Genomic DNA, 43531 nt, shown 5'->3' on the forward strand with positions numbered 1-43531 from the left:
GTGGTGCCCAGAGACGGAATCGAACCGCCGACACGGGGATTTTCAATCCCCTGCTCTACCGACTGAGCTATCTGGGCAACGGGGCGCATTAAACGGGTTTTTCAGGGGGTCGTCAAGCAAGTTTTCAAAAAATATTTAATTATTACCGTCGCTTACGGGCCAACCCCCAATTTTGATCAATTATTCAGCAGGTGGCACGTAGCCGTCGGCCTTGGCGTAATCCTCGCCGGAAAAGTACTTGTCCATCTCGCCCTGCAGGTATTTGCGGTCTTCGGCGTTCATCATGTTCAGGCGCTTTTCGTTGATCAACAGGGTCTGGTGCTTTTGCCAGTCAGCCCAGGCCTTGGCGGAGACGTTGTCGAAAATGTCCTGGCCCTTGGCGCCAGGGAACGGGGCGCGCTCGAGGGCGGGCAGTTCTTCGTGGTACTTGCGGCAGATGATGGTGCGGGTCATGACGGAACTCCTGCGTTCAATACTTCAGCCGCGCGCTTCAGCAGTTTTTTCACCGGGGCGGCAAGGCCCAGGCGCGGCGGGGTGGCGAGGTTATACCAGAGCCAGTCAGCCTCGGCCACGTGATGGGCAGACTCCTGGACCTGGACCAGCCAGGGTTCGATAGCCAGTTGGAAGTGGCTGAAGGTGTGGATCAGGCTCGGCAGCTCCTGGTGTTTGCCCAGCGTCAGCGAGTGCTGGTTGGCCAGGTGTTCCAGGTCGGCCAGGTCATCCAGCTCCGGCAGGCTCCACAAACCGCCCCACAGGCCCGTGGAGGGGCGACGGTAAAGCAGGATCGCGCCCTCGTCATTGGCCAGCAACGGCATCAGCGTGCGCTTCTGGGGCACGGTCTTGCGTGGCTTGGGGATCGGGTAGCGGGTTTCCAGGCCGAGCAGGTGCGCTTCGCAGCCCTTTTCCAGCGGGCACAGCAGGCAGCTGGGCTTGCTGCGGGTGCAGAGGGTGGCGCCCATGTCCATCATGGCCTGGGTGTAGGCGTTGACGCGGTCATGGGGCGTAAAGCGCTCTGCGGTGGCCCACAGCTGTTTGGCGACCTTCGGCTCGCCCGGGTAACCCTCTTGCGCGGTAAAGCGCGCCAGCACGCGTTTGACGTTGCCATCGAGGATCGGCGCTCGCAGGCCCATGCTCAGGCTGGCAATCGCACCCGCGGTGGACAGGCCAATGCCGGGCAGTTCGGTGAGTTTTTCGACGTCACGGGGAAACTCGCCGCCATATTCGGCAACGACGATCTTCGCGGTCTTTTGCAGGTTGCGCGCCCGGGTGTAGTAACCCAGCCCGGTCCACAGGTGCAGCACTTCGTCTTCCGGCGCGGCAGCCAGGGCTTCGACCGTTGGCAAGGACGCCATGAACCGGTCGAAGTAGTTCAGCACGGTGCTGACCTGGGTCTGCTGCAACATGATCTCCGAGACCCACACCCGGTAAGGCGTGATGCCCTGTTGCCAGGGCAGGTCATGGCGACCGTGGCGGTCGTACCAGTCGAGCACCGCCGTTGAAAACTGCTCGTTTCTCATCGTTTGAACAGGCCTTTAAGCGCGTCTTTCAGCTGTGGATTGACCTTGTCGAGCTTCTGTTCAAGCTTCTCGCCGAGCTTGTTGCCTGCCGCCTTGATGGCGACCTGGCTCAAGCCGTCCTTGTCCAGGCGGCAGGCCTTGGCGCCCAGTTCCAGCGGGCCACGGCAGCGCAGCGGGACTTCGATGTTCTGGAAGTTGGAGCCCACCTGGCAAGCCGGGTCCGGCACGTCGCGCTGGTCGCCTTCGACGATGATGCCGACGCGGTAGTCCATGCCCAGCACGCGCAGGTCGACGTCACCGTCGCCGTTGACGGTCAGGCCCGGGATGCGCACTTTCAGGTCGGGGTTGCTGGCCACACCATTGCGGAAGGTCAGGTTGCCCTTGAGTTCCTGGAACGGGGTGTCCTTGCCGCGCTGGTCGCCGCTGAGGGTCTTGCGGTTGAGCAGGGCGATGCCGGTGCACAGCTGTTGCTCGATGTTGGCGTTGAGCAGCACGCCATTGTTGATCGCGAAGCTGGCGGTACCGTTGAGGCTGTCGATCAGGGCTTTCTGGCTATTGCCGCGGCCGTTGAGGTTGCTGTCGAGGGTGAGCTGGCCCTTCACCGGCGGGTTCTGCCCCTGGGCTTGCAGGATGCGTTCGACCGGTACCTGCTTGATGCGGGTTTGCAGCGCCAGCAGCGGGATGTCCTGGCGCACGTCAAGGTTGCCGTTGGCCTGGAAGGTGCCGTTGTAGAGGCCGCCGCTCAAGGTATCGAGCTTGAGCTGGCCATCGAGGCCGGAGGCTTTCAGGGCGGCATTCTGGATCGGCAGCTTGCTCAGGGTCAGTTGGCCAAAGGACAGGTCGGCGTTTACGTCCAGGGTGCGCAGGCGGGTCAGCGGCAGCAGCTTGTCGGTACTCCACGCGGCTTTGGTCGGGGCGTCCGGCAACGGTGTGGTGCCACCGGCCGCCATGGCGCCGGCTTCGCTGTTCTGCACTTCAGCCTGGCGCGCGGCCGCAGCGCCCTTGGCGGCTTCGGACTTGGCCGGCAGGTAGTTGTCGGCGTTGAACGTATCGGCCTTGAGCTGCACCCGCAGGGATTGCCTGGCGAAATCATCCACGGCCACGCGACCGGTGAAGGTGCTGTCGTCGAGTTTCAGGTTGAGGTCTTCAAGCGCCAGGCTGGTCGGCGTGCCCTTGAGGCGGCTGACCAGTTCGACCTTGCTCAGGCTGCCGGCGGCCATCGGTGGCAGCGGGTTGCCGACGCTGTCGAGGAACTTGGCCAGGTCAAACTGGGCAATCGACAGGGCGCCGCTGAACTGTGGAGTCTTGTCCAGGTCGTTGACCTTCAGCTCGCCCAGGGCGCGCAGTTGGTTCAGCGACAGCTTCATGCCGGTCCATTCGGCGATATTCGCAGACTGGTCCACCAGCAATTGGCCCTGGGTCGAAAAGGTCACGGTCTTGCCTTGCAGCGGCTCGCCGGTGGCTTCACCAGTGACCTTCATGTCTTCGAACTGGTAGCGCTTGAGGGCGCGCTGAATGCGCAGGTTGCCGTTGACCTCGGTCTTGACGCGCATCAGCGGCTGGTTGGTGCCGAAGAACGCGGTGAGTTTGACCGGGATGCTTGCACCTTCGTGCACGGCGCCGGCGCTCAGCTGGATGCTTTCGGCGCTGAACTGCTTGCCGGTCTGCTCGTCGTTGTATTCGACGCGGGCGTTGTTGATGGTCAGGCTGTCGATGTCCAGGCGGATCGGCTGCGGCGGCTTTTCAGGCTTGGGCGGTGTGGCCGCTTCAGCCACGGCAGGCGTGGTGGCGGCGGTAGCCGGGTCCGGCACATTCTTGCCGATGTCTTCCCAGTTGCCGTGGCCATGCACGTCTTTGTTCAGGCGCAGGTTCAGGCCTTCGACACGTACATCGCTCATCTGCACTTCACGGCGCAGCAGCGGCAGCACGCGCACCGACAGGCCGAGCATCTGCAGATCGGCAAACGGTTGGCTCGGATTGGTCAGGGTCGCAACGCTGGCCTCGTGCAATTCAAGACCGAGCCAGGGGAACAGGCTCCAGCCGATGTCGCCATTGAGCGTCAGCTCGATGTGGGCCTTGTCGCGGGCAATCTGGCGAATCTCGTCTTTGTAGTCGTTGGGATCGAAGAGATGGGTCAGGGCAAAGCCTAGAGCCACAATGATCAGCAACAGCCCGAGAAGTACCAGACCCAGGATTTTGCCGAACGCTTTCATGGGCGAGTCCTTGTATGTCGATTTTAAAATTTAGCCGAAGAGTATAACGCTCGTAGCCCTATGGCTGTTTAGGGATCGTTACATGGCGTCAAACAAATCAGATAACTCCAGAAAGGTGATATCAGTTTGGTTTTTCTGTCATCCACAGATGCTAATCTGCGCATGTTCGTCTGCCGTCTGCGACTAAACGTCGCGTTTAAAAGGAGCTTTACTCAACAAAACGGCCACGCCTTGCGTGTAAGGCCGAGGGAGAGAGCGCCCGACGGACACATACTAATAACTGGGGGAAACACCAATGAGCACTAGCACTGCGGCGGGTAATACTGCTGCACAGCCTGCGTTCCTGTCCAAGGAACGCATTATCGCCAAGCCCGGGTTCAACCGTTGGCTGGTACCACCGGCCGCCCTGGCAATCCACCTGTGTATCGGCATGGCCTACGGTTTTTCGGTGTTCTGGCTGCCGTTGTCCAAGGCGCTGGGGATCACCGCACCGGTCGCCTGTGCGCCGGACATGAGCTTCATCAGCCAGGTCTTCTCGTCGCAATGCGACTGGCCCATCTCCATGCTGGGCTGGATCTACACCCTGTTCTTCATCTTCCTCGGCTGCTCTGCGGCGATCTGGGGCGGCTGGCTGGAACACGCCGGGCCACGCAAGGCTGGTGTCGTTTCGGCCTTGTGCTGGTGTGGCGGCCTGCTGATCTCCGCGCTGGGGATCTATACCCACCAGATCTGGCTGATGTGGATCGGCTCCGGGGTCATTGGCGGTATCGGCCTGGGCCTGGGCTATATCTCGCCGGTCTCGACCCTGATCAAGTGGTTCCCGGACAAGCGCGGCATGGCCACCGGCATGGCGATCATGGGCTTCGGCGGCGGCGCGATGGTGGGTGCCCCGCTGGCAGCCGCCTTGATGGGCCACTTTGCCTCGCCGACCAGCGTTGGCGTGTGGCAGAGCTTCGTGGTCATGGCCGTGATCTACTTCGTGTTCATGATCGGCGGCGCCTTGTCCTACCGCGTTCCGCCTACCGGCTGGAAGCCTGAGGGCTGGACTGCCCCGGCGAAAAAAGCCAGCAACGCGATGATCACCCATCGTCACGTGCACGTGAACGTGGCCTGGAAAACCCCGCAATTCCGCCTGGTGTGGCTGGTGCTGTGCCTGAACGTGTCTGCCGGCATCGGCATCCTCGGCATGGCTTCGCCGCTGCTGCAGGAAGTGTTCGGCGGCAAGTTGCTGGGTAACGGCCTGGCATTTGGCCAACTGGATGCCGGCCAACTGGCTTCCATCGCGGCCATCGCAGCCGGCTTTACCGGTCTGTTGAGCCTGTTCAACATCGGTGGCCGGTTCTTCTGGGCATCGTTCTCCGACTACCTTGGCCGTAAAAACACCTACTTCGTGTTCTTCGCATTGGGCTTTGCCCTGTACGCGCTGATCCCGAACCTGGGTCACCTGGGTAACGTCGCGCTTTTCGTGGCGGCGTTCTGCATCATCCTGTCGATGTACGGCGGTGGTTTTGCGACGGTGCCGGCTTACCTGGCGGACCTGTTCGGTACGCAAATGGTGGGTGCGATCCACGGTCGCCTGCTGACCGCTTGGGCAGCGGCGGGCGTATTGGGTCCGGTGCTGGTGAACTACCTGCGTGAGTATCAGTTGAGCATCGGCGTTGAACGCGCTGCCGCCTACGACATCACCTTGTACATCCTCGCCGGCCTGCTGGTGCTGGGCTTTATCTGCAACCTGCTGGTACGGCCGGTGGCAGACAAGTACTTCATGACCGACGCCGAACTGGCTGCCGAGCAGGCGCTGGGCCATGACAAGGGCGCCGATTCCAGCACCGTGCTGGAGTGGAAAGCCTCCTCCGGCAGCGTGCCATTGGCGGTTGCCGCCTGGCTGGCGGTGGGCATTCCGTTGGCGTGGGGCGTGTGGGTCACCCTGCAGAAAACCGCAGTCCTGTTCCACTAACACCGCGTAACCCTTGTGGGAGCGGGCTTGCTCGCGAATGCGATGGATCAGTCAGCACATGTATTGGCTGACCCACCGCTTTCGCGAGCAAGCCCGCTCCCACGCAAAGCTGCCCCCACACTTGTACTGACATGTCTATCCCCGACACTCCATCAGTCTTATCCCCTCCGATGTTTCTGTTTAGCGCCCGCGCCCCTATAATGGCTGCCTTTTTCGCCCAATGATTTTGCGGAGCTGGTGATGGCCGAACGTAAGGCGTCCGTCGAGCGCGACACTCTGGAAACCCAGATCAAAGCCTCGATCAACCTGGATGGCACCGGAAAGGCCCGATTTGATATCGGTGTACCTTTTCTTGAGCACATGCTGGACCAGATCGCCCGTCACGGGCTGATCGACCTGGATATCGTCAGCAAGGGCGACCTGCATATCGACGACCACCACACGGTGGAAGACGTCGGTATCACGTTGGGCCAGGCATTTGCCAAAGCCATCGGCGACAAGAAAGGCATCCGTCGCTACGGTCACGCCTATGTCCCGCTGGACGAAGCGCTGTCGCGTGTGGTCATCGACTTCTCCGGCCGCCCGGGCCTGCAGATGCACGTGCCGTACACCCGCGCCACCGTGGGCGGCTTCGACGTCGACCTGTTCCAGGAATTCTTCCAGGGTTTCGTCAACCACGCCCTGGTCAGCCTGCACATCGACAACCTGCGTGGCACCAACACCCACCACCAGATCGAGACCGTGTTCAAGGCTTTCGGCCGTGCCCTGCGCATGGCCGTGGAGCTGGATGACCGCATGGCCGGGCAAATGCCGTCGACCAAGGGCGTCCTGTAATGCAGACGGTCGCGGTTATCGACTACGGCATGGGTAACCTGCACTCGGTGGCCAAGGCCCTCGAGCACGTAGGTGCCGGCAAGGTGCTGATCACCAGCGATGCCGACGTGATTCGCGAAGCCGACCGGGTAGTGTTCCCGGGGGTTGGCGCGATTCGCGACTGCATGGCCGAGATTCGTCGCCTGGGCTTCGACAGCCTGGTGCGTGAAGTCAGCCAGGACCGGCCGTTCCTCGGCATCTGCGTGGGCATGCAAGCCTTGCTCGACAGCAGTGAAGAGAACGACGGCGTCGATTGCATCGGTCTGTTTCCGGGCCAGGTGAAGTTTTTCGGCAAGGACCTGCACGAAGACGGCGAGCACCTGAAGGTGCCGCACATGGGCTGGAACGAAGTGCGTCAGACCGTGGATCACCCGCTGTGGCACGAAGTGCCGGACCTGGCGCGTTTCTATTTCGTGCACAGCTATTACATCGCCGCCGGTAACCCGCGCCAGGTGGTGGGTGGCGGGCACTATGGCGTCGACTTCGCCGCGGCCCTGGCCGACGGTTCGCGCTTTGCCGTGCAGTTCCACCCGGAGAAGAGCCATACCCATGGCCTGCAATTGCTGCAGAACTTCGCCGCGTGGGACGGGCGCTGGTAATGGCCAAGAAGGTCAAGCCGCCGATCTTAAACCTCACTCCCCAGCAGGAGAGTGAGGCCACCGACAAGATCAAGCGTTTCATGGAAGACCGCTTCGAGCTCAAGCTCGGCTCGTTCGAGGTCGCAGAAATCCTCGAACTGTTCACCACTGAAATTGCTCCGCACTATTACAACAGGGCGATTTTCGATGTGCAGACGCACCTTAAAGAAAGGTTCGAAAGCATCGAAAGCGACTTGTGGGCGCTCGAGAAACCCTGATTTCCCGAGCAACGCTGAATATCGAATAAGGTTTGCCAGATGCTGATTATTCCCGCAATCGATCTCAAGGACGGCGCATGCGTACGTCTGCGCCAGGGCCGCATGGAAGATTCCACGGTGTTCTCCGATGACCCGGTGAGCATGGCTGCCAAGTGGGTGGAAGGCGGTTGCCGTCGTCTGCATCTGGTGGACTTGAACGGTGCGTTCGAAGGCCAGCCGGTCAACGGTGAAGTGGTGACGGCGATCGCCAAGCGCTATCCGAACCTGCCGATCCAGATCGGCGGCGGCATCCGCTCCCTGGAAACCATCGAACACTACGTGAAAGCAGGCGTGAGCTACGTGATCATCGGCACCAAGGCCGTGAAAGACCCGGCCTTCGTCGCCGAAGCGTGCCGTGCGTTCCCCGGCAAAGTGATCGTGGGCCTGGACGCCAAGGACGGTTTCGTCGCCACCGACGGCTGGGCCGAGATCAGCACCGTCCAGGTGATCGACCTCGCCAAGCAGTTTGAAGCCGACGGCGTCTCCGCCATCGTTTATACCGACATCGCCAAAGACGGCATGATGCAGGGCTGCAACGTACCGTTCACCGCTGCGCTGGCTGCGGCCACCAAGATCCCGGTGATCGCTTCCGGCGGTATCCACAACCTCGGCGACATCAAGTCGCTGCTGGACGCGAAGGCGCCGGGGATCATCGGCGCGATCACCGGCCGGGCGATCTATGAAGGCACCCTGGACGTCGCTGAAGCCCAGGCTTACTGCGACGCCTACAACGGCTGAGGACTGACCATGGCGCTGGCCAAACGCATCATCCCTTGCCTGGACGTCGACAACGGTCGCGTGGTCAAGGGCGTCAAGTTCGAGAACATCCGTGACGCCGGCGACCCGGTGGAAATCGCCCGTCGCTACGACGAACAGGGTGCCGACGAGATTACCTTTCTCGACATCACCGCCAGCGTCGATGGTCGCGACACCACGCTGCATACCGTGGAGCGCATGGCCAGCCAGGTGTTTATCCCGCTGACCGTGGGCGGTGGCGTGCGTACCGTGCAGGACATTCGCAACCTGCTGAATGCCGGCGCGGACAAGGTTTCGATCAACACCGCGGCGGTGTTCAACCCGGAATTTGTCGGCGAAGCCGCACAGCACTTCGGTTCGCAATGCATCGTGGTTGCCATCGACGCCAAGAAAGTCTCCGGCCCGGGCGAAACCCCGCGCTGGGAGATCTTCACCCACGGCGGGCGCAAGCCGACCGGGCTGGATGCCGTGCAGTGGGCGATGAAGATGGAAGCCCTGGGTGCCGGTGAAATCCTGCTGACCAGCATGGACCAGGACGGCATGAAAAACGGCTTCGACCTGGGCGTGACCCGCGCCATCAGCGACGCGCTGGGCATCCCGGTGATTGCTTCCGGCGGCGTCGGCAACCTGCAGCACCTGGCCGACGGCGTGATCGAAGGCCACGCCAGCGCAGTGCTGGCGGCGAGTATTTTCCACTTTGGCGAATACACCGTGCCTGAGGCCAAGGCCTACATGGCGGCGCGCGGTATCGTCGTACGCTAAACGTCACTGGACACCATGGCAGGCTCGCGGCACTCTCTGGGCTTGCCATGGATTCCGGTAACTTTCATGTTCAAAGACCTGCTGCTCGCCCTCGCCAGTACCACCGTTCTGCTGACGGGTTCGGCTTACGCTGATGAACCGTCCGACGGCGCTTCCCTGGTGTTGCTGACGGAAAACTTCCCGCCGTACAACATGGCGAAAAACGGCAAGAACTTCGCCAAGGAAGAGAACATCGAAGGCATTGCCGTGGACATCGTCCGCGAGACGTTCCAGCGTGCCGGTATTTCCTACAACCTGACCCTGCGGTTCCCTTGGGACCGGATCTACAAACTCGCCCTGGAAAAACCCGGTTACGGCGTGTTCGTGATGGCGCGCTTGCCGGACCGTGAGGCGCTGTTCAAATGGGTCGGCCCCATCGGCCCGGACGATTGGGTGCTGCTGGCCAAGGCTGACAGCAAGATCCAGCTGAGCGACCTTGAGCAGGCGCGGCGCTACAAGATCGGCGCCTACAAGGGCGACGCCATCGCCGATAGCCTGGAGAAGCAGGGGCTCAAGCCGGTGATCGTGTTGCGGGATCAGGACAACGCGAAAAAGCTGGTGGATGGCCAGATCGACCTGTGGGCCACCGGGGACCCGGCGGGCCGTTATCTGGCACGCCAGGTCGGGGTGACCGGGCTCAAGACTGTGTTGCGTTTCAACAGCGCGGAGCTGTACCTGGCGCTGAACAAAAACGTGCCGGATGACGTAGTGGCGAAACTCCAGGCGGCCCTCGATCAGTTACGGCAGGAGGGTGTCGTCGATGAAATCATGGGGCGTTATCTCTAGGTTGTTTTCTGTGGGCTCGGGCACCGCTGCTGGTACTTCCTCTGGCTCCTCAACAGCAGTAACCGCCGCTTCAGGTTGCAGCAGCTCGCTGAAGTAGACGTTATCTCCGCTGGCATAGGTCAGGGTTGGCCCGAGCTGGCTGCCGTCAGCCCGCAATAGCTCGTATCGGCTTTTGACCAGGTAGGCAGCGATGGATTTATTCGCCGGGATGTAAGCCATCACATCCGCCACGCCCTCCCGTTCCCAGCCTTGTGCGGTCAAGCCCGTATGCGTGAAGTCGCGATTGAGGTTGGCACTGATACTCAACGGATGCCGGGGTGCCCAGGCAGCCTTTATATCGACGCCGGTCAAGGAGCGCAGGCCCAAGGAGAAATCACTGATCTCTCCTTTTGCGAATACCCAACTGAAGGTTTGGCTTGCTGGCGTGGTGTTTTGACCGCTGGCTACCAAGCTGTACTGGTCGATTCTTTTCAACCGATATACCGGGCACGTTTGCAGTTTTTCCAGGGGCGTCAGGGTCGGGTCGTTCACGGTAAACCAGGGCAGTTCGCACACATGAATGCCCTCTGTTACCTGCTCCGGCATCGTGCGTCCTGGTGCCATTTCGGGTGAAAGTGGCGGCAAATCTTCGGAATGAAGCGCAAGGTCCAGCCGCAGGGCGTGCACCGGGCGTTGCCTGGTTGGCTTGGCATAGCCCTCGGCGCCGGTAAAGGTGCCCGGTGCCAGGTAGGCTTGGCCAGGAGCTGCTTGCGACGGGGAGACACCCCAGGCGCTGAAGTCCCGGTGGGCGCCGCTGCCTTGGTCGCTCCAGATCAACTGGTCGACATAGGCCTGAGTCACCAGGTCTTCTCTGACACAGCGGATGGTATTGCGTGGTGGTTTGTCGTTACCGAGGCCACAGACCAGCCCCATCGCCACATAACCTTCTGGAGCGGTGGGCCGCCAGATTGAGAAATTGGCGCGTGCCCTTGGTCCCGAGTGTTCCCAGACTCTCTCGAAGTCGACGGGGGGCCGCAAGGCGGTGCCATTCTCCCGGTCAACTTCGCTGACAACAGCGACGATGTTCAGTTGATTGATGTTGTGGTAACCCGCCACCGCCACATCACCCAGCGGGACGAAGTTGCCCAGCGCGTCGGAGGATGTGCTCGGGCGCCAGAAGGTCACGGGTTTCTCGGCGCGAGTGCCTTTGTCGTTCCATACAGGAACGAACTCGGTGGTGAAGTTGATCAGCAGGTCTTTGTATTGCAGTGAGTTCATCTACAGACTCTCCAGTGGATACGAAGATCCACTATCGAAGAGTCCGCTCGGTCAGGCGCGGTAGCTATATAGCACTAGCGGTAAGTGCCGTTTTTTCCGTGGCCGGCCATGGCCTGGTTGCTGCGCAGGCTGATCATCAACTTGATGTCGATCCACTCGACGCCCTGGGCCTTGAGCTTGGGCAGCTCACGTTCGAGTACCGCCAGGGTCTGTGGATAAGGGTGGCCGATCATCACCGCCGAACCCTGTTTGTGGGCCAGCTTGATCGCGGTCTGCAGCTGGGTGGTGATGGCCGCTTCGGTGCGTTCGTCGTCGAGGAACACATCCCGCGAGACGCTGGCCAGGCCAATCTTTTGCGCCTCGGCGGCGGCGACGGTTTTAGCGCTGGTGCGGCTGTCGACGAAGAACTTGTGGCGTCGTTGCAGCTCACCCATCAACCAGGCCATGGCCTCCGGCTGGGCGGTCATGCGGCTGCCCATGTGGTTGTTGATGCCGGCGGTGTAGGGCACGGCCTTGAAGGCCGCGTCCAGGCGTTTGCCCAGCTCTTCGATAGGCAGGTCGGGGTGCCAGGCGAACGGGCCGGTGGCCGGGTCCATGGGCATGTGCAGGATGACGATCTTGCCGGCCTTGTGGGCTTCGCGGGCGAATTCGGCGGCGTGGGGTGTGTCGGGCATGATCGCCGTGGTCACCGGGCCGGGCAGGGCGAGCACACGACGATCCCGGGGCAGGTTTTGCCCGAGGTCGTCGATGATCAGGGTCAGGTAGGCTTTGTGTTCAGCGGGGGCTGCACTGGCGGGGTTGCCTTGGGCGACACCCGCCAGACAGCACAGCAAAGCGATGATCAGTCCACGGCGCATATCAACGGCTGCGCGTAATGCTCAGGCCCTTGAGCAGGCTCAGCGCCTGGGCCAACTGATAATCGTCGTCCTGCGGCATCGGCTTGGCTTTCGAGCCGCTGCCGGTCGGCTGGTCGGCGCCGCCGTTGCCATTGCCCAGGTGGCCTTGCAGGTCCGCTTCCTTGTAGAACTCGCTGTCGGCTTCGTTGGTGATCTTGGCCTTGCGCACTTCGATGTCCGGCACGATGCCCTGGGCCTGGATCGAGCGACCGTTCGGCGTGTAGTACAGCGCCGTGGTGATCTTCAAGGCACGCTCGTTGTTCAGCGGCAGCACGGTTTGCACCGAGCCTTTGCCGAAGCTGGTGGTGCCCATCAGCACGCCGCGTTTCTGGTCTTGCAGGGCGCCGGCGACGATTTCCGAAGCCGAGGCGCTGCCGCCGTTGATCAGCACAACCATCGGCACGCCTTCGCTGAGGTCGTTGCCGGTGGCCGAGAAGCGCAGCTCGGAGTTGGCGATACGGCCCTTGGTGTAGACGATCAGGCCCTTGGTGATGAAGTGGTCGACCACTTCCACCGCTGCCTGCAACACGCCGCCCGGGTTGTTGCGCAGGTCGAGCACGATGCCGCTGAGTTTCTTGCCGTTGTCTTTGCGCAGTTTGGCGAGGGCCTTGGCCACTTCGTCGCCGGTCTTGACCTGGAACTGGGTGATACGGATGTAGCCGTAGCCCGACTCCAGCAGCTGGCTCTTCACGCTCTTGACCGTGATGGTGGCGCGGGTCAGGGTCACGTCGAACGGCGTGCCGCCGTCGCGCACCAGGGTCAGGGTGATTTTCTGGCCGATCTTGCCGCGCATCTTGTCGACGGCTTCGGTCATGGTCTGGCCGCGGGTCGGCTGGCCGTTGATCTTGACGATAAAGTCACCGGCCTGGATGCCGGCCTTGGACGCAGGGGTGTCATCGATCGGCGAAACGACCTTGATGTTGCCGTCGTCGGCGCCGACTTCAATGCCCAGGCCACCGAATTCACCACTGGTGCTCTCCTGCAGCTCGGCGAAATCTTCCGGGCCCAGGTAGGCGGAGTGCGGGTCAAGGTTGCTGAGCATGCCCTTGATGGCATTTTCCAGCAGGGTCTTGTCGTCCACAGGTTCGACATAAGCGGCCTTGATCCGGTCCATGACCTCGGCAAAGGTGCGCAACTCGTCCAGCGGCAGCGGGGCCTTGGTGGTCGCGGCCGTGGCCGACTGGGCGGTCTGGTCGGCGAATGCCAAAGGCGCGCCGATCACCAGAGCGATCGTCAGGGCCAGCGATGTGAGGCGGGACAAATGCAGCATGTCGAACGAACTCCTAATGTAGATGCGACCCTTATCCTTGGGTACGGCACCATTGTGCCGGGTCGCTCGGGCGGCCCTGCTGACGAATAGCGAAGTACAGCGCCGGGGTGTCCTGGCCCCCACTGTTACCGACAGTGGAGATGGATTCACCGGCTTTTACAACATCACCTGCCGCTTTAAGCAAAGTTTGATTGTGGCCGTAAAGGCTCAAATAGCCATTACCGTGGTCAAGAATCACCAACAAACCTGCGCCACGCAGCCAATCGGCGAATACCACGCGGCCGCCGTGGATAGCGTGGACCTGGGTGCCGGCACCGGCACTGATCATCACACCGTCCCACTTGGCGCGGGTGTCATCGCCACGGGTTTCACCAAAGCGTGCCAGTAATCGACCATCAACTGGCCATGGAAGTTTGCCCCGAGCTGAAGCAAAAGGTCCGCCGAAGGATTCGCCGGCGCTGGAAACCAGCGGGCCAGGCGCTGCACGCGCCGGTTTACGCGGGGCCGGGGCGTCGGTAGTGGCGCTGGCGACTGCCTCGGCGGCTTCACGCTCGCGCTTTTTTTCGGCTTCCTGCTGGGCAAGCAGCGCTTTTTGCCGCGCCTGCTCTGCCTCACGGGCCTGGCGAGCGAGGGTTTCCTCGATGGTTTTCAGGACTTTACCGAGGTCAGCCTGGTCTTGCTCGCGGGCCTGGAGCTTGGCGTCACGGGCCTTCACGTCGTCATTCAGCTTGGCCAGCGCCTGCTGGCGCTCCTTGCGGACCTTGTCCAGCTCGTCGCGCTGGCTGTCGAGGGCGGTTTTCTGGTCGAGCAGCTGCGACTGCTGGTTGGCGATTTCCTGCTCGACGTTGGCCAACTGGCGCAGGGTCTCGTTGAAGCTTTTCAGTTGCTCCAGGCGGGCCTTGCTCAGGTAGTCGTAATAGGTAAGGGTGCGGGCGAATTTTTCCGGGTTCTGCTGGTTGAGCAGCAGCTTGAGGTATTCCTGGCGGCCGTTCTGGTAAGCGGCGCGGGCCTGGATCGCGATCAGGCGTTGCTGTTCAACGCGGGCGCTCTGGAGTTTTTTTTTCTCAGCGTCGAGTCGCTCCAGTTCCGACTCGCTCTTCTTTAGTTCTTTTTGGAGCTCCTGGACCTGCTTCTCCAGCTTGCCCATCTCGGTTTCCGTGCCGCGCAGGTCTTTCTGCACGCCGGACTTCTCTTCCTGGAGCTTGCCGAGCAGCTTCTTCAGCTCGGTAATGTCCTGACGCGTAGCGTCCAACTGTTGTTGGGTTTGTGCGCGCTCATCGGCAAACGCCGGTTGGAGCAGGCAGACAAGAGCAAGGGTAATCAAGGCGCGAAGCATAGAGGCGGGCGACACCAGGGAAAGGGACGGCCTAGTATGCCCGCCAAGCGCTGCAAAAAAAACGCCCAATTCGGCTTGGCAGGCAAGTTAGGTGCCCAGTGGCCGCATTCTGCAAGCAATTGTGGGCAAGTCCCATAGCCCTTTGAAGGCGACGAGCGGTAGAGAGCGTCGTGTCGTGATTCTGCAGTTGTTTTGTGTGCTTCGCGAAATGCCTTGAAATGCTCCACCCTGACGGTGCATTTGCGCTCGGAATAGACTCTTCGGCCCTGTTAATCCGACGGTCGGCATAGTCAGTAATGCCTTGTATTCACGAGTCAAAAGGCCAGCATACGTGGCTTGATTATGGGCTTCCCGATCTTCGTAGTCTGGATCGGGCCTTGCGAGCGCGTCCACTTGAGGAAGTGGCCGCCGGCAATGACGTCGAAGCGGCCATCGATATAGTCGCAATGCATTTTGGCATTGCCCATTCGAGCTGTTCGGAAGTGGAAGTTGCCTCGCCTTTGGGGCAAATAGCGATCAGGCGTAGCTGTCTGCAGCACATTGTTGAAAAGCGGCAGGACGCCAGAGAGCGTTATGTCAGGTTCGCCTTGGACACATTGACGGGGCCTCTGGAAATATGGCGTGTTGCTTATAGCGATTGCTCCGCCCGTATAGCATTCATTGGGGCTTATGAATCCAGGAGGCAGATGCTGGTGGTGGTCAATATTCAGGCTGGCAATGTGCTGTGGAACTTCATGCAGACAGACGCCAAGGCCTTGAACAAGCATCGTCATGGTGAGTTGCTCTACAAACGTTACGAGCTTTTGTGACGCCCAAAGAAAAGGGCAGCTCTTTCGAACTGCCCTAAGTAGTGCTTGCTTGATATTCATATACACACCCTCAAGCAGGGGTGTGGAGGTCTCACCCTACGCGGATATCCAGCCATCTGCGGGGTTCCTACGCCAGTTATCGCCGCTGGAGGCAACTGGTTTCGCGCTCAAGTCCATTATTGACGGGCTGCCTGTTTTGAGCAACCCCTGAACTGTGTCAGACCAGAATCGAAGTGCCAGTCATCTCTTTCGGCTTCTCCAGCCCCATCAGCATCAACATGGTCGGTGCCACGTCGGCCAGCACGCCGCCATCACGTACTTTAAAGTCACGTTTGCCTACGTAGATGAATGGCACCGGCTCAGTGGTGTGGGCGGTGTGGGCCTGGCCGGTGGATTCGTCGGACATTTGCTCGCAGTTGCCGTGGTCAGCGGTGATCAGCGCTTCGCCGCCCACCTTGTCCAGCGCGTCGACGATGCGGCCGACGCACAGGTCCAGGCATTCCACGGCTTTTACCGCCGCTTCCAGGTTGCCGCTGTGGCCCACCATGTCACCGTTGGCGTAGTTGACCACGATCACGTCGTAGCGCTGGTGCTCGATGGCGTCGACGATCTTGTCCGTGACTTCCGGGGCACTCATCTCCGGCTGCAGGTCGTAGGTGGCGACTTTCGGCGACGGAATCAGGATGCGTTCTTCACCCGGGAACGGTTCTTCACGACCGCCGGAGAAGAAGAAGGTCACGTGGGCGTATTTCTCGGTTTCGGCAATGCGCAGTTGGGTCTTGCCGTTTTTCGCCAGGTAATCCCCCAGCACGTTTTCCAGGCTGCCCGGGGCGAATGCCGACGGGGCCGGGATGTTGGCGGCGTATTGGGTCAGCATCACGAATTCGACTTTCGGCTGGCGGGCGCGCTCGAAGTCCTTGAAGCCGGCATCGACGAATACGTGGCTCAGCTCGCGGGCACGGTCGGCGCGGAAGTTCATGAGCACCACGGCGTCGCCATCTTCGACCTTGACCGGTTCGCCGATGGTGGTGGCCTTGACGAACTCGTCACTCTCGCCACGGGCGTAGGCGGCTTCCAGGCCTTCCTGGGCGGTGGCGGCGTTGAATTCGGCCTGGCCGTCGACGATCAGGTTGTAGGCCTGTGCCACGCGGTCCCAGCGGTTGTCGCGGTCCATGGCGAAGTAGCGGCCAACCAGGCTGGCGATGCGGCCTTTGCCGAGGGTCTTGAAGGTTTCATCCAGCAGTTCGATGGAGGACTGGGCGCTTTTCGGCGGGGTGTCGCGGCCGTCGAGGAACGCGTGCAGGTAGATCTTCTCGGCGCCGCGCTTGAAGGCCAGTTCGGCCATGGCGATCAGGTGGTCCTGGTGGCTGTGGACGCCGCCGTCCGACAGCAGGCCCATGAAGTGCACGGCCTTGCCGGCCTTGACCGCTTTATCCACTGCCGCGCAGATGTTTGGGTTCTCGAAAAACTCACCGTCGCGGATCGCTTTGGTCACGCGGGTGAAGTCTTGATAGACCACTCGTCCGGCACCGAGATTCATATGGCCGACTTCCGAGTTGCCCATTTGGCCGTCCGGCAGGCCAACATCCATGCCCGAGCCCGAGATCAGGCCGTTCGGAACGGTAGCGCTCAGACGGTCCAGTACTGGCTTGCTGGCCGAGTACACGGCGTTGTCGTGGTGGCTTTCACTGTGTCCGAAGCCATCGAGAATTATCAGGACCAAAGGTTTAGGCGTAGTAGTCATAGATCCTCTCGCGGCGGTAATGAATGAAGGGAATAGAAAAGGGAGTGGCAGTTTAAAGCGAAGTTCCGACCACGTCACCGCTTTACGGGGGTTGGCCGACCATGACGGCTGTGTATACTTACCGCCATTTTAACGCCCTGGAACCTCCTTGATGGTTGATCACCTGATTGCATTTGCCACTACCCACTATTTGCTCGCTGGTGCGTTCGTCGTACTGCTGGCGCTGCTGATCGCTCACGAATTGAGCCGCGGTGGCCGCAGCCTCAGCACGTCCGAGCTGACCGCCCTGGTCAACAAGGATGAGGCCGTAGTGGTGGACATTCGTCCCGCCAAGGATTTCGCCGCCGGTCACATTGTCGGCGCGCTGAACATTCCCCAGGACAAACTGATTTCGCGCCTGGCCGAGCTGGAAAAGCACAAGGCCAAGACCATTATCCTGGTCGACGCCCAGGGCCAGCACTCCGGCACCCACGCCCGCGAGATGCTGAAAACCGGCTTCAACGCCGCCAAACTGTCGGGTGGTATTTCCAGCTGGCGTGGCGATAACCTGCCGCTGGTGAAGTGATATGAGCCAGGTTGTCGTTTATTCCAGCGATTATTGCCCTTATTGCATGCGGGCCAAGGCCCTGCTTGTGAAAAAGGGCATTGCCTTCGAAGAGATCAAGGTTGATGGCAAGCCCCAGGTGCGCGCCGAGATGACCAAGAAAGCGGGACGCACGTCCGTGCCGCAGATCTGGATCGGTGACAAGCATGTCGGTGGTTGCGATGACCTGTTCGCACTCGAGCGCGCCGGTAAACTGGATGCGCTGCTTCACGTCTGACTCCTAACCCCTAAAAGACCCCAAGATCACGAAGGATCTGCGATGACTGACCAACAGAACACCGAAGCGGCAGCAGAAGAAGCTCAAGGCCCACAATTTTCCCTGCAGCGTATTTACGTACGTGACTTGTCGTTCGAAGCGCCGAAAAGCCCGGCCATCTTCCGTCAGGAATGGACCCCGAGCGTTGCGCTGGACCTGAACACCCGTCAGAAGGCCCTGGAAGGTGACTTCCACGAGGTCGTGCTGACCCTGTCGGTCACCGTCAAGAACGGCGAAGAAGTGGCCTTCATTGCTGAAGTGCAACAGGCCGGTATCTTCCTGATCCAGGGCCTGGACGAAGCGTCCATGAGCCACACCCTGGGCGCGTTCTGCCCGAACATCCTGTTCCCGTATGCCCGTGAGACCCTGGACAGCCTGGTCACCCGTGGCTCGTTCCCGGCGCTGATGCTGGCTCCGGTGAACTTCGATGCCCTGTATGCGCAAGAGCTGCAGCGCATGCAACAGGAAGGCTCGCCAACGGTTCAGTAAGCTGTTCTGAGCAACGACGCCGATCCAATGTGGGAGCGGGCTTGCTCGCGAATGCGGTACTTCAGTCGATATCTTCGTTGACTGGCACTCCGCTTTCGCGAGCAAGCCCGCTCCCACATTCGTTATGCAGTGTTACTTGAACCCCAGTTGCCGCCAACCTTCGTAAACCGCGACGGCCACGGTATTGGACAGGTTCAGGCTGCGGCAGCCTTCGCGCATCGGCAGGCGCAGGCGGTGGCCGTCTGGCAGGGCGTCCAGCACGTCTGCCGGCAGGCCGCGGCTTTCCGGGCCGAACAGGAAGGCGTCGCCTTCGGCAAAGCTGGCATCATGAAACGGCCGCGAACCCTTGGTGGTAAACGCGAACAACCGTGGGTGGTTCAGGCTTTCCAGGCAGCTGGCAAGGTCGGCGTGGCGTTGCAGGGTGGCGTACTCGTGGTAGTCCAGCCCGGCGCGGCGCAGGCGCTTGTCGTCCATGTCGAAACCCAAGGGCTCGATCAAATGCAGGTGGCAGCCACTGTTGGCGCACAGCCTGATAACGTTGCCGGTATTCGGCGGAATTTCTGGTTGAAAAAGGATGACGTGAAACATGCACGGCTCCGAAGGCAAAGATGCGCTGCATTCTACCCCTGATGAAGACCCCAGGCCGAAGCTATTGCCACGGGTTTTAGGCTCGTTGGCGATTGTCGGCTTGATGGTAGGCCTGATGATCGGCCGGCTGACCACGCCAGACCCGGTTGAGCTGCAACAGGTAGAGCCCGCCGCCGATGGCCTGGTGGTGTGGTTCAACAGCGAACCCAAGCTGCACGGCGAGCATATCGACGGCACCGTGGCGCTGCTGTTCGATGCGCTTGGCAAGGCCCAGGGCGGCCAATTGAAGGTCAATGACAAGGATGTGAACTGGCGCGTACGCAAGACCGATGGCGGCTTGCTGCTGAACCTGGTGGCGGCTCGGCCGTTGCGCGGGGAGTGGTCGGGAGAGAAGGCCGATGGACGCTGGCGGGTGGAGATCCATCTCCAGGAGCAATAAAAGAGGGAATCCCCGGCCTGCCTGTACCAAGGTTCCCAAAACGGGCTGGGGCTATGGGCGCGTTGCCTCATAAGCCCCGGGTGTAAAGAAGGGAGTTCCCGGCCTGCCTGTACCAGGGCTCCCAAAACGGGGTGAAGCCAAAGGCTTCGGTGTTAAAGAGGGAATCCCCGGCCTGCCTGTACCGAGGTTCCCGAAACGGGTGTGGGGCGCGACGCGATCCGCATCAAGCACCCCGGGTGTTAAAGAGGGGATTCTCGGCCTGCCTGTACCAAGGTCCCCGAAACTGGGTAGTAACAGGGTTATTGCAGGGCGCGTGCCAGAATTGCGAAGTGGCGCCAAAAAATTTCTTCAGAAAGCGCAAAGCCCCGGAATACGGGGCTTTGGCTTTTTTGGGTTTTAATATTTTCTTAACAAGGCATGGGTTTCAGGCGTTGGATAAGTGCGCGATGCCGGTTCGTGGTGCATTGAAGCGGTGCACAGTGCTGAAACCTTGTGGAGATCCAAATGTGGGAGCGGGCTTGCTCGCGAAGGCGGCGCGTCAGTCGATACGTATGTTGACTGAACCATCGCCTTCGCGAGCGAGCCCGCTCCCACACTGGATCTTCGGTGTACTTGAGGGATCAATCAGCCTTCATCGCCCTCATCATCATCCCCACCGTCAACCTTCATCCCCAGCTCCTTGATCTTGCGTGTCAGCGTATTGCGGCCCCAGCCCAGCAGCACGGCGGCGTCGCGACGACGTCCAGCGGTATGCTTGAGGGCGGTTTCGATCATGATCCGCTCGAAAGCCGGCACAGCGCTGTCCAGCAGGTTCGACTGGCCACGTGCCAGGGCCTGGTCGGCCCATTGGCGCAGCGCCTGCTCCCAGTTGGTCACCGGTGCCGAATCCTGCGGCAGGCTCAGCAGCTCAGGCGGCAGGTCGCTGATATGCACTTCGCGCCCCGAAGCCATCACCGTGATCCAGCGGCAGGTGTTCTCCAGCTGACGCACGTTGCCCGGCCATGGCAGGTTCTTCAGGTATTCCTCGGTCTCGCTTTTCAGCAGCTTCGGCTCGACGGCCAGCTCCTGGGCGGCGCGGCTGAGGAAGTGACGGGCCAGGGTCGGGATGTCCTCGCGGCGGTCCGACATTCGTGGGATGTGGATGCGGATCACGTTCAGGCGGTGGAACAAGTCTTCACGGAATTTCCCGGCGTGCACCAGGGTTTCCAGGTTCTGGTGCGTCGCCGCGATGATACGTACGTCGACCTTGACCGGCGTGTGCCCGCCTACCCGATAAAACTCGCCGTCGGCCAGGACCCGCAGCAAGCGCGTCTGGGTGTCGGCCGGCATGTCGCCGATTTCATCGAGGAACAGCGTGCCGCCGTCGGCCTGTTCAAAACGGCCACGGCGCAGGTTGGCTGCACCGGTGAACGCGCCTTTTTCATGGCCGAACAGTTCCGACTCCATCAAGTCTTTCGGGATCGCCGCCATGTTCAGCGCAATGAACGGCGACGCGGCCCGTGGGCTGTGACGGTGCAGGGCGTGGGCCACCAGTTCTTTACCGGTACCCGACTCGCCATTGATCAGCACGGTGATGTTGGAGTGGCTCAAGCGCCCGATGGCGCGAAACACTTCCTGCATCGCCGGCGCTTCGCCGATGATTTCCGGGGTACGGGTCAGGGCCGGCGGGGCTTCCTGGTTCTGCTGTTCCTGGGCGTGCTGGTTGGCGCGTTTTACCAGCGCCACCGCTTCGTCCACGTCGAACGGTTTTGGCAGGTATTCAAAGGCGCCGCCCTGATAGGACGCGACAGCGCTGTCCAGGTCCGAGTGCGCGGTCATGATGATCACCGGCAGGCGCGGGTGCTGCTCGCGAATCCGCGCCAGCAAGTCCAGGCCGCTGGCGCCGGGCATGCGGATGTCGGAGATGATCACATCGGGCTGCTGGCGAGCCAGGCGGCTCATCACCCCGTCGGCGCTGTCGAAGCTCTGGGTGGTCATGCCTTCCTGTTGCAAGGCTTTCTCCAGGACCCAGCGGATAGAACGGTCGTCATCGACGATCCAGACAGTTTCACTACGGCTCATGTCGATGGGGCTCCTTGTTCCAGTGGCAGAAAGATCGAGAAGGTGGTGTGACCGGGATGGCTCTCACATTCGATCAAACCCTGGTGCTGGCTGATGATGTTCTGGGTAATGGCCAGGCCGAGCCCGGTACCGTCCGGGCGGCCGCTGACCATTGGGAAAAAGATGGTTTCCTGCAGTTCTGCAGGGATGCCGGGGCCGTTGTCGATGATCTCGACCTTGGTCACCAGGCGATGGCGCACGTGGCCAATGGTGAACTGGCGCAGGGCACGGGTGCGCAGGCTGATGCGGCCCAGGCGCAGCTCGTTCTGGCTGCTGATGGCCTGCATGGCGTTGCGCACGATATTGAGCACCGCCTGGATCATCTGCTCGCGGTCGATCAATACGTCGGGAATGCTCGGGTCGTAGTCGCGCACCAAGGTGATGCAGCCCTGGCTTTCGGCCTCCACCAACTGGCAAACCCGCTCCAGCACTTCGTGCACGTTGGTCATTGCCAGAGACGGCAGCTTGTTGGAGCCGAGCATGCGGTCTACCAGGTTACGCAGGCGGTCGGCTTCCTCGATGATGACGTTGGTGTAGTCCTTGAGGTTTTCGTCCGGCAGCTCGCGGGCCAGCAGCTGTGCGGCACCGCGAATCCCGCCCAGGGGGTTCTTGATCTCATGGGCCAGGCCGCGCACCAGCATCTTGCTGGTTTCCTGCTTGGACAGCTGCGCCTCTTCCTTGGTGATGCGCAGCAGGCGATCCCGGGGATGCACCTCCAGCAGCAGCAAGGTGGCGCCGTGGCTGAGGATCGGTGTAACCGCGTAGTCGACGGTGAGGGTCTGGCCGGTGAGGGCGGTGAGCATCGCTTCGCGCTTGGTGAACGGGTGCGCCTGCTCCACGGCCTGGCGCAACGAGCTCAAGGCCTCGGCCGACTCAGTGAACAGCTCACTGATGAATTGCCCATGGCTGCGCTGCCCGCTGATGGCCAGCAGCATCTCCGCCGCCGGGTTCATGTACTCAAGGCGCAGTTCGTCATTGAGCAGAATGGTCGCGGTGGTCAGGTTGTCGAGTAACAGGCGGTGCAGTGCGTCGCTGATGGTCATTAGGACCTCTTTTGGAGCAAGGCGCGGGCTTGAGGCACACGCTGATACAAGGAAAATGCAAAAACCAAACCAAAGCTCCGAAAAGAAGCGTTAAAGCCCTGAAATGGGGGATTAAGGCGCGAAACTGTGGCGTTCTGCCAGCTTGGACGGGAAGTTTCGAACCAAAATGGGTTGCGTAAGTGGGAAGGGTGCAGCGTATCGCACCAATATAGTGCGGTTTTGAAAAGTCTGTTCAGGAAGCTGGTGGCAGCGACTGATTGGCTGAATGGGTCGGATCTAAATTGTGGGAGCGGGCTTGCTCGCGAAGGCGGCGTGTCAGTCATGCATATATCAACTGACACACCGCCATGCGAGCAAGCCCGCTCCCACATTTTGATGGGGTTCGCAATTTTAGATTTTATAGATACACAGCTCGGCAGTGGCGCGGATCATTGCCAGCTGGTGCAGCGAGTCTTTGGCAGGTGCGTGATTGGCCTGGGCCAGCCATTGCGGGCATTGCGGGTTGGTGCGCTCCGGGGTGAAGTCCGCCAGCTGTTGCAGCAGGCGTTTTTGCAGCAGGTCCAGTTTAGGGCGGATCTGGCCGACCAGATCCGGGCGTGGGTCATTCGGCGCCTTGCCTTGCAGCTGCCAGTCGGAAAGGTGGGCGTACTGCACCAGTTTGTTCGCCTCGATCTGGGCCGAGAAAAACTGCTCGGCCTGTGCCGGTGCCAGTTTGTAGCTCGGCGCCTGGGCGACGACGCTGGCGATCACGTCCTGCTCCCGTGGGCGGTCTTCGACGGGCTTGTGGCTGTCCCATTTGCTCAGGGCCACCTGGTCGGCAATCGCCAGGCGTTCGGCAATGCTGTCGAGCAGCGGGGCGAGAGTGGGTGGTGCTGCGAATACATTGGCGCTGATGGCCAGCAAGATGAACCCAGTTTTGAGTTTCAAGGCAGATCCCTCTTCTGTAGGAGCGAGCTTGCTCGCGAAGGTCGTTAACGATAACGCGTAAGTATTGAAGAAATGCGGTGCCTTTGAATTTTTCGCGGGCAAGCCCGCTCCCACAGGGTTTTGCGGGCAAAAAAAAGACCTCCCGAAGGAGGCCTTTTTCGTCACGCCGCGTTACGCAGCGCTACCGGATCAGCAGCTGTAGTACAGCTCGTATTCCAGTGGGTGTACGAAGGTGCGGACCTTGATTTCTTCTTCGCTTTTCAGGGCGATGTAGGCATCGATAAAGTCGTCGCTGAACACGCCGCCTTTGGTCAGGAACGCACGGCCCTTGTCCAGCTCTTCCAGGGCTTCTTTCAGGCTGCCGCACACTTGTGGGATCTCTTTGGCCTCTTCAGGCGGCAGGTCGTACAAGTTTTTGTCGGCGGCGTCGCCAGGGTGGATCTTGTTCTGGATACCGTCCAGGCCGGCCATTACCAGGGCAGCGAAGGCCAGGTACGGGTTGGCTGCCGGATCCGGGAAACGGGCTTCGATACGGCGAGCGCGAGGGCTGGACACGTAAGGAATACGGATCGAAGCGGAACGGTTGCGAGCCGAGTAGGCGAGCATTACCGGAGCTTCGAAACCTGGGACCAGACGCTTGTAGGAGTTGGTCGATGGGTTGGTGAAGCCGTTCAGGGCCTTACCGTGCTTGATGATACCGCCGATGAAGTACAGGGCAGTGTCGGACAGGCCGGCATAACCTTCGCCAGCGAAGGTGTTCTTGCCTTCTTTGGCGATGGACAGGTGAACGTGCATACCCGAACCGTTATCGCCGTACAGAGGCTTAGGCATGAAGGTAGCGGTACGGCCGTAGGCATCAGCCACGTTGTGTACGCAGTACTTCAGGGTCTGAACTTCGTCAGCCTTGGCAACCAGGGTGTTGAACTTCACGCCGATTTCGTTCTGGCCGGCAGTCGCCACTTCGTGGTGGTGAACTTCGATGACCAGGCCCATCTCTTCCATGGCGTTGCACATGGAGGTACGGATTTCGTGGTCGTGGTCGAACGGAGGAACCGGGAAGTAGCCGCCTTTGACACCTGGACGGTGGCCTTTGTTGCCGCCTTCCACGTCCTGGTCGGACATCCACGAACCTTGTTCGGAGAAGATTTTGAACATGGAACCAGAGATGTCGGACTTGAACTTGACCGAATCAAAGATGAAGAATTCTGGTTCCGGACCTACGAATACGGTGTCACCGATACCGGTCGACTTCAGGTATTCCTCGGCACGCTTGGCGATCGCACGTGGGTCACGGTCGTAGCCCTGCATGGTCGAAGGCTCGATCACGTCGCAGACGATGATCAAGGTTGGGTCTTCGGTGAACGGGTCGAGTACGGCAGTGCTGTCGTCCGGCATCAGGATCATGTCGGACGCTTCGATGCCTTTCCAGCCGGCAATGGAGGAGCCGTCGAACATTTTGCCTTCTTCGAAGAAGGCGTCATCCAGCGCGTCGCGAGCCGGCATGGTCACGTGGTGCTGAGTGCCTTTGGTGTCCGTGAAGCGCAGATCAATCCATTTGACGTCATGATCTTTGATGAGTTGAACCGACTTCGACATAGTGTCCTCCGGGTGGCTTCGGGCTGGGGTAGTGGAGTAGCCCTTAGAATGTGGGTGATGCCGGCGCGAATACTCGACCAAGGCAACCTGCCTCACAAGAGAGCAAATTGCATGCCAGTGCCCCGACATGGGTTTTTTGCCACAAAAACGCCCCTATAAAGGTGCAATCCGCTGAAACGGAAGAAATTGCGCACCGCAATGTAGCGCTTATTTTGGTTTATGACCCGTTTTGGTGCGCGAAAGGTCAGTTGCATATTAACTGGTTAAACCTTGAGCGATTTCCGCTATAATCCGCGCCCCCCTTTTTCGGCTGGGCCTGCGCGCGCTGTTTTCATGAAATTAATCGTTAAAGTCTTCCCCGAGATCACCATCAAGAGCCGACCGGTACGGATGCGTTTCATCCGTCAATTGGCCAAGAACATCCGTGCCGTGCTCCGCGATCTGGACCCGGCTGTGGTGGTGAATGGTGTGTGGGACAATCTCGAGCTGGAAACCCGCCTCACAGACCCCAAGGCCCTGAAGGACATGACCGAGCGCCTGAGCTGCGTACCGGGCATCGCGCATTTCCTGCAGGTCGACGAGTACCCGCTGGGCGACTTCGACGACATCACCGAAAGGTGCAAGCAGCACTACGGCGATGTGCTGGCAGGCAAGGTGTTTTCAGTGCGTTGCAAACGCGCCGGCAAGCACCCGTTCAGCTCCATGGATGTCGAGAAATACGTGGGCAGCAAGCTGCGTCGCGAGTGCGGCGCTGCCGGAATTTCCCTGAAAGAGCCGCAAATTGAAGTGCGGATGGAAATTCGCGACCAACGGTTGTTTGTGATCCACAGCCAGCACGACAGCATCGGCGGCTACCCGCTGGGTGCCCTGGAACAGACCCTGGTATTGATGTCCGGCGGTTTCGATTCCACTGTCGCGGCCTACCAGATCATGCGCCGCGGGCTGATGAGCCACTTCTGCTTCTTCAACCTGGGCGGGCGTGCACACGAATTGGGCGTGATGGAAGTCGCGCATTACATCTGGAAGAAGTACGGCAGCTCGCAACGGGTGCTGTTTGTAAGCGTACCGTTCGAGGAAGTCCTGGGAGAAATTCTCGGGAAAGTCGATAACAGTCATATGGGCGTAGTATTGAAGCGTATGATGTTACGCGCTGCGTCCCGAATCGCGGATCGGCTGGAAATCGACGCACTGGTCACCGGTGAAGCGATTTCCCAGGTGTCCAGCCAGACCCTGCCGAACCTGTCGTTGATCGACTCTGTGACCGAGAAGCTGGTACTGCGCCCGCTGATCGCCAGTCACAAGCAAGACATCATCGACCTGGCGACCCAGATCGGCACGGCGGATTTCGCCAAGCACATGCCGGAATATTGCGGGGTCATCTCGGTGAACCCCAAGACCCACGCCAAGCGCAACCGCGTGGAGTACGAAGAACAACAGTTCGATATGGCGGTGCTCGAGCGTGCGCTTGAGAACGCCAAGCTGGTGCCGATCGATCGGGTTATCGACGAATTGGGCCAGGATTTGCAGATCGAAGAAGTCAGCGAGGCTCTGGCCGGTCAGATCATCATCGACATCCGTCACCCGGATGCCGCTGAAGACGAGCCGCTGGAAATTGCTGGCATCGACGTACAAACGCTGCCGTTCTATGCATTGAATGCGCGTTTCAAGGAACTGGATGACAGCCGTCAGTACCTGTTGTATTGCGACAAAGGCGTGATGAGTCGCCTGCATGCCCACCATTTGCTCAGTGAGGGGCATGCCAATGTGCGCGTTTATCGACCGAGCTAAGAGCCCGGGGCTGTTTGCCTGTGGCCTGCGTCACCGGCCCCCCGACTCTGCCGTCAAGCTGTAACGGCAAGGCCTGACTCTACTGTTAATCGCTGCCACGACCTGTCAGCACACCGAATCCTCTGATCGAGATACACAAGTGATCGAAAATCTACGCAACATCGCCATCATTGCTCACGTTGACCATGGTAAGACCACCCTGGTAGACAAACTCTTGCGTCAATCCGGCACCCTGGAGCGCAACGAGCTCAACGACGAGCGCGTGATGGACTCCAACGACCAGGAGAAAGAGCGCGGTATTACCATTCTGGCGAAAAACACCGCCATCAACTGGAACGGCTACCACATCAACATCGTGGATACCCCGGGCCACGCCGACTTCGGCGGCGAAGTTGAACGCGTAATGTCGATGGTTGACTCCGTTCTGCTGCTGGTTGACGCTCAAGACGGCCCTATGCCGCAAACCCGTTTCGTGACCAAGAAGGCTTTCGAAGCCGGCCTGCGTCCGATCGTGTGCATCAACAAGGTTGACCGTCCAGGCGCGCGTCCGGACTGGGTTCTGGACCAGATCTTCGACCTGTTCGACAACCTGGGTGCCACCGAAGAACAGCTGGACTTCAAAGTCGTCTACGCCTCGGCCCTGAACGGCATTGCCGGTCTGGAACACACCGACATGGCTGAAGACATGACCCCGCTGTACCAGTCGATCGTCGACAACGTACCGGCTCCGAAAGTTGACCGTGAAGGCCCGTTCCAGATGCAAATCTCGGCACTGGACTACAACAGCTTCCTGGGTGTTATCGGTGTTGGCCGTATCGCTCGTGGTAGCGTCAAGCCGAACACTCCGGTGGTCGCCATCGGCGCCGACGGCAAGAAGCGCAACGGTCGTATCCTGAAGCTGATGGGTCACCACGGCCTGCACCGCATCGACGTTGAAGAAGCGTTTGCCGGTGACATCGTGTGTGTGAGCGGTATGGACTCGCTGTTCATCTCCGACACCCTGTGCCAGCCGGACAACGTCGAGGCGATGAAGCCTCTGACCGTTGACGAGCCAACCGTTTCCATGACCTTCCAGGTAAACGACTCGCCTTTCTGCGGTAAAGAAGGCAAGTTCGTGACTTCCCGTAACATCAAGGAACGTCTGGACAAAGAGCTGCTGTACAACGTTGCTCTGCGCGTTGAAGAAGGCGACTCGGCTGACAAGTTCAAGGTTTCCGGCCGTGGTGAGCTGCACCTCTCGGTACTGATCGAAACCATGCGTCGCGAAGGCTTCGAAATGGGCGTTGGTCGTCCTGAAGTGATCATCCGTCAGGTTGACGGCGTGAAGCAGGAACCGTTTGAAAACGTCACCATCGACACCCCTGAAGAATCCCAGGGCAAGGTCATGGAAGAGATGGGCCTGCGTAAGGGCGACCTGACCAACATGGTGCCGGATGGCAAAGGCCGTGTGCGTCTGGAATACAACATCCCTGCTCGTGGTCTGATCGGTTTCCGTAACCAGTTCCTGACCCTGACCAACGGTGCTGGCATCCTGACCTCGATCTTCGATCGCTACGACACCATGAAGTCCGGCGACATGTCCGGTCGTCAGAACGGTGTTCTGGTATCGGTAGAAACCGGCAAGGCGCTGACCTACTCCCTGGAAACCCTCCAGGCGCGTGGCAAGCTGTTCGTTGAACACGGTCAAGAGATCTACAACGGTCAGATCGTTGGCCTGAACAGCCGTGACAACGACATGGGCGTCAACCCAACCAAAGGCAAGAAGCTCGACAACATGCGTGCTTCGGGTAAAGACGAAACCATCGCTCTGGTTCCACCTGTTCGCTTCACCCTGGAACAGGCTCTGGAATTCATCCAGGACGACGAGCTGTGCGAAGTTACGCCTAAGTCGATCCGCCTGCGTAAGAAGATCCTGGACGAAGGCGAGCGTACCCGCGCTGCCAAGAAAGCCAAGAACTGAGTTAACTCAGGCTGAATGAAAAACGCCCCCGGTCGAAAGGCCGGGGGCGTTTTTTTATGCCTGCAATATCTGTAGTGACTGTGCGGGCCCCTTCGCGAGCAAGCCCGCTCCCACATTCGACCGCGTTTTTTCAGGATGAGTAAGGTCAAGTGTGGGAGCGGGCTTGCTCGCGAAAGCGGTAGTTCAGGTAATAAGAATCTGGATCAGAACTTGTCGAGGGTCTTGAACCTGGTCTCGCGCACCACTTCCTTCGGCTTGTACGCGCAATACCCCGGGCGCGGCCCGATTTTCGGGTGATTGCGGCAAGTATCCGGGCGCTTGTCATAAATAGTGCAGAAGCGGCTCTTACGATCCAGGTACAGGCAATCGTTGTTGCTCATGCGCTGCAGGGTGAAGATCTCGGATTTGGCGTTGAAGCGCTCGACGATGCCTTCCTTCTGCAAGCGCTTGGCGATGTTCTTCGGCGGGTCGCCACGCTCGAACTCATCGACGATGCCGATGCGGATCAGGTCCTTGATCTTCACCTCAACCGGCAGGGTGCAGCAGCTCGACACACAGCCGCCACACATATGGCTTGAGTATTTCTGCCAGGTCTCGAGACGGTCGAGTTCCGCGGCGGCGATCAGTTGAGGCTTCATCAGGTTTCCAAGAGGGGTGTTATCCGGCGCGGGATCATACCGGAACTGGTGGTTTTTTGAACAATATCTTCCAGCTTTCAGCTCGAAGGCTGTGCCGGGCCACAAACGGGCACGGCCCCTGCATCAAATTCCCGCAAAGGTGAATGAGTTAAAAAACTGCCGAACCAGAGCGTCTACCGTCTGTCAGACCGTCTAGGCTCTAGCAACTCCTTCTATCTCGCCCGAGGTCGCATCGATGTCTCAGGAACCGCTTGTACGAGAAGCAGAGGTAGCCGCATTTCGCGATGCCGTCTTGACCAAACTTACCTATGCGGTGGGCAAGGACCCCGATCACGCCTTCGACCACGATTGGTTTGAAGCCATCGCACTGGCCGCCCGCGACCACATGGTCGACCACTGGATGGACCACACGCGGCACATCTACCGCAAGGGACAGAAGCGGGTCTATTACCTCTCGCTGGAATTCCTGATCGGCCGTCTGCTCTACGACAGCCTGAGCAACCTTGGCTTGCTGGACGTGGCCCGTGAGGCCATGAGCGAGTTGGGTGTGGACATGGAGCGCATTCGCCTGCTGGAGCCCGACGCGGCCCTGGGCAACGGTGGCCTTGGCCGCCTGGCGGCCTGCTTCATGGAAAGCATGTCGACCCTGGGTATTGCCGGCCATGGCTATGGCATTCGGTATGAGCACGGGCTGTTTCGCCAGGCGATTGTCGATGGCTGGCAGCAGGAGCAAACCGAACGCTGGCTGGATTTCGGCAACCCCTGGGAGTTCGAGCGCGCCGAAGTGATCTACCCGATCGGCTTTGGCGGTGGTGTGGAAACCGTGCTGGACGCGTCCGGCAAGTCGATCCAGGTCTGGTCGCCGAATGAAACCGTACGTGCGGTGGCGTATGACACCCCGGTCGTCGGCTGGCGCGGCGCAAGCGTCAACACCTTGCGCCTGTGGCGTGCCCGTGCGGTGGAAGACCTGCACCTGGAACGTTTCAACGCCGGTGACCACTTGGGCGCCGTCGCCGAGGTGGCCCGCGCCGAAAGCATCTCCCGAGTGCTTTACCCGGCCGACAGCACCGAAGCAGGGCAGGAGCTGCGCCTGCGCCAGGAGTACTTCTTCGTCTCCGCCTCGTTGCAGGATCTGCTGCGTCGCCACAAGAACATGCACGGCTCGGTATTGAGCCTGGGCGAGCACGCGGCCATCCAGCTCAACGACACTCACCCCTCGATCGCGGTGGCCGAGTTGATGCGTCAGTTGGTGGACCTGCACGACATCCCGTGGGATGCCGCCTGGGACGTCACCGTCGAAACCCTTTCGTACACCAACCACACCTTGCTCCCCGAGGCGTTGGAAACCTGGCCAGTCGGCCTGATGGAGCGCATGCTGCCGCGGCACATGCAGATCATCTACCTGATCAACGCCCAGCATATCGACTCGCTGCGGGCCAAGGGCATCCATGACTTCGACGTGCTGCGTGCCGTCTCGCTGATCGAAGAAGACAACGGTCGCCGCGTACGCATGGGCAACCTGGCGTTCCTCGGCTCCCACAGTGTCAACGGCGTATCCGGCCTGCACACTCAACTGATGCGCAGCACGGTGTTCTCCGAACTGCACAAGCTCTACCCGGACCGCATCAACAACAAAACCAACGGCATTACCTTCCGCCGCTGGCTGTACCAGGCCAACCCCAAGCTCACGGCGATGCTGGTGGAGGCACTGGGCCCGGACGTGCTGGATAACCCCGAACAGCGCCTGGCAGACCTGGAACCGTTTGCCGAGAAGCAAGCCTTTCGCAAGGCCTTCGCCGAACAGCGGCTGCACAGTAAGCGGGCACTGGCCGACATCATTCACGAGCGCCTGGGGATTTCGGTCAACCCGGCGGCGATGTTCGATGTGCAGGTCAAGCGGATCCACGAGTACAAGCGCCAGCTGCTGAACCTGATGCACACCGTCGCGCTGTACCAGGCGATCCGGGCCGAGCCGGGCACCGACTGGGTGCCGCGGGTGAAGATCTTCGCCGGCAAGGCCGCGGCCAGCTATCACCAGGCCAAGCTGATCATCAAGCTGACTAACGACATCGCCCGTACCGTCAACAACGACCCTACCGTGCGCGGGTTGCTCAAGGTGGTATTCCTGCCCAACTACAACGTCAGCCTGGCGGAAAGCATCATTCCGGCGGCCGACTTGTCGGAGCAGATTTCCACCGCTGGCTTTGAAGCCTCGGGCACCAGCAACATGAAATTCGGCCTCAACGGCGCGCTGACGATCGGCACCATGGACGGCGCCAACGTCGAGATGCACGAGCGCGTGGGTGCCGACCACATGTTCATCTTCGGCCTCAGTGCCCAGCAGGTGGAAGCGCGCAAACACGCGGGCGAGTTCAACGCCGGGCCAGAGATCGCCGCGTCCCATCGCTTGAATGATGTGCTGCAAGCGATTCGTGGCGGGGTGTTCTCACCGGATGATCCGGGCCGTTATGCCGGGTTGGTGGATTCGCTGATCGACTACGACCGCTTCCTGGTCTGTGCCGACTTCGATTCCTACTGGGATGCCCAGGCGCGGGTCGAGGCCCATTGGCACGACTCCAAGGAATGGTGGCGTTCGGCGGTGCTCAATACCGCGCGCATGGGCTGGTTCTCGTCGGACCGGACCATCCGCGAATACGCGACGGAAATCTGGAAAGCGTTGGATTAGACACTGCAATAAAAAATGTGGGAGCGGGCTTGCTCGCGAAAGCGCAGCGTCAGTCGACAAATTTGTGACTGATCCACCGCCTTCGCGAGCAAGCCCGCTCCCACATGGGGTCCGTGTCGATATACTGAGCATCGCCTTTGCCCGCTTCGGGCTGCTTAGGGATATCGACCATGCAATGGATTTTCATGCTGATTGGCCTGGTGCTCGGCTGGACACTCGACGAGTCGTTCAGTGATGCGGGCATTGGTGCGCTGCTCGGTTTGGGCATTGGCCAGGCGATTCGCCTGTCGATGCTCGCCTCGCGTACGGAGGAACAAGGCCGTCAGCTGGAGTCTGCCCGCAACGCCCTGAAAGTGGTCGAGCAACGCCTGGCCTTGCTGGAAAGGCCTGCCGCCGTTGAAACCGCCGGACCTGTGTTTGTCGAAGAGCCGCTGCCGGTAGCGGCGCCGCCTGAACTCGTCTGGGAATTACCCGCCGAACTGGAACCTGCCTACTCAAGTGTGGTGGCCGAACCCAGCCAGCCATTGCCGGCTGATGTGTGGCGGGCCGAACCGAGCGCGAAAATCCCTGAACAACCTGCCGCGCCTGCGGTGCCTCGCGGCCCCAGCTTTATCGAGCGCGCAATCAGCGGTGCCCGCAACTGGCTGTTCGGTGGCAACACCGTGCTGCGGGTCGGCGTGGTGTTGTTGTTCCTCGGCCTGGCCTTCCTGCTGCGCTATGCCACTGAAGGCATGGTGGTGCCAATCGAGTTGCGTTACGCAGGTGTCGCCGGTTGCGCATTGGCACTGCTGGGCCTGGGTTGGTGGCTGCGGCTGCGCAACAGTAATTACGGGTTGATGCTGCAGGGCACCGGCATTGCGGTGTTGTACCTCACGGTGTTCGCCGCGATGCGCCTGCACCCGCTGCTCGACCCCGGCGCGGCACTCGGCTTGCTGGTGGCGGTCACCGTTTTCTCGGCGATCCTGGCGATTACCCAGGACGCCCTCGGCCTGGCCTGCGCCGCTGCACTCGGCGGTTTTGCGGCACCGATCCTCACGTCCACCGGCGCCGGCAACCATGTGGCGCTGTTCAGCTATTTCGCCCTGCTAAACACAGGCATTCTCGCCATCGCCTGGTTCAAGGCCTGGCGCCTGCTCAATTTGATCGGTTTTGTCGGCACCTTCGGCATCGGCTTCGCCTGGGGCATGCGCTCCTATACACCGGAGCTGCTGTGGAGCACCGAGCCGTTCCTGATTCTATTTTTCCTGATGTACCTGGGCATCGGCCTGTTGTTCGCCCGGCGCAAGTTGCTGGAGATGCGCGACGCGCCGGACGATGACAGCCGTGGCGCGTTGCTGCGCTGGTCGGCGGCCAAGGGCGATTATGTCGACGGCAGCATGCTGTTCGGTCCGCCGCTGGTGGGCTTCGGTCTGCAGTTTGCGCTGGTGCAGCACCTGGAGTTTGCCGCTGCGTTCAGCGCGCTGGCCCTGGGCATTATCTATATGGGCCTGGCTCGTTTGCTGAGTGGCGGGCGCGCCTTGCTGCTGGCGGAAACTTGCCTGGCGCTGGGTGTGATCTTCGCCAGCCTGGCGATTCCGTTGGGCCTCGACGCACGCTGGACCGCGGCGGCCTGGGCCGTGGAAGGCGCCGGGATTTTCTGGCTCGGCCTGCGTCAGCAGCGGCCTTTGGCGCGGGCGTTTGGCTTGCTGTTGCAAGTCGGTTCGGCGCTGGCGTTCCTCAGCGAATTGCGGATTGGCGAGACCAGCCTGCTGGACGGTGCACCCTTGGGTGCGTTGTTGCTGGGGGCGGCCTTGCTGTTCAGTTTCGACCAATTGCGCAAGGCGCCGGTGGAGCACGCGGCGCAGTGGGAGCGTCGAGGCTTGCCGGTATTGGCCAGTGTGGGCCTGGGCTTCTTGTACCTGCTCGCACCGTTGCTGCTGTGGACCCAAGGCACGGCCATCAGTTGGGCGCTTGCCGGTCTTGCGACCTTGCTGGTGGGCCTGCGCATCGGCTCGCGCACGTTCCTCTTCACCGCGTTTGCCGTGCAACTGCTGGGTGGTGCGCTGTTCCTGCTGCGCCTGCAAGCGGGTGCTGATTCAGGCGCGGTGTTCAGTGCGGGCTGGAGCGGCTTGCTCACCGCATCGCTGATTGGCCTGGCATTGATCGGCGGCATGCTGCTGGCCGCGCGGGACACCATGGTGCGCAGCGATGTGCGGTTGTTGCGTGGCCTGTCGGTGGTGTTGCTCGCCGGGTTGGTGCTGATCAACCTGGCGGTGCTGTTTGTGCTGCCGTGGGAGACCGCCAGCGGCGTGTGGGCGGCCAGTGGTTTGTTGATCATCTGGCTGAGCCTGTACCTGCAACAGCGCGTCAGTTTTGTCTTCGGGTTGTTGCTGCAAGTGATCGGCGGCGCTTCGTTCCTGATCGCGGTGCCGGACCTGCTCGGGCCGCTGACCAGCGAAGGCTTGCGTCCTTTGGGTCATAGCGGCTTCTGGACGCCAATGGTGCTCGGGCTGGCAGCGCTGGTCGGGGCCTGGCGCTTGCAGCGTCGACCTCACGCGCCGGTGTTCGAGGCGTTGAGCTTGCAGCGGCTGTCCGACGTGCTGCTGGTGTGGGGTGCGGGTTGGTGGACGCTGGCGTTGGTCAGCGAAGTGCTGCGTTTTGCACCGTCGATGCTGCAAGGCACCTGGCTGTTGGCGGTAGCGGCGGTGAGTGTGGCGATCTGGGCGGTATTGGCCCTGAGGCTGCAATGGGCGTCGCTGGGCTTGCTGTGCACGCTGTTGATGCCGGCGGCGGGCGTGGTGTTGCTGGGCTCGTGGGGCTCGCGTTATCACCCGGCGGCGAACTTCGCCTGGCTGGCATGGGCAGCGGTGTTTGCGGTGCACTTCGTGTCGCTGCGACGCCTGGCTTCGGTCATTCCGGAGAAAGCCCTGAGCGCCGCGCATGTGCTTGGTTGCTGGCTGCTGATCGGCGTGCTGGCGCTGGAGCTGCGCTACGGCCTGTTGCTGCTGTCCGAGGAATACAACGCCTGGCGCTGGCTGGGCTGGGCGATCCTGCCGAGCCTATACCTGGTGCTGGCCGCCGCGCCACGCAGTTGGCCGTGGCCGGTGTCGGCGTACCCGCGCGAGTACCGGTTGTATGCCGCGTTGCCGCTGGCGGTGTTGATGCTCGGCTGGTTCTGGCTGGCGAATATCTTCAGCGACGGCACCGCCGAGCCGCTGCCGTATGTGCCGCTGCTTAACCCGCTGGATATTGGATTGCTATTCGCGCTGTTGGGTGTGTACCTGTGGTCCCGCAGTGCCGCACCGCAACGCGGGCCGCGCGCCGAACTGGTCGCCCAGGCGGTCTCCGGTGTCTCGTTGTTCGCCTTCTTCACTGCGCTGGTGATGCGCACGGCTCATCACTGGGGTGGCGTGCCGTTCCATCTGGATGCGTTGCTGGAGTCGATGCTGGTGCAGGCCGGGCTGTCGATCGTGTGGACCCTGATTGCCCTGAGCCTGATGATCGGCGGCCATCTGCGTCACCGGCGTGAGGTGTGGCTGATCGGTGCGGCATTGATTGCCGTGGTGGTGGCCAAATTGTTCTTCGTCGAATTGAGCAACCGCGGCGGGCTGGCGCGGATCGTATCGTTTATCGGTGTGGGCGGGCTGTTGCTGGTGGTGGGCTATTTCGCGCCGCTGCCGCCCAAGCGCCCCGAGCCGGTGGTTGAAACTGAAGGAGTGGCCTCTTGATGGGCAAGCTGAGTGTGGCGCTGTTGGGGTTGTGCACGACGTTATCGGCCTGGGCCCAGGAAACGCCCGCCGATTTCACCACGCGTGTGCCGCTGACGGTCAGTGGAGAAGGCCCGTGGTACCGCCTGGAACTGCCGCTGGCGGTGCAATTGAGCGCCCGTCAGGCCGACCTGGGTGACGTGCGGGTGTTCAACGCCGCTGGCGAGCCCCAGGCTTACGCACTGGCGCGGCAGTCGGCGCAAAGCACCGAAAGCCGCAGCCTGTCCAACGTGAAGTGGTTCCCGTTGTACACTGCGGCTGACTCCTCCGAAGCCGTGCCCAGCGTGCGTGTGCAATCCACGTCCACCGGCACGCTGGTGCAAGTGCAGCCGCCGAGCCAACTGGAGGCCGGCGAAGAAGTGCTGCGCGGCTGGCTGCTTGATGCGAGTGCGATCAAGGCCCCGTTGCAGCAACTGATCCTCGACTGGACGAGCGAGCGCGACGGCTTCCAGCGTTTCAGCATCGAAGCCAGCGACGACTTGCAGCACTGGCGCGCCTGGGGCGAAGGGCAGGTGGCGCGGTTGTCGTTTGCCGATGAGCGCGTCGAGCAGCATGAAGTGAGTTTGCCGGGGCAGTCGGCGCGGTATCTGCGTCTGCTGTGGAAAGGCCAGGCGGCACCGGCGCTGACGTCGGCGCAGTTGGAGAGTGTCAGCGCCCACAACCTGCCGTTGCCGCTGGTGTGGTCGCAGCCGTTGTCGGGCAGCCGGCTCAAGGCCGGGGAATACAGCTGGCAGTTACCCAACGCACTGAACGTCGAACGCTTGCGAATCGACTTGAGCCAACCCAACAGCCTGGCGCCGGTCACCTTGTCGGGCCGCCGGGAAAGTAATCAGGCCTGGCAGCCCATGAGCAGCGGTTTGCTCTACCGGTTGACACAAAATGGCCAGGACGTTTTACAGAACGAACTGCAGTTGCCGGGCCAGGCTGTTGCGCAGCTCAAGCTCGACGTGGACGAGCGTGGGGGTGGCCTGGGCGTGGAGGCGCCGACCTTGAGCTTTGCGGTGCGGGCCACGCAGTTGGTGTTCCTGGCGCGGGGCGAGCCACCGTTCACCCTTGTGCTCGGCAATCCGTCGGTGAAAGGCGCGAACTTGCCGCTGTCGACCCTGATTCCGGACTACAGCGCCGAACGTCTCGCGGGGCTTGGGCAGGCCAAAGTGGCGGGCGAGGCAGTGGTCACATCGGCTGCGGTCGCGGCCCCGGTTGATGCCGGGCCGAACTGGAAAAAGCTCGGTCTTTGGGCCGTGCTGCTGCTCGGTGTGGCGGCCCTGGGCGCCATGGCCTACAGTTTGCTGCGCAAGCCACCGGTGGCACGTTAAATAAAGTCCATGAACTCTATTGGGTTTAAATCCTCTGATAGGAGGAAATACGCCCCGACTCGCGTTAAACTGCGCGGGTTTTTAGCCCCCCATTTCCGGAGCCTTCCATGTCCCGCGTTACCCTGAGTCGCTATTTGATCGAGCAGACCCGCAGCAACAACACGCCTGCCGATCTGCGCTTCCTTATCGAAGTGGTGGCGCGTGCTTGCAAGGAAATCAGCCACGCCGTGTCCAAAGGCGCGCTGGGTGGTGTCCTGGGCAGCATGGGCACTGAAAACGTACAAGGCGAAGTGCAGAAGAAGCTTGACGTGATCTCCAACGAAATCCTGCTCGAAGCCAACGAGTGGGGCGGTCACCTGGCCGGCATGGCGTCCGAAGAAATGGACAATGCCTACCAGATCCCGGGCAAATACCCGAAAGGCGCGTACCTGCTGGTATTCGACCCACTGGACGGTTCGTCGAACATCGACATCAACGCGCCAGTCGGCACGATCTTCTCGGTACTGCGTTGCCCGAACGAATACCTGAGCCAGAACGAAGCCCTGAACGAAAAGGCCTTCCTGCAGCCGGGCACCGAGCAGGTAGCTGCCGGTTACGCGATCTACGGCCCACAGACCATGCTGGTGCTGACCCTGGGCGACGGCGTCAAGGGCTTCACCCTGGACCGCGAAATGGGCAGCTTCGTGCTCACCCACGAAGACATCACCATTCCTGCGTCCACCCAGGAATTTGCAATCAACATGTCCAACCAGCGTCACTGGGAAGAGCCGGTTACCCGCTATGTGGGTGAGTTGATGGCCGGCGAGGAAGGCCCGTTGAAGAAGAACTTCAACATGCGCTGGGTGGCTGCGATGGTTGCCGACGTGCACCGCATCCTGACCCGTGGTGGCCTGTTCATGTACCCACGCGACAGCCGCGAGCCGTCCAAGCCAGGCAAGCTGCGCCTGATGTACGAAGCCAACCCGATGTCGTTCCTGGTTGAGCAGGCGGGCGGTGCGTCCACCGACGGCCACCAGCGCATCCTCGACATCCAGCCTGAAGGCCTGCACCAGCGCGTGGCGGTGTTCCTGGGTTCGAAGGAAGAAGTTGAGCGTGTGACCGGCTACCACAAGGCGTAAGTCCTTGCGGTAAGCAAAAGCCCCGAAACGTTTCAGCGTTTTCGGGGCTTTTTTGTTTTCGCTCGTCGGGAACCAGACACCTCTTTTCCCTTCTAAGCTTCTGGCAGACCCCCAAGCTGCTTCGTCTCTCCAGGAGTTTTTCCATGTCGTTACGCCGTCTCGCCCTGTTGTCGTTTTGCGTGCTTCTGGCCGCTTGCAGCAAGGTCACTCAAGAAAATTACGCAAAACTGTCGGCCGGCATGCCAAAGGCCGAGGTGGAGTCGTTGTTGGGCAAGCCGACTGATTGTTCTGGCGCGCTGGGTATGTCCAGTTGCACCTGGGGCGATAAAAACAGCTTTATCAGCGTGCAATATGCCGGTGACAAAGTACTGATTTTTTCCGGGCAAGGCCTGAAGTAAACCGGGGCGAAAGCCTGCGGGAGAAAAACAACATGATGCGTTTCGTTCTATACCTCTGCGCCAGCCTGTTTTTGGCGGGCTGCGCCAGCCATTCTGGCGATGATCTGCAACCCAAGACTGTTGGCAGCGTCAACCTCAAGCGTTACCAGGGCACCTGGTATGAGTTGGCCCGTTTGCCGATGTACTTCCAGCGCAATTGTGCGCAGTCCGAAGCCCGCTACACGCTGTTGCCCGATGGCAACATGTCGGTGTTCAACCGCTGCCTGACCCCTGAGTGGAAGTGGCAGGAAGCCAAGGGCACCGCAACGCCGCAGGTCGCCGGCAAGACCGACAAACTGTGGGTCGAATTCAACAACTGGTTCACCTCGCTGTTGCCGGGCGTGGCCAAGGGCGATTACTGGGTGCTGTACGTCAGCGATGACTACAAGACCGCCATTGTCGGCAGCCCGAGCCGGCGCTACATGTGGTTGCTGTCGCGCACGCCGACGGTCAGCGCCGACACCCGCGAAGACCTGCTGAGCAGGGCGCGGCAGCAGGGGTATGACACCACACGTTTGATCTGGCGTACGTCGGACAAGCAGATGGCGAAGACCTCGCAGTAATACGAAACAGCGCCAATCCAATGTGGGAGCGGGCTTGCTCGCGAAGGCGGTGTGACAGTCACCAGATGTATTGACTGATCCACTGCTTTCGCGAGCAAGCCCGCTCCCACATTTGTTATGTGTCGTCTGTCAGCCCAGCAAATCCCGCAAGACCTGGGTAAACGCGCGGCTGCTGTCTTCTTCGGCGGCGTGATGCCCGTCGCGAATCACCCACTGGCCGTTGACCAGCACGTCGCGCACCTGGCGATCACCACCGGCAAACAACCAGCGATTGAGGATCCCGTCTTCGTTCGCTGTCGCCAGGTACGGATCGTTGCCGTCCAGCACCAGCCAGTCCGCACGCTTGCCAACTTCCAGGCGCCCAATCGGCTGCCCCAACGCTTCGGCACCGCCGTCCAGCGCGGCATCGAACAGCGTACGCCCAACCATCGGCTGATCGCTGCGATACAGCCGGTTGCGCCGCTGGTCCCGCAGCCGCTGCCCATATTCCAGCCAGCGCAATTCTTCCACCACGCTCAGTGACACATGGCTGTCGGAACCAATCCCCATGCGCCCGCCCTGGGCCAGGAAGTCCACCGCCGGGAAAATCCCGTCGCCCAGGTTGGCTTCAGTGGTCAGGCACAACCCGGCAATCGCCCGGCTCCTGGCCATCAACGTCACTTCTTCCGGATTGGCGTGGGTGGCGTGCACCAGGCACCAGCGCTGATCCACTTCAACATGGTCATACAACCATTGCAGCGGGCGCTGGCCGCTCCAGGCCAGGCAGTCGTCGACTTCCTTCTGCTGCTCGGCGATGTGGATATGCACCGGGCACGCCTTGTCGCTGGCGGCCAGCACTTCGCTGATCTGTTGCGGTGTGACGGCGCGCAGCGAGTGAAAACACAGGCCCAGCCGTTGTGCCGGTTGCGCGGCCATAATCGGTTGCAGGCGTGATTGCAGGCTCAGGTAATTTTCGGTGCTGTTGATAAAGCGGCGCTGGCCTTCATTGGGTGCCTGGCCGCCGAAACCGGAGTGGCTGTAGAGCACCGGCAACAACGTCAGGCCGATACCGCTGCTGGCGGCGGCCTGGCTGATTTGCCGCGACAGCTCCGCAGGGTCGGCATAGGGCTGGCCGCTGACGTCGTGGTGCACGTAGTGAAATTCGGCCACCGAGGTGTAGCCGGCCTTGAGCATTTCGATATACAACTGGCGCGCGATGACCTGCAACTGGTCGGGGCGGATCTTGCCGACCATCCGATACATCAGGTCGCGCCAGGTCCAGAAACTGTCATTCGGGTTGCCGGCCACTTCCGCCAGCCCGGCCATCGCGCGCTGGAAAGCGTGGGAATGCAGGTTCGGCATGCCCGCCAGCACGGGGCCCCTGAGCCGTTCGGCACCGTCTGCACTGGCGTTGGGCTCAACCTTGGTCAGCAGGCCATCGGCGCTGACTTCAAGACGTACATCGTTGGCCCATCCATTAGGCAGCAGCGCGCGTTCGGCAAAGAAAGCGGACATGATTCAGGCACCCCAGTCGTGTGTTTATTTGTATATACATATACAGACGTTTGCCTGCTCGGTAAACTCCGGCAAGCTATGCTTCTTTTTCACCTACAAGGATTTCCTGTGTCGACTCCGCCCGCCAAGTCTCCACTGGCTGCCCACATGGACGAAAGTCCGGCGCCCTTGTATGCCCGCGTCAAACAGATGATCAGCCAGCAGATTCTCAACGGCAACTGGCCGCCGCATTATCGCGTGCCTTCGGAGAGCGAACTGGTCAACCAGTTGGGCTTCAGTCGCATGACCATCAACCGCGCCCTGCGCGAGTTGACTGCCGAAGGCCTGCTGGTACGCATGCAAGGTGTGGGCACCTTTGTCGCCGAGCCCAAGAGCCAGTCGGCGCTGTTTGAAGTGCACAACATTGCCGATGAGATCGCCTCCCGCGGTCATCGCCATACGTGCAAGGTCATTACCCTCGGCGAAGAAGCCGCCGGCTCCGAGCGCGCCGTCGCGCTGGAAATGCGCGAAGGCGGGCGGGTGTTCCACTCGTTGATCGTGCACTACGAAAACGACATTCCGGTGCAAATCGAAGACCGTTTCGTCAACGCCCTGGTAGCACCGGAATACCTGCAGCAGGATTTCACCCAGCAAACGCCCTATGCCTACCTCAACCAGGTGGCGCCGCTGACCGAAGGCGAGCACGTGGTCGAGGCGATCCTGGCCGACGCCGACGAATGCAAGCTGCTGCAAATCGAAACCAGCGAGCCGTGCCTGCTGATTCGCCGCCGCACCTGGTCTGGCCGCCAGCCGGTCACGGCCGCACGTTTGATCCACCCCGGTTCCCGTCATAGCCTGGAAGGACGTTTCAGTAAATGAGTTCGATGAAAGTCTGGCGCGCTACCGATTACATTCGCATGCCGTGGAAAAACGGTGGTGGCAGCACTGAAGAAATCACCCGTGACGCGGGGGAGGGCCTGGACGGTTTCGGCTGGCGCCTGTCGATTGCCGATATCGCCGAGTCGGGCGGGTTCTCCACCTTTGCCGGGTACCAGCGCATTATCACCGTGCTGCAAGGCTCGGGCATGGTGCTGACGGTGGATGGCGAGGAACAGCTCGGGTTGTTACCGCTGCAGCCATTCCCGTTCAAGGGTGACAGCCAGGTGTCCTGCCGCTTGATCGGCGGGCCGATCCGCGATTTCAACCTCATCTATTCGCCGCAGCGCTATCAAGCGCGGTTGCAATGGATGGACGGCACGCAGCGTTTCTTCAGTGCCGCGCACACCGTGCTGGTGTTCAGCGTGGCCGATGAAGTGAAGGTGCTCGGTGAGCGGCTGAACCGTCACGACTGCCTGCAACTGGACGGTAACACCGGCCTGCTGGACGTCAGCGTGACTGGCCGTTGCTGCGTTATCGAATTGACTGCCGCCGCCTGAACAGGTGGGGGTTTCTTCCCCCACATTTTGTTTCCCTCTTCCCGCACCAACTTGTTACCGAACGCCCCAGCATGGCGCAAAGCCCTGCCTCGATGACAAGTCTCCCGCACTGTAAAAATCCCCCGTAAGAAAATTCATCATGCTGCGAAGCCTTGTTTTCCAAGGCTTCCACCCTCGTCCCGAAAAAATCTTCAAACCTTGCGCGCAAAGTTGGCCGCTTGATTGCATATGCTTGTATGTACAAGTAAAGATGTGTGCGTAAGAGTCCATGAACATCCTCTTCGCACCCATCAATGTTCGCGCATTGATCGTTGAGGATTTTTTTGTGACCAAGCCTACCCAATACCGTGACGTTGAAATCCGTGCCGCACGCGGCAACACGCTGACCGCCAAAAGCTGGCTGACTGAAGCGCCGCTACGCATGTTGATGAACAACCTCGACCCGCAGGTTGCCGAAAATCCGAAAGAACTGGTGGTGTACGGCGGTATCGGCCGTGCGGCACGTAACTGGGAATGCTACGACAAGATCGTAGAGAGCCTGACCAACCTCAACGACGACGAAACCCTGCTGGTGCAATCCGGCAAACCCGTCGGCGTGTTCAAGACCCACAGCAACGCCCCGCGCGTGCTGATCGCCAACTCCAACCTGGTGCCGCACTGGGCGAGCTGGGAGCATTTCAACGAACTGGATGCCAAGGGCCTGGCCATGTACGGCCAGATGACCGCCGGCAGCTGGATCTACATCGGCAGCCAGGGCATCGTGCAGGGCACCTACGAAACCTTCGTCGAAGCCGGTCGCCAGCACTACAACGATGACCTCAAGGGCCGTTGGGTCCTGACTGCCGGCCTCGGCGGCATGGGCGGCGCNCAGCCACTGGCCGCGACCCTGGCCGGTGCCTGCTCGCTGAACATCGAATGCCAGCAGGTCAGCATCGACTTCCGCCTGAGCAGCCGCTACGTCGACGAACAAGCCACCGACCTCGACGACGCCCTGGCGCGCATCGACAAATACACCAAGGCCGGCCAGGCGATCTCCATCGCGTTGCTGGGCAACGCCGCTGAAATCCTTCCGGAACTGGTCAAGCGTGGCGTGCGCCCGGACATGGTCACCGACCAGACCAGCGCCCACGACCCGCTCAACGGCTACCTGCCCGCCGGCTGGACCTGGGACGAATACCGCGCCCGCGCCAAGACCGAACCGGCCGAAGTGATCAAGGC

38 protein-coding genes and 1 tRNA gene are annotated in these 43531 nt (G+C 60.9%); 23 read left to right on the top strand and 16 right to left on the bottom strand.

Annotated elements, in window-relative coordinates:
• Position 1: 1 nt before the first annotated feature.
• From JV201_RS01510 to JV201_RS01525, 4 genes are all read right to left on the bottom strand, one after another.
• Positions 2–77 (bottom strand) — tRNA-Phe (locus JV201_RS01510).
• A gap of 103 nt (positions 78–180) precedes the next feature.
• Positions 181–453 (bottom strand): oxidative damage protection protein, encoded by a 273-nt coding sequence (locus JV201_RS01515; protein WP_087693327.1) that lies wholly within the window; start codon positions 451–453, stop codon positions 181–183.
• Entirely contained in the window at positions 450–1517 is a 1068-nt protein-coding gene (gene mutY, locus JV201_RS01520) for an A/G-specific adenine glycosylase (RefSeq protein ID WP_177036566.1), read from the bottom strand. Before mutY ends, JV201_RS01515 begins: the two co-directional genes overlap by 4 nt.
• Positions 1514–3730, bottom strand: coding sequence for an AsmA family protein (locus JV201_RS01525; RefSeq protein WP_219406416.1), 2217 nt, complete (start codon positions 3728–3730; stop codon positions 1514–1516). Before JV201_RS01525 ends, mutY begins: the two co-directional genes overlap by 4 nt.
• A gap of 295 nt (positions 3731–4025) precedes the next feature.
• On the opposite strand from JV201_RS01525, the gene JV201_RS01530 reads away from it, so the two are divergent.
• The 7 genes from JV201_RS01530 (at position 4026) to JV201_RS01560 (ending at position 9798) form a co-directional block, all read left to right on the top strand.
• Positions 4026–5687: an OFA family MFS transporter gene (locus JV201_RS01530; protein WP_003218039.1), complete on the top strand. Its 1662-nt coding sequence runs from the start codon at positions 4026–4028 to the stop codon at positions 5685–5687.
• Between the two features lie 240 nt (positions 5688–5927).
• Positions 5928–6521 carry an imidazoleglycerol-phosphate dehydratase HisB gene (hisB, locus tag JV201_RS01535; RefSeq protein ID WP_003218037.1) on the top strand — a complete coding sequence of 198 codons (594 nt, stop codon included), beginning with the start codon at positions 5928–5930 and terminating at the stop codon, positions 6519–6521.
• On the top strand, positions 6521–7159 hold the full coding sequence (gene hisH / locus JV201_RS01540; RefSeq protein ID WP_003218034.1) for an imidazole glycerol phosphate synthase subunit HisH: 639 nt from the start codon (positions 6521–6523) through the stop codon (positions 7157–7159). Before hisB ends, hisH begins: the two co-directional genes overlap by 1 nt.
• On the top strand, positions 7159–7416 hold the full coding sequence (locus JV201_RS01545) for a DUF2164 domain-containing protein (RefSeq protein ID WP_003218033.1): 258 nt from the start codon (positions 7159–7161) through the stop codon (positions 7414–7416). Before hisH ends, JV201_RS01545 begins: the two co-directional genes overlap by 1 nt.
• Positions 7417–7455: 39 nt before the next feature.
• The gene (gene hisA, locus JV201_RS01550) at positions 7456–8193 is read left to right on the top strand and encodes a 1-(5-phosphoribosyl)-5-[(5-phosphoribosylamino)methylideneamino]imidazole-4-carboxamide isomerase (RefSeq protein ID WP_003187784.1); all 738 of its coding nucleotides are present in this window, start codon (positions 7456–7458) and stop codon (positions 8191–8193) included.
• A gap of 9 nt (positions 8194–8202) precedes the next feature.
• Complete coding sequence (gene hisF, locus JV201_RS01555; protein WP_003218030.1) at positions 8203–8973, top strand: imidazole glycerol phosphate synthase subunit HisF; 771 nt, start codon at positions 8203–8205, stop codon at positions 8971–8973.
• A gap of 66 nt (positions 8974–9039) precedes the next feature.
• Complete coding sequence (locus JV201_RS01560) at positions 9040–9798, top strand: ABC transporter substrate-binding protein (protein ID WP_219406417.1); 759 nt, start codon at positions 9040–9042, stop codon at positions 9796–9798.
• Here the strand turns inward: JV201_RS01560 and JV201_RS01565 are convergent.
• From JV201_RS01565 to JV201_RS01580, 4 genes are all read right to left on the bottom strand, one after another.
• Positions 9751–11055, bottom strand: a complete 1305-nt coding sequence (locus tag JV201_RS01565) for a Vps62-related protein (protein ID WP_177009270.1) — start codon at positions 11053–11055, stop codon at positions 9751–9753. The genes JV201_RS01560 and JV201_RS01565 overlap by 48 nt on opposite strands.
• 74 nt (positions 11056–11129) lie before the next feature.
• On the bottom strand, positions 11130–11912 hold the full coding sequence (locus tag JV201_RS01570; protein ID WP_008435686.1) for a divergent polysaccharide deacetylase family protein: 783 nt from the start codon (positions 11910–11912) through the stop codon (positions 11130–11132).
• 1 nt (position 11913) lies between these two features.
• A complete protein-coding gene (locus tag JV201_RS01575; RefSeq protein ID WP_003218023.1) occupies positions 11914–13221 on the bottom strand; it encodes a S41 family peptidase in 1308 nt (435 codons plus the stop codon).
• Between the two features lie 31 nt (positions 13222–13252).
• Entirely contained in the window at positions 13253–14557 is a 1305-nt protein-coding gene (locus tag JV201_RS01580) for a murein hydrolase activator EnvC (RefSeq protein ID WP_003218021.1), read from the bottom strand.
• Positions 14558–14934: 377 nt separating this feature from the next.
• Here JV201_RS01580 and JV201_RS01585 point away from each other — a divergent pair, with 377 nt between their 5' ends.
• Positions 14935–15366, top strand: coding sequence for a PBECR2 nuclease fold domain-containing protein (locus JV201_RS01585; protein WP_257903279.1), 432 nt, complete (start codon positions 14935–14937; stop codon positions 15364–15366).
• A 217-nt stretch (positions 15367–15583) separates the two neighbouring features.
• Here the strand turns inward: JV201_RS01585 and gpmI are convergent, their stop codons facing one another.
• Positions 15584–17110 carry a 2,3-bisphosphoglycerate-independent phosphoglycerate mutase gene (gene gpmI, locus JV201_RS01590; RefSeq protein ID WP_219406419.1) on the bottom strand — a complete coding sequence of 509 codons (1527 nt, stop codon included), beginning with the start codon at positions 17108–17110 and terminating at the stop codon, positions 15584–15586.
• Between the two features lie 151 nt (positions 17111–17261).
• Between gpmI and JV201_RS01595 the strand changes: the two genes are divergently transcribed.
• Genes JV201_RS01595 through secB form a run of 3 tightly spaced genes read left to right on the top strand, consistent with a single transcriptional unit; the run spans position 17262 to position 18459 of the window.
• A complete protein-coding gene (locus JV201_RS01595) occupies positions 17262–17675 on the top strand; it encodes a rhodanese-like domain-containing protein (RefSeq protein WP_003218014.1) in 414 nt (137 codons plus the stop codon).
• Position 17676: 1 nt separating this feature from the next.
• Positions 17677–17931 (top strand): glutaredoxin 3, encoded by a 255-nt coding sequence (gene grxC, locus JV201_RS01600; protein WP_177028519.1) that lies wholly within the window; start codon positions 17677–17679, stop codon positions 17929–17931.
• A 42-nt stretch (positions 17932–17973) separates the two neighbouring features.
• Positions 17974–18459, top strand: a complete 486-nt coding sequence (gene secB / locus JV201_RS01605; RefSeq protein WP_003218009.1) for a protein-export chaperone SecB — start codon at positions 17974–17976, stop codon at positions 18457–18459.
• Between the two features lie 132 nt (positions 18460–18591).
• Here the strand turns inward: secB and JV201_RS01610 are convergent, their stop codons facing one another.
• Complete coding sequence (locus JV201_RS01610; RefSeq protein ID WP_003218007.1) at positions 18592–19047, bottom strand: tRNA (cytidine(34)-2'-O)-methyltransferase; 456 nt, start codon at positions 19045–19047, stop codon at positions 18592–18594.
• Between JV201_RS01610 and JV201_RS01615 the strand changes: the two genes are divergently transcribed.
• Positions 19046–19486, top strand: a complete 441-nt coding sequence (locus tag JV201_RS01615) for a hypothetical protein (protein ID WP_219406420.1) — start codon at positions 19046–19048, stop codon at positions 19484–19486. The two genes, JV201_RS01610 and JV201_RS01615, sit on opposite strands and share 2 nt — an antisense overlap.
• 624 nt (positions 19487–20110) lie before the next feature.
• Here JV201_RS01615 and ntrC read toward each other — a convergent pair.
• The 4 genes from ntrC to glnA all read right to left on the bottom strand — a co-directional run bounded on the left by ntrC (position 20111) and on the right by glnA (position 25152).
• Positions 20111–21547 carry a nitrogen regulation protein NR(I) gene (gene ntrC / locus JV201_RS01620; RefSeq protein WP_003218003.1) on the bottom strand — a complete coding sequence of 479 codons (1437 nt, stop codon included), beginning with the start codon at positions 21545–21547 and terminating at the stop codon, positions 20111–20113.
• Entirely contained in the window at positions 21544–22629 is a 1086-nt protein-coding gene (gene glnL, locus JV201_RS01625; RefSeq protein WP_003218001.1) for a nitrogen regulation protein NR(II), read from the bottom strand. The genes ntrC and glnL overlap by 4 nt, the downstream gene beginning before the upstream one ends.
• A gap of 390 nt (positions 22630–23019) precedes the next feature.
• Positions 23020–23556, bottom strand: coding sequence for a chorismate mutase (locus JV201_RS01630; RefSeq protein WP_219406421.1), 537 nt, complete (start codon positions 23554–23556; stop codon positions 23020–23022).
• 189 nt (positions 23557–23745) lie between these two features.
• Positions 23746–25152, bottom strand: coding sequence for a glutamate--ammonia ligase (gene glnA, locus JV201_RS01635; RefSeq protein WP_219406422.1), 1407 nt, complete (start codon positions 25150–25152; stop codon positions 23746–23748).
• Between the two features lie 333 nt (positions 25153–25485).
• Here glnA and thiI point away from each other — a divergent pair, with 333 nt between their 5' ends.
• Together thiI and typA are read left to right on the top strand one after the other, a co-directional pair.
• Positions 25486–26940, top strand: a complete 1455-nt coding sequence (thiI, locus tag JV201_RS01640; protein WP_219406423.1) for a tRNA uracil 4-sulfurtransferase ThiI — start codon at positions 25486–25488, stop codon at positions 26938–26940.
• Between the two features lie 139 nt (positions 26941–27079).
• A complete protein-coding gene (typA, locus tag JV201_RS01645; RefSeq protein WP_003217997.1) occupies positions 27080–28900 on the top strand; it encodes a translational GTPase TypA in 1821 nt (606 codons plus the stop codon).
• Between the two features lie 203 nt (positions 28901–29103).
• Here typA and JV201_RS01650 read toward each other — a convergent pair whose 3' ends face one another.
• Positions 29104–29538 carry a YkgJ family cysteine cluster protein gene (locus JV201_RS01650; RefSeq protein ID WP_003217996.1) on the bottom strand — a complete coding sequence of 145 codons (435 nt, stop codon included), beginning with the start codon at positions 29536–29538 and terminating at the stop codon, positions 29104–29106.
• Positions 29539–29773: 235 nt separating this feature from the next.
• Between JV201_RS01650 and JV201_RS01655 the strand changes: the two genes are divergently transcribed.
• The 6 genes from JV201_RS01655 to JV201_RS01680 all read left to right on the top strand — a co-directional run bounded on the left by JV201_RS01655 (position 29774) and on the right by JV201_RS01680 (position 39404).
• Positions 29774–32224 carry a glycogen/starch/alpha-glucan phosphorylase gene (locus JV201_RS01655; protein ID WP_003217995.1) on the top strand — a complete coding sequence of 817 codons (2451 nt, stop codon included), beginning with the start codon at positions 29774–29776 and terminating at the stop codon, positions 32222–32224.
• A 170-nt stretch (positions 32225–32394) separates the two neighbouring features.
• Complete coding sequence (locus JV201_RS01660; RefSeq protein WP_219406424.1) at positions 32395–35931, top strand: DUF2339 domain-containing protein; 3537 nt, start codon at positions 32395–32397, stop codon at positions 35929–35931.
• Positions 35931–37286 carry a DUF3999 domain-containing protein gene (locus JV201_RS01665; protein ID WP_219406425.1) on the top strand — a complete coding sequence of 452 codons (1356 nt, stop codon included), beginning with the start codon at positions 35931–35933 and terminating at the stop codon, positions 37284–37286. The genes JV201_RS01660 and JV201_RS01665 overlap by 1 nt, the downstream gene beginning before the upstream one ends.
• A 107-nt stretch (positions 37287–37393) precedes the next feature.
• Positions 37394–38404 carry a class 1 fructose-bisphosphatase gene (locus JV201_RS01670; protein ID WP_003217989.1) on the top strand — a complete coding sequence of 337 codons (1011 nt, stop codon included), beginning with the start codon at positions 37394–37396 and terminating at the stop codon, positions 38402–38404.
• Positions 38405–38547: 143 nt separating this feature from the next.
• A complete protein-coding gene (locus tag JV201_RS01675) occupies positions 38548–38802 on the top strand; it encodes a hypothetical protein (RefSeq protein ID WP_003217986.1) in 255 nt (84 codons plus the stop codon).
• A gap of 32 nt (positions 38803–38834) precedes the next feature.
• A complete protein-coding gene (locus JV201_RS01680) occupies positions 38835–39404 on the top strand; it encodes a lipocalin family protein (protein ID WP_003217984.1) in 570 nt (189 codons plus the stop codon).
• 129 nt (positions 39405–39533) lie between these two features.
• On the opposite strand, the gene JV201_RS01685 is transcribed toward JV201_RS01680, so the two are convergent.
• Positions 39534–40898 carry a formimidoylglutamate deiminase gene (locus JV201_RS01685; RefSeq protein ID WP_219406426.1) on the bottom strand — a complete coding sequence of 455 codons (1365 nt, stop codon included), beginning with the start codon at positions 40896–40898 and terminating at the stop codon, positions 39534–39536.
• A 78-nt stretch (positions 40899–40976) separates the two neighbouring features.
• On the opposite strand from JV201_RS01685, the gene hutC reads away from it, so the two are divergent.
• The 3 genes from hutC to hutU all read left to right on the top strand — a co-directional run.
• Positions 40977–41756: a histidine utilization repressor gene (gene hutC / locus JV201_RS01690; protein ID WP_173406113.1), complete on the top strand. Its 780-nt coding sequence runs from the start codon at positions 40977–40979 to the stop codon at positions 41754–41756.
• Positions 41753–42313 (top strand): HutD family protein, encoded by a 561-nt coding sequence (locus JV201_RS01695; RefSeq protein WP_003217978.1) that lies wholly within the window; start codon positions 41753–41755, stop codon positions 42311–42313. Before hutC ends, JV201_RS01695 begins: the two co-directional genes overlap by 4 nt.
• 325 nt (positions 42314–42638) lie before the next feature.
• Positions 42639–43531, top strand: an 893-nt coding sequence (gene hutU, locus JV201_RS29490) for a urocanate hydratase (protein ID WP_257903280.1), incomplete at its 3' end; no start/stop codon positions are given.

Origin of the sequence: Pseudomonas sp. Colony2 (assembly GCF_019382755.1) — a bacterium.
Taxonomy (GTDB): Bacteria; Pseudomonadota; Gammaproteobacteria; order Pseudomonadales; family Pseudomonadaceae; genus Aquipseudomonas.

What these genes read in the sequence shown, in the direction of transcription:
- glnA (WP_219406422.1), bottom strand. Translation starts at nt 25,152, where the DNA reads ATGTCGAAGTCGGTTCAACTCATCAAAGATCATGACGTCAAATGGATT.
- JV201_RS01525 (WP_219406416.1), bottom strand. Translation starts at nt 3,730, where the DNA reads ATGAAAGCGTTCGGCAAAATCCTGGGTCTGGTACTTCTCGGGCTGTTG.
- JV201_RS01595 (WP_003218014.1), top strand. Translation starts at nt 17,262, where the DNA reads ATGGTTGATCACCTGATTGCATTTGCCACTACCCACTATTTGCTCGCT.
- JV201_RS01560 (WP_219406417.1), top strand. Translation starts at nt 9,040, where the DNA reads ATGTTCAAAGACCTGCTGCTCGCCCTCGCCAGTACCACCGTTCTGCTG.
- grxC (WP_177028519.1), top strand. Translation starts at nt 17,677, where the DNA reads ATGAGCCAGGTTGTCGTTTATTCCAGCGATTATTGCCCTTATTGCATG.
- mutY (WP_177036566.1), bottom strand. Translation starts at nt 1,517, where the DNA reads ATGAGAAACGAGCAGTTTTCAACGGCGGTGCTCGACTGGTACGACCGC.
- hisH (WP_003218034.1), top strand. Translation starts at nt 6,521, where the DNA reads ATGCAGACGGTCGCGGTTATCGACTACGGCATGGGTAACCTGCACTCG.
- JV201_RS01650 (WP_003217996.1), bottom strand. Translation starts at nt 29,538, where the DNA reads ATGAAGCCTCAACTGATCGCCGCCGCGGAACTCGACCGTCTCGAGACC.
- hisF (WP_003218030.1), top strand. Translation starts at nt 8,203, where the DNA reads ATGGCGCTGGCCAAACGCATCATCCCTTGCCTGGACGTCGACAACGGT.
- JV201_RS01610 (WP_003218007.1), bottom strand. Translation starts at nt 19,047, where the DNA reads ATGTTTCACGTCATCCTTTTTCAACCAGAAATTCCGCCGAATACCGGC.
- JV201_RS01680 (WP_003217984.1), top strand. Translation starts at nt 38,835, where the DNA reads ATGATGCGTTTCGTTCTATACCTCTGCGCCAGCCTGTTTTTGGCGGGC.
- secB (WP_003218009.1), top strand. Translation starts at nt 17,974, where the DNA reads ATGACTGACCAACAGAACACCGAAGCGGCAGCAGAAGAAGCTCAAGGC.
- gpmI (WP_219406419.1), bottom strand. Translation starts at nt 17,110, where the DNA reads ATGACTACTACGCCTAAACCTTTGGTCCTGATAATTCTCGATGGCTTC.
- JV201_RS01575 (WP_003218023.1), bottom strand. Translation starts at nt 13,221, where the DNA reads ATGCTGCATTTGTCCCGCCTCACATCGCTGGCCCTGACGATCGCTCTG.
- JV201_RS01660 (WP_219406424.1), top strand. Translation starts at nt 32,395, where the DNA reads ATGCAATGGATTTTCATGCTGATTGGCCTGGTGCTCGGCTGGACACTC.
- JV201_RS01665 (WP_219406425.1), top strand. Translation starts at nt 35,931, where the DNA reads ATGGGCAAGCTGAGTGTGGCGCTGTTGGGGTTGTGCACGACGTTATCG.
- JV201_RS01615 (WP_219406420.1), top strand. Translation starts at nt 19,046, where the DNA reads ATGCACGGCTCCGAAGGCAAAGATGCGCTGCATTCTACCCCTGATGAA.
- JV201_RS01570 (WP_008435686.1), bottom strand. Translation starts at nt 11,912, where the DNA reads ATGCGCCGTGGACTGATCATCGCTTTGCTGTGCTGTCTGGCGGGTGTC.
- JV201_RS01515 (WP_087693327.1), bottom strand. Translation starts at nt 453, where the DNA reads ATGACCCGCACCATCATCTGCCGCAAGTACCACGAAGAACTGCCCGCC.
- hisA (WP_003187784.1), top strand. Translation starts at nt 7,456, where the DNA reads ATGCTGATTATTCCCGCAATCGATCTCAAGGACGGCGCATGCGTACGT.
- JV201_RS01670 (WP_003217989.1), top strand. Translation starts at nt 37,394, where the DNA reads ATGTCCCGCGTTACCCTGAGTCGCTATTTGATCGAGCAGACCCGCAGC.
- JV201_RS01675 (WP_003217986.1), top strand. Translation starts at nt 38,548, where the DNA reads ATGTCGTTACGCCGTCTCGCCCTGTTGTCGTTTTGCGTGCTTCTGGCC.
- hisB (WP_003218037.1), top strand. Translation starts at nt 5,928, where the DNA reads ATGGCCGAACGTAAGGCGTCCGTCGAGCGCGACACTCTGGAAACCCAG.
- JV201_RS01580 (WP_003218021.1), bottom strand. Translation starts at nt 14,557, where the DNA reads ATGCTTCGCGCCTTGATTACCCTTGCTCTTGTCTGCCTGCTCCAACCG.
- ntrC (WP_003218003.1), bottom strand. Translation starts at nt 21,547, where the DNA reads ATGAGCCGTAGTGAAACTGTCTGGATCGTCGATGACGACCGTTCTATC.
- JV201_RS01695 (WP_003217978.1), top strand. Translation starts at nt 41,753, where the DNA reads ATGAGTTCGATGAAAGTCTGGCGCGCTACCGATTACATTCGCATGCCG.
- glnL (WP_003218001.1), bottom strand. Translation starts at nt 22,629, where the DNA reads ATGACCATCAGCGACGCACTGCACCGCCTGTTACTCGACAACCTGACC.
- JV201_RS01655 (WP_003217995.1), top strand. Translation starts at nt 29,774, where the DNA reads ATGTCTCAGGAACCGCTTGTACGAGAAGCAGAGGTAGCCGCATTTCGC.
- JV201_RS01545 (WP_003218033.1), top strand. Translation starts at nt 7,159, where the DNA reads ATGGCCAAGAAGGTCAAGCCGCCGATCTTAAACCTCACTCCCCAGCAG.
- JV201_RS01565 (WP_177009270.1), bottom strand. Translation starts at nt 11,055, where the DNA reads ATGAACTCACTGCAATACAAAGACCTGCTGATCAACTTCACCACCGAG.
- JV201_RS01685 (WP_219406426.1), bottom strand. Translation starts at nt 40,898, where the DNA reads ATGTCCGCTTTCTTTGCCGAACGCGCGCTGCTGCCTAATGGATGGGCC.
- hutC (WP_173406113.1), top strand. Translation starts at nt 40,977, where the DNA reads ATGCTTCTTTTTCACCTACAAGGATTTCCTGTGTCGACTCCGCCCGCC.
- thiI (WP_219406423.1), top strand. Translation starts at nt 25,486, where the DNA reads ATGAAATTAATCGTTAAAGTCTTCCCCGAGATCACCATCAAGAGCCGA.
- JV201_RS01530 (WP_003218039.1), top strand. Translation starts at nt 4,026, where the DNA reads ATGAGCACTAGCACTGCGGCGGGTAATACTGCTGCACAGCCTGCGTTC.